The following is a 40,637-nucleotide window of genomic DNA, read 5'->3' as shown; positions in this document are numbered from 1 at the left end:
CTTCACCGAGAAAAAGCCCAGCTTGAAGCAAACTTATGTCGATACCGGACAATTGTTGCTATTTTAGCAACCCTTATGTCGAACTCACGTTAAATCAGGATTAGACAAGCGTAAAGCTCTATATTGACCTGGATTGTACGCGGATTCTACAGGCTGATGCCGGCGGTTACATAAAAACTCCGGCTGGGGGATGGAATAATACCCGGTCCGGGATACCCGGTGGCCCTTCTCGTAAAATAGATATTATTGGTCACATTATTGATCCCGGCTTCCAGGCGGAACCAGTTATGATTGTATTTGGCTGAGAGATCCATTACATGGTAGGCCGGGATAATGCCCTCGATCGCTGTGGGAGTTCGGCGGGCGTTGGTGGCGTCAGAAAACTGCTCGCTTACGTAAGAAAACTGCCAGGAGGCTTCGAAGTTTTTCCTGCTGAAGGTCAACCCCGTTTTGAAGTTAACATTCGGCACCAGCTCTACATCATTTCCTTCAATTCCGCTGATGTCGGAATCGGAATATTCGGATGTAATCAGCGCCAGGTTGGTAAACAGGGAGAGCCGCGACGAACGGGTTTCTCCCATGAACAAGCGGTATAGGTTGACCTCTGCAAACGTTTCGAGACCGTAAATTTTGGCGTCGGCCACATTTGTCCGATACCGGAACGTCCGATCTACCAGGCCGTTAAATTTGGGATTCGGCTCCGTTTTCAGGACCGTGCCGATGCGATCTTCGTAGGAAAGATGAAACAGGCTGACATCGTAGTTAAAAAAGGTATCCCGGCTCCCGCGCAGTCCCAGGTCCACATTAAATCCGCGCTCATCCTGCATATTCGGATCCACCTCCAGGCTTCCGACATCCACCCGAATATCGTTAAAGTTGATCGCCCGGTAATTCTGGGAGTAATTGGCATAAACCTCCAGGTTGCTGCTCCCCTTGTAGCTGGCCCCGATTCCGAAAAAGACGAAAGAGCGCTTTCGGTCCCGCTGCTCCTCGATCCGCTCATCCACCAGTATATTTCCGGCCAGGTCTTCCACGATATTGCGATAATACCCGTCCGCTTCGGTCCGGATATATTCAAACCGAACGCCCGGAGTAATGCTTAATTCAGGAGTGATGTTGAATATATTCTCGACAAAAAGCGATCGATTTCGACTCGGCAGATCGAAATCGGATCCCCGAAGGTTATCCGGACTCAGGTAGCTGAAATCGGGATCGCTCCCGTCAGTACCCCGCCCCTGCCGGCGATGGGTAAACCCGTTGTAAAATCGGGTTCCCACCAAGAAAACCGAGAGCTGCTCTCCCAGCGGGTAGCGGTGAATCAGCCGCGTTTCGTTGCCCCAGTTGGTAAAATCGTCTTTCAGCAGGTTGCGGGGTCCTCCAAAATCCAGGCGGTCGATCCGTTCCAGGTTTCCCACCGCGTCGCGCCCCGCCTTCAGCCCGAAAAAGCGCGTGTTCAGCCTGGTTTTTGAACTGAACTCATAATTAGCTTTCAGGGCCAGCAGGTTCCAGTTTACCCGGAACCAGTTCCGCTCGCGGTTCGACTGGCCCGGATCCTCCTCAAACTGGGCGTCCGTCAGTCCCCCGGGCTGATGGGCCAGGTAATGCATGTAGGTGTACTCCGGGTTGATCGTCAGTTTCGGCGTAATGTTGTACTGTACCGAACCGTAAGCCGTGTGCTGGTCAAGCTCAGAATTGGGCCTCCAGCCGTCGCTCTTCTTGTACTGGTAAAACCCGTAATAGTTCATATTTTCCGTTGAGCCACCAACGCTGTTGAACGAGCTCCACATGCCGTAGGAGCCGACCGACTGGTTTGAATTGAGCTGCAGCCGTTCATCTTCGGGACCGTCCTTGAATACAAAATTCAGCAATCCCCCAAACTGGGTACCGTACTGGAGAGAGGCTGCCCCGCGTACAATCTCAATCCGCTTCAGTGCCCGCACGGGCGGGGTATAATAGCTTTCGGGATAACCCAGCGCATCCGCCGCGATATCATAGCCATTCTGGCGCGTATTAAAATTGGAGCTCCTGTTGGGACTCAGTCCCCGCCCGCCGATGCCCAGCTGCACCCCGGCCTCGTCGCTCTGCCAAATATTGAGGCCCGGGACTTTGGCAAAGACTTGCCGGCTGTTGTTGGTGGCTAAGTTGGCGGCGATCTCTTCTACGACCACCACCTCGTTTTTCTTTGACTCGTTGATGGTCACCCCTTCCACTGAGCGCATCCGCGTAATGCCGAACGAGGCCGACTCAGTATCCTCAACGGTCAGTTCACCCAGCGCCCCTTCCAGGACCACAAGCTCAAAGTTGAGGCGGATATCACTTTCCTGAATGGTGATCTCCTTTGTTGTCACTTTTTTGCCGGGATGATACGCCGTAACGGCGTAGGTTCCGGGCTCAAGTCCCGTTATCCTGTACCGCCCTTTTTTGCCGGTTCGATCCTGAAAAGGGGTCGTCGTCGAAAACATGTTCCCGGTCTCCGAAGAGTCCTGTTCGGCGGCCGACGAGACAAACACATACGCCGCAGGCAGGGAATTCCCGGTTTCACTGCTTACCTTTCCGGATATGGTATAGGTTTGCGCAGATGCATAAAAGGGTATCCAGAAGAGAGTTGACAGAAAAAATGCAATTGTAAAACCGTACTTCATTTTCTGTGGCTTCCAAACCAGCTTTGTTGATTCTCGGGAAATGGCAAAATCCAGTCTTTATGATGAAAACCCTGTTCCACTTCGGTCAGATCCACTTCCGGGTCGATCATCAGGGTACTCCGCCGCCCATTGAGCGTCACGTAGGATTCAGCCGTAATCTGCAGATCGTCCATCCCCTCCTTTTGATACTGTTCCTCCAGGTAATGGGCAAACTGCAGAATCATGTCGGGCTGGGTGGACATCATTTTTTCCTGGTTGGGCGTCAGATATTGGTAGTTGGAGACCTGCCACCGATCCCCGGTTTCGGGATTGCGGACATTGAAGGTGGTATTGCCGGCCTTTTCCATCAGCATCACCCGCCAGGAAAAGCGGTATCCCTGCTCCGTCCAGAACAGGTTGCCCGGATACAACGCAAAACGCAGCGGAAGCAAAAGCTGAAGGACAAAGTGGATTACCAAAACTGCCGTCAACACAGAAGCAACCGCAGGACGATAATTAAACGTTTTTGTGCCGGCAGGGCTTTCTCCTGCAACTATTTTACCTCGTTTCACAAAAGATATTCTGCGCCACAGGTCTCCGGTTTTTTCGATGATTTGCTCGTGAAATTCTGCGGAAAAATAGATCAGCGTGCACAATATCATGATGTAGGGAAACATGCCGATCTGGAAAAGGGCAGCGGTCATCAGGTGGAAAACCACAACCGCAGCATAGGCATACCTGCGTGTCGGTTTGTAGAGCAGGAAAAAGACGATGGACAGGTCATAAAAGGCTCCCGCCCAGCTAAAGAGGTAGGCGGTCGCGGGATATTCGAGCAGCGGACCGATCAGCGCCAGGTCGGCATTGGCCGGCAGCCAGATCCGCAGGGGCATGGCGTTGAGCAGCCAGTCGGCATTCAGCTTGGCGGCCCCGGCAAAAAAGTAGACGAGTCCCAACTGAAGTTTAAAAATATTGATCGTCCAGGCCGGTACATATTCGGCACGCAGGCCGGGCTTGCGCAGGAGGTCCAGTGAAAAATAGCGGTTGGCGGGAACCAGTATCAGCAGGAAACTGATGATACTGACAAAATAGTAGTGGTTCAGGTAGTTCGTTTTGTCGATGAGCTCGACATAGGTAAAGGTGAGAAAAAAAAGGACGGAGGCGACCCGGTAATGCCAGCCCAGCATTATAAACAGGGCAGAAAGACCCATCACCAGGAATAGCAGGTACATGCCCGGCTCCCCCAGCGGCTGTACCCATTCAAAGCCGTAAAAGGAGAAAAAATAGTCGGGTTGCACGTAGAGCTCGTAGATCCAGCCGTTCAGGGCAAACCGGACGATGCTGACCAGCATGATACCCCCGAAGATCACCCTGAAAACAGCCAGCGGCGCAATAGGAATATGTCTGCGGAAATACCGCTCTACAATGCCTTCCATTTCTATTGCTCGTTAGTCTCCATCATTATCCTGGTACGTTATTGTCACCCCAAGTACCGAAGTCATATCGGCCTTCAACAGCGTCACTATTTTTTGCAGCTCCTCGAACGAGGTAAGTACCGGTTCATTGTCCTGTTCTATCTGCTGAGACAAGGGATCACTGAGACTGCCGAGCGCCGTTTGCGCATCCGTCAGCTCGGTTTTGATCTCTTCGGAAAGATCCCCGGCTCCCAGGGCTTCGAGATTGTCATCCAGTCCCTCGCCGCCGCCTCCTGTAAAGATCTGTTCCACCTGCCCGAGGTTGGCTTGTGCCAACTCCAGGGAGTATCCGCCGTAGTAGGCTTCCGTAGCGGTGGGACGCTCCACGCCGGCACTTCGCACGCCCGCCGGGATGCCGATTTTACCATCCCGCAGAAAGCGCTCGTAATGCAGCACCAGGCTGTTGATGAGCATGCCGACCGAGCTTCCCACATCGGTGCCCGCATTATTTTCGCTCAGAAACGTACCGATATAATTTCCTCCCGCTTCCCGCCACTCGTCGGCCGTGGTGTCCACCAGATCCTTGACAAAAGCGACGTTATCCAGCAGGTAGGTCATACGGCTCTCGGCATCGGTATTGGCGGTGTACATCGCCAGGATCTCCTCCTCGCTCTCTCCCACCCCGTGCAGCAGGTAACCGAGGGTCGGGAGCCCGGCGGCATCACGACTCTCAATCGTGCCCAGCGTATATTCACCGGTGGAGATATTTTCATTTACCTGTTCCGTGTCGGTGGGATAGGTATTGAGCGAAGCGCGCATCAGCACCGACTCGGCCGGACCAAATTGAAACGGGCTCACATCCTGCCAGGCCAGGCGCATCTCTTTTAACGCCGATTGCAGTGCCTGCAAATGCTCCGGCGTCCGCTCGGCATTAAAATCCGAAGCCGCTGCATCCAGATCACCGGCGGTGGACTGCAGGTTTTCAAAAGCCGGCAGAATGATGTTGTTGCCATAGTTCTGCAGCATGGCAGATCGGTCAAAATCGATCTCCTCGTCATCTGAGGATGTACTGCTGCTGCACGAAGCGACAATGAATACAAGCGTTATTGTGAAAAGTGATAAGAGTAAAGTCGAATAAATCCGCATAACATGAGTGTTTAACAAAAACCCAAACCCCGCGGGTTAATGGGGAAACGGGGTTCGGGATGACGGGTTATATGTGAGCTAAATCGTTATAGCTGATCCTGTACCGGTTCCAGGTCAGGATACAGGTCTACAAGTGTTGCCTTTGCATTGTTCAGTCCGCTGGAGGTTACATTCCAGAAATTGCCGTTTTCCCCGAAATCGCTGTTCAGAATCTGATCAACCTGGTCGGTGCTTATCACCCGCTGGGGACTATATTTCAAGGCATTCACAAAAGCCCAGGCTTCGGAAAGTGCATGAAAAGCCTCTCCCTGGTTACTATTGTTCAGGTGCTGCAGCGTGCTGTTGATGTAGTGTACGGCTGTTGCAGCAGACAACAGCTCCAGGTTTTCGTAAAGTACCTGTACCTGTTCGTCCAGTTCCGTTTGGTTGTCGTTAACGATAGCCGTGCGCCCCCGGATAAAGGCGTCCATAATCGTATCGTTGAAGCCGAGCAGCGGATCAGAGCCGTTGGAATACTTGCTCCAGAAACGGAGCTCGTCGGTGCGGGCGTCCGGCCAGTCGGAGTGAAAATCGACCGGGGCATCGAAATAGCCGTAGGCTTCATCGAAATGGTGCTCCTTGTCGGTGTAATTGGTTCCCTCGCGGAGCTCCTCGTTTTCGACGTTCGGACCGATGCGTTCATCTGTCAGGTACACGTTAAAAATCTGGTTGTAAAAAACAGCCCCCATCAATCCCTTTTCAACGAGCTGGGTAAACTCACGACCCTTTTCATCAACCAGGATGTCGCTGCCACTGTCTTCCCGTTCCAACAGTCCGGCTACGCCGTTTTGAGCGCGAATTCCGGCACTGCCGTTTTCACTGGCGGCTTCGGCATCCGCAAAAAATCCCTCAAAAAGATTGTTGTCGAGATCGGGGGCAAACGTCTTGCTTTTGAGATCGCGGTCGGAAGTAAATGAAAAATGTCCGCCGCCGTTGCCATCCTTGTTTTCGAACATATCCAGCAGTGCCTGCTCAGAGATCACCTCTCCCTGGTGTGCAGTAGAAATGTAGGCTTTCATCTCTTCGACCATGTCGAGCCGGTCGGTCTGCCCTGGATAGGCGACCGTCGATTCCCCATTGCGCGTAAACTCGTAGGTGTCGGGGACTTCAATCTGCTCATTTTCATTATCCTCGCCATCAGAACTGGTGGTATCACAACCGGCGGCTGCAACCAGCAGGACCACCAGCAGCGTTCCAAGACTCTTTAACTTGTATCCTTCTAAAAAATTCATAACACATTTTTTTCTTGCAGTTTCGATTCGACAGCAAGTATAAAACTATTTAGACTAATTATAAATAAGAAAGACAACTTTTCCTACCTCCCATTATCCGGTTTTGCCTACACTTCTGTGAAGTGCCGCTGATTCTGCAATAGCGCCATATTTTTATGCAGCAATATGGCATCGCTATTTCTTCAAGACCGGCAAACATGACTAGTACTTAGTTTCAAAAGTTAGCGTAATTACCAAATCCGGCTGTCAAGCTGACTTTGTAAGGTCGCCCCCTGCGTCCCCTTCAAAAGGTGACGCAGGAGACTTTTTTACGCATGTAACTCGACAATGGCAACTACGCTTTTTCTGATTCCAGGTACCAGTACCTGTATTGCAAAGGGAAAGTTTAAACCTGCTGATATCTCTGCTAATCCTCTGCTTTCCGCTCCCTGTCGTACCCTAGTTCAGGCCCGCTTTCCTGAGCAAATCCAGTGTCCCTTCCAGGTTTTGAAGCTGCTCGTAATCGTATTCAGGGCTCAGCTCAAACGCCTGGTCGGCATCCAGCATAAAGTCCTGCACCTCTACGCCGTCTATCACCGGGTATTCATTAACCGACTGCACGGCAAACGACTGTGCTTCTTCAGAAACCAAAAACTTCAGGAATCGCAGTGCCTGTTCATTTTGATCTGACGTATTAAGCAGCGCGGCCCCCGTAACGAGTGCCAGGTTCCCCAGGTCGCCACTCTCAAAATGGTGCGTTTCGATCGGGGCATCGGGCTGCGGCGTCTGGTCCCCGCTCTTGGCGTCGCCGTATTTCATGCGTAGAACGTAATAGTGATTGGTCAGGCCCATATCAATCTCTCCGCCGACCAGCGCCTGTACCATCGGCGTGTTCGAGCTGTAGGCAACCGGGTTCAGTGCCTTCATACCCTCAATCCAGTCGAGTGTGAATTCCTCTCCTTCGATAATCCGCATAGCGGTAATGAAATCGTAAAAACTGCTGTAGGTCGGCGTCCATCCCACGCGACCTTCAAACTCCGTCATCTCCGTCAGCTCCGATATTGAGGAGGGCAGCTCCTCTTCACTCACATTCTGGGGATTGTAGGCAAGCACCCGGAAGCGTACCGTCACCGGAATCCACTGGCCGGATGAGGCCGTGTAGGAACTGGGAAGGGCAAGGATGGAATCGGGAAGAGCCTGCAGCCGGTTTTCGCTCGAGGCGTTTGCCAGCGCGCCGGTGGTGTTCGCCCAAAAAATATCGGCCGGGCTCTGTTCCCCCTCTTCCGCCAGCAGGGCCAGCAGTTCCGCATCATTTCCGTACCTGACCTCAACCTGCTCGCCGGTCTTTTCATTATACATATCCACCAGATCGTCCACCAACGCCTGGCTGCGGCCAGAGTAGATCACGAGTTCCTCTGATTCCGGTTCTGAGCAGGCGGTCACAATTATCAAAAGGGAAACAAGCAGTATTGGAAATTTACTTTTAAATGAATTCATGATTGTCAAAATATTGCGGTTATTGGATTGTTTTGATCTGAACAGTGTTCGTACTTAAAGGAAAAATCCTTTGGGATATTTTCTAGATCAGCCCTGCCTCGCGCAGCAGGTTGAGGGTTCCGCCCAGGTTTTGCAGGTTTTCATAGTCATATTCCGGGCTGATGTTAATTGCTTTTTCGCTTTCCAGCATGTATTCGGGAAGAGTCACCGTATTGATGACCGGGTACTCGTGCACCACATCCGCGGCATAACGCTGGGCTTCCTCAGAGACGAGAAACCGCAGGAATTCCAGCGCCACCTGATCCTGGTCGGATGTTTGCAGCAGGCTGGCCCCCGTTACCAGTGCCAGATTCCCGATATCGCCCGTTGCAAAATGGTAGGTTTCGACCGGTGCATTTTCATCCACCACCGGTTCGTCAAAATAGACCTCTTCTTCATATTCGCCTTCGGCCCCGCCGTATTTATACTGCAGAATATAGTAGTGATTGGTCAGGGCGATATCGATCTCTCCGGCAATAAGCGCCTGGAGCATCGGGGGATTTGAACTGTAGGAAGACGGATTCAGCTGCTGCATGCCGTCCAGCCACGCCCGCGTCGTTTCCTCCCCTTCCAGGTCGCGCATGGTGGTGATAAAATCGTAAAAACTGGAGTAGGTGGGCGTCCACCCCACGCGGCCCTCAAACCGGGTGGCGCCGGGCAGATCTAAAACCGATCGGGGCAGCTCATCCGGATCCACGCGATCGGGATTGTAGGCCAGCACGCGGAAACGCACCGTTACCGGCAACCACACCCCGGAGGAAGACCTGTAGGAATCGGGTACCTGCAACAGCGTGTCGGGTAGCGTCTTCAGCATCTCAGACTTGTTGGCATTGGCCAGGGCCCCCGTGGTATTGGCCCAGAACAGGTCGGCGGGACTTTGATCTCCCTCCTCCTTCATAACCGCCAGCAGTTCGGCGTCGTTACCGTACCGGACGTCGACGGTGTAACCTGTTTTGGCTTCAAATTTTTTGACCAGGTCGTCAACCAGTGCCCTGCTGCGGCCGGAATACACGACAATACTGTCAGAACCAGACGGAGAGCAGGAGACAAACAGCATTAAAACGGATGCGAAAACGAATAGCCGGGTGATCCTCTGTTTAAACTTCATCTTAATTCCTTTGCTTCATCTTCTATTAATATTTTCATGGTACTGTATATGTGGTTTTGTCAGCCCCAAATTTATAAATTTATTTAGATCAAGTCTAAGTTAATTGTCTTTTATTTATGACAACCGACACTCAACAACCGGCTGTTGCTGTTATCGGCGGAGGGATATCCGGCCTGACTACCGCTTTTTTGCTCAGGAAAAAGGGATTGGAAGTAACAGTATTTGAAAAAAAAGGGTATCCGGGCGGAGTCATAAAAAGTATCCGCAACCAGGGCTGGCTGGTAGAATGGGGTCCCAACACCATCATGGCAAAATCGGAACAGCTTTGGGAGTTGATCAAAGAACTCGACTTGACGGAGCACGTCGTTGAAACGGGAAAAGAGGCCGCAAAGCGATATATCGTCAAGAATGGGCGGCCTGAACCACTGCCGACCTCTGTGGGGGGATTTCTGCGTACGCCCCTGCTTTCGCTGAAAGGAAAATTGCGGATATTCAGGGAACCGTTTATTCCCAAATCGCGGCAGCCCGAAAGTATTGCCGATTTTTTTGAACGGCGCCTCGGCAGGGAGGTACGGGATTACGCAGTTAATCCCTTTGTGGCCGGTATCTATGCCGGGGATCCCCGGCAGCTGTCCATCCGGCATACCCTGTCACGCGTGTATGAGCTGGAACAGCAGTTTGGATCCATTTTTAAAGGAGCGGTAAAATCATCCCGCAGGTCGAAGTCGAACTCGTCGGTCCGGCGCCCGGGACTGATCTCGTTCAAGCGCGGACTGCAAGAGCTTCCCAACCAGCTTGTAAAACAACTGGATTCCTCTATCCGGTTCGGCAGTGCCGCTACCGCCGTCACGCGAAAAGATCGCACATGGGCGGTTACCGTCAACGATGAAGAAACCCACGCGTTTGATTCCATTATTTTTACCGCCCCTCTCCACCAGCTCGACGCCCTCACTTTTGACGTCGAAAAACCGGGATTGATTGACCATCTTGAATCACTCCGGTACGCTCCCATCGCCACGGTAAGCCTGGGATTCAAACGCGAACAGGTTTCCCACCCGCTCGACGGCTTCGGCATGCTGGTTCCCGATGCGGAACCCTTCAACATACTCGGGTGCCTGTTTTCCTCCTCCCTTTTCGGGAACCGTGCCCCCGAAGAACATGTGCTGCTCACCTGCTTTATAGGAGGAGAGCGCCACCCCGGGCATGTTGACTTGCCGAATCCCAAAATAAAAGAGATGGTGACAGACGATCTCGGGCAACTGCTCGGCTGTACCGGGCAGCCACAATTTGAATCTCTGCACCGGTGGAACAGAGCGATCCCTCAATATGGACTCGATCATCAATCTTACCTGGATGCGATGGATGAACTGGAGGAATGCAACCGCGGACTCTATCTGACGGGCAATTTCAGGTATGAAGTCTCTGTTCCCGGATGTATAAGCGGCGCATATGAAACGGCTGACCGCGCAGCTTCGTTTTTGCAATCCAACACGTAACAAGATTTGTTATTTTAAGGAATTGACAGCTCAACATTTGAATACCATTTTCAAGTAAACCAAACAGACACTATTTATGGCGAATGCATATTTCGAAATACGGGAACCCAGCAACGAACCGGTCAACTCGTACGCGCCGGGCACACCCGAACGGTCCGCTTTGAAGGAAGAAATCAACCGGCTAAAAAACCAGGAAATTGAGATTCCCGCCATTATTGGCGGCGAAGCGGTCAAAACCGGACATACCGCTGATGTAGTGATGCCGCACAATCACAGCCACAAACTGGCCTCCGTACATCTTTGCGGAGAAAAAGAGGTGAAAATGGCTGAGGATGCGGCCCTTGAAGCCCGCAAAACATGGGCGGAGATGCCCTGGGAGCAGCGGGTCTCGGTATTCAAAAAGGCCGCCGACCTGCTCTCCGGTCCCTGGCGCTACACGCTCAATGCCGCCACCATGCTCGGGCAGTCAAAAACCCCGCACCAGTCCGAAATTGATGCCGTCGCCGAGCTGGTCGACTTTTTCCGCTACAACTCCTACTACCTGACCCAGATTTACCAGGATCAGCCCTATTCTCCCGATGGCATGTGGAACCGTACCGAATACCGCCCGCTTGAAGGTTTTGTATTTGCCGTTACGCCGTTCAACTTCACCTCTATTGCGGGCAACCTGCCAACCGCCCCGGCCATTTGCGGAAACGTCTCGCTCTGGAAACCGGCCACTTCGTCCATCTATTCCAGTTACTTTGTGATGAAACTGCTGGAGGAAGCCGGTCTCCCCGCGGGTGTTATTAACTTCCTGCCCGGCTCCGGTGCCGATGTGGGAGATCCGGCCACCGACAGCGAACATCTCTCCGGACTCCATTTTACCGGTTCCACCGCTACATTTCAGCTGCTCTGGAAACGAATTGCCGACAACATCAAAAAATATAAGACCTATCCCCGTATTGTGGGCGAAACCGGCGGCAAGGATTTCATCTTTGCTCACCAAACCGCCGATGTGGATGCACTGGTGGTTGCGGCCCTTCGCGCAGCTTATGAGTACCAGGGCCAAAAATGTTCGGCCGCTTCCCGCATGTATATTCCCGAGTCACTCTGGAGTGAATTCAGCGAACAATTCCTCGAAGAGGCCAAAAAAATCAACGTCGGCGATGTCGAAGATTTCAGCACGTTTATGGGGGCCGTTATTGACCAGGGAGCGTTCAACAGCATCACCTCTTATATCGACTACGTCAAAGAATCGGATGATGCGGAAATCCTGTTTGGGGGCGACTATGACGACTCTGAGGGCTTTTTCATACAACCGACACTGGTACAGGCACACGATCCGAAGTTCAAAACCATGCAAGAGGAGATCTTTGGTCCCGTGCTGACGGTGTATGTATATGAGGATGACCAGTTTGAGGAAACGCTTGAGCTGTGCGATACCACTTCGCCCTATGCGCTGACCGGCGCCATTTTTGCCCGGGATCGCGACGTGCTCCAGCAGATGTCGGATTCCCTGAGGCAGGCGGCGGGCAACTTCTATATCAACGACAAGCCGACGGCCGCAGTCGTCAACCAGCAGCCGTTTGGCGGAGCGCGAAAATCCGGAACCAACGACAAGGCCGGGAGTGCCGCCAACCTGATGCGCTGGCTTTCCCCGCGCTCCCTCAAGGAGAGTACGGTTCCTCCCAAAGACTGGACGTACCAATACATGGAGGAAGAATAGGATAGACCTGAAAAAAAAAGAAATGCGACGCACTGTTAAGGTGCGTCGCATTTGGGTTAGGCGACCAGTGCAAATGGGGCTGTCAGCCGCCTATTAAAATTCTTGTTTCAGGCTGTCAACGGTCTCTCTCATGCCGTCGAGCCGACGGTCTATATCCTGTTTGAGCTCCTTCCAGTTTTCTGCAGAGCGTGCCTGCAGCTCCTCGAGATCGTCCTGCAGCTGCTCCCGCTTCTGCTGAAGGCTGTCCAACTGCTTTTGCAGCTCACTCTCCGTTTCACCGGAGGCCTCGCTGATCCTGTTCTTTAGCTGTTCCACCTGCTTGTCAACAGCGTTCAACTGCTCTTTTACACTGTGGACAAATTCGGTTTTGGTCACTTCAATATCTTGCCGAACCGACTCCATGGCCTGCCGACCCTCCTCTTTCATCTCGTTTATTTCATCCTTGGACTGCTGGCTACAGGCAGACAGCATCAGTGCCAAAGTCAATAAAACCAGGGAATAGACAGAATTTCTCATAATAAATTTTGTATTGTAGTGTTCATGTAATGCAGCTGTTGTATGCTGTTACCATGCAGAGCCTTTTTTGTTCCGATTCAAGATATTTCTGAATTCCGCAACATTTTTTAGATATTTAAACCGATTTTTTAACCATACTATTTAAAACATGAACATCAGTATATTGGGTTGTGGCTGGCTGGGGTTCCCCCTGGCTTCCAGCCTTGTGAATGAAGGACATACCGTAAAAGGATCTACTACAACAGAGGAAAAACTTGAGCAGCTCAGCGACGAGGGAATTACTCCCTATCTGCTCAGCCTTGATCCTCAGCTTGAAGGGAATACATCAGCATCCCGGGATTTTTTTGACGCGGACCTGCTGGTTCTCAATATCCCCCCCGGTCGTCGGCGCCCCAACGTTATTGACTTTCACACCTCCCAGATCGCATCTGTGATTGAACATCTGCAGGACGCTCCCGTCCAATCGGTTATTTTTGCCAGTTCCACATCCGTGTACCCCAAAAAGGGAGGCGTCATGGAGGAGGGCGATGCAACGCCCGGCCACGCTACGCGAGATTCCGGGGAAGCGCTGATACAGGCAGAACAGATGCTGATGGACCAAGACCATTTTGATACGACCGTCGTACGGTTTGGAGGACTCTACGGGTACGACCGCCATCCGGCCAATTATCTTGCAGGCAAAAAAGATATCCCCGGTGGAAACGCGCCGGTCAACCTGATTCACCGGGATGACTGCATCAATATCCTGACTGCTATCATTGAAAATGACATCCGGGGAGAGATATTTAATGCGGTCTCGGACGGCCATCCGCCCAAGAACCAGTTTTATAAAATTATTGCTGAACAAGCCGGCCTGGAGCCTCCTTCTTTTCTGCCGGATTCGGACAAAGATTACAAAGTAGTGTCCAACCGAAAGCTTAAAAAAATGCTTGATTATCAATTTGCGTATCCAAATCCGCTGGATGTAGCCCCGGCCTTTTCAGGGTAACTGCATATCGGCATTCTGGCATTTAGCCACCTGCGGGGTACTACGGTTATATAGAACTTTTCAGGCTTCGCGGCTGTTCTTCAGATAAAAATTTTAACCGAAAAGAAACGTGGGCCTCTGCCATGTACTGCGGTTGTAAGGCCGGTTTTAACCACTCGAATTCCTGTAATTCCCCATGAGAGGACTTTGCGAAACATTCGAATCACCGTTCGGAGGGAGTTGTACTCCCACAGTATGTGTTATATATGATGGTCGATGGTCCCCCCCAACCAAGCAGCAGGTTCTGAAAAGGCCTCGACAATTTGATCCTTAAACAAAACTCTGTGTACAATGGAAGAAAAAGTTTATACCTACGACACGGGTGAAGTCACGGTAACGTACGATTCCAGGCGATGTATTCACGCTGAGGAGTGCGTAAAAGGTCTTCAGTCGGTTTTCAACCCAAACAAGCGTCCCTGGATTCAGCCCGAATATGCCACTCCCGAAGAGATTAGGGATGTGGTGCATCGTTGTCCCACCGGAGCACTGCACGTTAAACGGGCTAACACGGGAGAAGAGGATCAGGCAATCCCGGCCCGCAACACGATCAGCGTAAACCCGGATGGGCCGATCTACTTTCGGGGAAACATCGTAGTACAGTCGCAGGAGGGCGATCCTGTGTTACAGGATTCGCGATTCGCTCTTTGCAGATGTGGTGCCTCCGGGAACAAGCCGGCTTGCGACAACTCTCACAAGAAGATCGATTTCAGCGCTTCTTCCCATATTCCCCGCGCCCCTTTCAGCAGTGATCGGCAACAGGAAAAAACAGGAGAGGGAGAAACGCTTATCCTGAAGGTCATGAAAAACGGTCCGCTGCTCGTGGAGGGAAGCTACCAGATCTACTCGACCACTTCACAGCCTGTCAACAGCTCAAAAACCATTGCACTGTGCCGGTGTGGTGGTTCTTCCGATAAACCCTTTTGCGATGGAACGCACAAGGAGATCGGGTTTAACGGTTGACTGGCTGCAACAATGGTCTTTAATTCAGTTGGTTGAAGGGATTTGCAAAACATTTATCCCGCTGGTTTCGCGTTATCATAAACCTGTTGATATAAATAGTAACATCACATACCCTATTCCATGAGTAAACTTTTTCTCTCCATTGGAGCAATCAACGCAGCGCTGGCCGTAATGCTGGGAGCTTTTGGAGCTCACGGTCTCAAAGAGAGACTGACGGTCGATATGCTTGACATATTTGAAACGGCGGTACAGTACCATTTTTACCACGCACTCGGGCTGCTCGCCGTCGGACTGCTGGCCATCCATTATCCAGAGTCCGGCTCTCTAAAATGGGCTGGCTGGCTGATGCTGGCAGGAATTGTGATCTTCTCCGGCAGTCTCTATATACTCAGTATTAGCGGAATCCGGTGGCTCGGGGCAATCACGCCTCTTGGGGGCATCAGCTTTATTGCCGCCTGGGTTCTATTGCTGATCGCCGTGGCAAAAACGAGCTGACGCGATGTATAACTGAATCACCATGCGTGTGCCAGTTGCAGTATATCCAGCAAAGAGAAAGTCCGGATGGCCGGTAACCACGGCACCTCGGCGAGAGATTTAGCGTGATATCACCGGGTGTGAGCCTGGACAGAATCCCTGGTTTTTCGGAGCCATTACACAACTCAATCAAATTTTTAACATAATGAATACTCTCGACGCTTACCGACGACTGATCGCACTCCTGCCCATAATCATCCTGATCGGCGCGCCCGCACTGGCCCAAAATGAAATTGAACGCGAGCGAAACTCGTTGAGAGGAATCGCCGAGATGGGATTTACCGTCAACATCGAGGCTAATGTATCGCTCAACGAAAAGGGGGAGCTTGAAATAAGCTCTATTAAACAGCAGGCCGTCGACAAGCTCAGGGAGGCCGGGCTGACCATTGTTCCGGATCGCGAAATCCGTTCTTCAGCGGATCTTCCCTTTCTCTATATGCACATAAACACGATGGACGCCGGCCGCGGACTGGTGCCATTTTCGATTTCCCTGGATCTCTATCAGCCTGCGCGCCTAACGCTGAACCGTGACCTGCAGACCTCGGTAAGCACCTGGCAAACCGGCCTTGTAGGCATCGTATCGTACGACAGGATGAATGTTATAGGGGAATCCGCTGTTGGTATCCTGGACGATTTTATCAAGGATTATAACAAGGTAAACCTGTAAAATGGTTATTTGTAAATAAAACTAGAAAGAGGGCGAAGAATTTTTTTTATTTAGCCAACCTTTAGTTTTATAAAAATTGTATATCATTAGCAACCCCAAAGTGTTTAAACTTTTATCAAAAGTAACTAGCAGATGAACATCGAAGATTTTCGTGAATACTGCCTTTCTTTTACCGGAGTCACCGAAGGGTACCCCTTCGACGAGGATACACTTGTATTCAAGGTTATGGACAAGATGTTTGCCATGGCCGATGTAGAAAGTTTTGACCATATCAACCTGAAGTGCGATCCAGTCAAAGCCGCCATGCTTCGCGATCTTTACCCGGAAGTGAAGCCGGGCTATCATATGAACAAACGGCACTGGAACTCCATTGATCCCAAGGGAGAACTCGATGACGTGCTAATCAAAGAATGGATTGAAGACTCATACAACCTGGTTGTGGAGAACCTCCCCAGAAAAAAACAGAAGAAACTGGAAGCGATGGAAGAAGAGGACGACTAGCCTGCTTTTCTCACGACAATAAAGTCTGAATTCGTGTAATGCCTTGACAGGAAGCAAGTTACCTTAATTTTAAGGCTGGGATAAATCTCACAGTGTGTAGCGGGCTACGAAATAGTCCCGCCTGCTGCGTTGAAGTTGGAAATCGCCTTGCACACGAACCAATTTCATGGTGAAAAAAGCAGGCTAACACGTACCTTTCACCAGGTACTGGAGTAAAATGCTGCAAAATATTCTGCTCAGCGGTATTGTTCGGATTCTCAACGGTTGGAACCCGAACTCTTTTTCCACAAGCCTGAAAGGCGCTGCAGGCTTTTTTTCTCAAATCTCCATACAAATTCAAACTGTCCAAGGATAAAACCGTAGAACAAAAACAGGATTTGGTAAGCCGGAAAGACGGTGAGAACCCATGCCAGCATCTCCAGCAGGAACGGCGTTTGGTCATTGATACCGAGCCATCCAAACGCAAATTTTCGCACATAGAGGGCGGTAAATCCGGTAATTGAGAAGATAAACAGAATCAGGAGAAGCTCTCCGACCGTCTTTATCTGCCAGCGTTTTTTTAATTTTTCAATCAGCTGATTCATCCGTTGGCACGCTTGTCGAGTGCAGCTTCAATAGACTGGTCGGCTGCTTTTATCGTTTTGTCCAGAAGCTCTTTGGTATGGGTGGTGGCCAGGAACCAGCTTTCAAACGGTGAAGGCGGCAGGTAGACTCCCCGTTTCAGCATTTCATGGAAAAATGCCTTAAACAGCTCTTTGTCAGTCGTGTCTGCAGAGTTGAAATCGGTAACCTTCTGTTCAGTGAAGAATATGCTGCTCATGGAGCCTACGCGATTTACATGGTGGGCGACCTGGTGTCTATTGAGCAGTTCAAGCAGCTCTGCCTGCAGGTAGGCCGCCTTTTTTTCCAGGTCATCATAATGGTGGGGATTCTCATGGAGTTCTGTAAGGAGTGCATACCCTGCGGCCATCGCCAACGGATTGCCCGAAAGCGTGCCCGCTTGATAGACCGGTCCATCCGGCGAAACCACTGACATGACCTCCCGCTTGCCACCAAAGGCACCAACCGGCATCCCGGCTCCTATGATCTTGCCATAGGTCACCAAATCTGCTGTTACGCCGTACCGCTCCTGAGCCCCCCCTTCGGCTACTCGAAAGCCGGTCATCACTTCATCAAAGATGAGAACTATCTCGCGGGCGTCACAAAGTTCACGGAGTCCCTGCAAAAATCCTTTCTTTGGTGGAATGCATCCCATGTTTCCCGCGACCGGTTCCAGGATGATGGCTGCCACTTCATTATCGTGCTTATCCAGCAGCTGCTTGACACTGTTGAGATCGTTGAAATCAGCGATCAGGGTGTCCCGGGCCGTCCCCCTGGTTACTCCCGGACTACTGGGTGATCCGAGCGTCAGGGCACCACTGCCGGCTTTAATCAGGAAAGAATCTCCATGACCGTGATAATTCCCCTCAAACTTGATAATCTTGTCCTTCCCGGTATAACCGCGAGCCACCCGAATGGCGCTCATCGTGGCCTCGGTACCGGAATTCACCATGCGAATTTTATCCACACCGGGTACCATATCCCTGACAAGCTCCGCCATTTTAACCTCAATCTCCGTCGGGGCCCCGAACGAGGTAGACTTCGCTGCCGTTTCCTGCACAGCCTTTACCACCGGTTCCCAGGCGTGCCCCATAATCATTGGTCCCCACGACCCCACAAAGTCGACATATTCCCTGCCGTCGACATCGGTAAGGATGGAGCCCTTGGCTTTCTCCACGAATACGGGCGTTCCACCTACCGAATTAAACGCGCGGGCCGGGGAATTGACTCCGCCCGGAATAAATTTTTGCGCTCGTTTAAATAATTTTTCGCTCTTCTCTAACATAACATTGGTAAAACTTTTCTGTTTGCCAGGAACGCGGTTAATCGTGTTTCCTGGTTCAGATTATTTCCTGTTCAACAATTTCGAAGCCGCCTTGGCGAAATAGGTGGCGATCAGATCGGCGCCGGCTCGTTTAAAACCGATCAGCGCCTCCATCATCGCCTCCTCTTCATCCAGCCAGCCGTTGGCGGCAGCGGCCTTTAACATAGCGTATTCCCCGGAAACATTGTATACTGAAACCGGCAGCTGCACCGACTCCTTCACCGCCCTGATCACATCCAGGTACGGGAGGCCGGGTTTGACCATCACAATATCGGCGCCCTCCTGTTCGTCCATCCGGGCCTCTTTAACTGCTTCGCGCACATTCGAGGGATCCATCTGGTAGGTCTTCTTGTCGCCGAATCCGGGAGCGGAATCCAGCGCGTCGCGAAACGGCCCGTAATAGCTGGAGGCATACTTGGCGCTGTAGGCCATAATGCCGGTGTGCTTGAAGCCGTCGTCATCCAGGGCGTCGCGCATGGCACCGATGCGGCCGTCCATCATGTCGGAAGGGGCCACATAATCTGCACCCGCTCTTGCATGACTTACGGCTATTTCAGCCAGCACTTCGACCGACTCGTCATTCAAAATTTCACCCTCTTCAACTATCCCGTCGTGGCCATAGCTGCTGTACGGGTCCAGCGCGATATCGGTCATCACCAGCATATCGGGAAATTCTTTCTTGATCGTTCTCACCGACCTCTGCATCAGTCCTTGCTCATTCAGCGCTTCAGTCCCTTTATTATCCTTTTTGTCGTCCGGTACCTTCACAAAAACCAGCACGGATCGAATCCCAACCTCTTTCAGCTCCCGAATTTCATCCATCAGCAGGTCCAGCGTGTAGCGGAAGTAGTCGGGCATGGAGGGGATCTCTTCTTTCATGTTTTCCCCCTCCATCACAAATACCGGGGCGATAAAATCGGCCGGCTTCAGGTGGTTTTCGGCCACCATATCGCGGATGGCGCTGCTGATTCGTAATCTTCGCGGCCGTTGGTAAGGAAATTGTCCGTATGGCATAATCTAAAATTAGTTATTTAACGGAACGCGGATAACGCTGATTAGGCGGATATTCCCTGATTATATCTATCTGCGATGATCCGTCCATTCGGTGTCATCCGCGTTCTATTTCTGATCTTCGAATCCAATCCAGTCAATGGGATTTTTCAGGCGCTTCAATAGATACGCTTCTCGGCTGTTTTCTTCAACCTGGAAATCGTAATCCCACCGTACGCGCGGGGGCAGACTCATCAGGATTGATTCGGTACGCCCGTCCGTTTTGAGTCCGAACAGCGTGCCCCGGTCGTGAATCAGGTTAAACTCCACATAGCGACCGCGCCGTATCTCCTGGAAATAGCGCTGTTTATCATTATATGGCTCATCCCTGCGGCGCTTCACAATGGGAACGTAGGAATCCAGGAAAACCTTGCCCGCATCGGTGGTGAAGGCGTACCAGTCTTCGGCTGAATAATTTTCGGAGGGACGCAGGTAGTCAAAAAACAAGCCCCCTATACCGCGGGCTTCTCCACGGTGAGTATTATAGAAGTACTCGTCGCACTCTTTCTTGAACCTTGGATAGAGCCCATCTCCGTGTCGATCGCACACCTCTTTGAACACGCGGTGAAAATGGACGGCGTCTTCATCCCACAAATAGTAGGGGGTCAGATCCGCCCCTCCGCCGAACCACTGGTCGCGAATTTCGCTCATATTTTGGTCATCGTAGAGCTCAAAATAACGGAAATTGGCGTGCACCGTAGGCACCATCGGACTTTGGGGATGTATGACGAGAGAAATACCGCCGGCCCAAAACCAGCCCTGTTCCACGTCAAATCGCTGGCGAATCAGCTCCGGGAGTTCTCCATACACCGTTGAAACATTCACTCCCCCTTTCTCAAAAAGATCTCCTTTTTCAATGACACGGGTGTGGCCTCCACCTCCGCCTTCGCGCTCCCAATCATCATGGCGGAACTGGGCTTTCCCGTCCAGCCCCTCCAGCGTAGTACAAATTTCGTCCTGAAGATCGTAGATAAATTGAATAAATCGTTCTTTGATCGGGCGCTCGGGGTCCCCCTTCGAAGGGGGTGCAGGGGGATGGCGATCCGGTGAATTCTGTTGGTTATTTCGGATTATACTGTTTCCTGTCATTTTTTTTCAACTATCTGATTTGCTTAGCTTAATGCGTTTAGAGGACAGGAGGATTAACCCTGGTTCTAGCGAATTAGATGACTAAAACAAGCTGATAACCGGTAAACGCACTATCGTAATAACTAATTTATCTGGTCATCCCCCTCAATCCCCTTCGAAGGGGACTCTCAAATGCGTCTGTGCTAATCTGTGGTACCGTATTCCTTGACAGTATCGATGAAGGCGCGGGCGTGATCTACGGGCACATTCGGTAAAATACCGTGGCCGAGATTGGCGATGTATTTATCTTTGCCGAACCGTTCGATCATTCGCCTGGTTTGGCGCTTAATATCATCGATGGGCCCCAGCAGTTTTGTGGGGTCCAGGTTGCCCTGCAACGTCAGCCGGTTGCGCGTGGCTTCACGGGCGTATTCCGGGGTGATGGTCCAGTCTATACCCAGGGCCGCGGCGTTGCTTCTGAAACTAAGGCGCTCCAGGGCGTACCAGCTGCCCTTGGCAAAAAGGATCACCGGCACTTCGTCGATCTCCTCCGCGATCTCCATAAGCGACGGCATCGCCCATTCGTTGAAATCTTCTGGACCAAGCAATCCGGCCCAGGAATCAAACACCTGTACCGCCTGGGCGCCGGCCTCGACCTGTGCTCTCAGGTAGTCGATAGTAGCACGGGTCAGCTCCTTGAGGACATGCCGGGCCGCGTTGGGGTGTTGATACAGAAACGCCTTGGCCTTGTCGAAATTCTTGGATCCCTCTCCCTGTACCATATAGCAGAACAGCGTCCATGGTGCCCCTGCAAAGCCGATCAGCGGGACACGTCCGTTCAGCTCATTCCGGGTCAGGGTGATCGCCTCCATCACGTGATGCAGCTTCTCCGGCACATCCTGCGATAGTATGGCAAACGCATCATCCGTCGACTCAATCGGGTTGTGCAGCACCGGACCCTTGCCTGATACCAGCTCCACATCGATTCCCAATGCCTGGGGAACGGTCAGAATATCTGAAAAAATAATGGCCGCATCGGGCTCCAGCTCATCGATCGGCTGGAGGGTGATTTCACACGCCAGCTCGGGGGTCTCCACCCTTTCAAAGAAGCTGTATTTTTCGCGGATTTTCATGTATTGCGGCAGGTAACGGCCCGCTTGCCGCATCATCCAGACAGGTGGTCGTTCTACTTCTTCTCCCCGCAAGGCGCGCAAAAAGAGATCGTTTTTAAGAGCTGGAAAGGTTTCTTTCATACAATGCTTTTTAAGTGGTCATGCAATTTTGTTAACAGTTACTGCTGATTCTTTGAACCTGAGCCGAGTGCCAATTTACATAATTCGTGATACGCAATATTAGAGATGATTCAACCCGGCACAGTATCCATCGCGGGCTACTTCACTTTTTCTTTGCTGAACAGGTAATTTGAAACGTTCCTCAACAGTGTTTCGGTTGAGGGTTCATCCGCAATTTTCACCAATTGTCCCGAGGCTTTCTCCAATGCTTCCCCGGTTGTAGAACCAATGGCGAACAACGCGGGAAGATTTCCTGCATCCTCAAATCCCTGCCCTTTGGCAAACCCTTCCACGGCACTGGGACTGTAAAACAATATGGCCGAAATTGGTTCTTCCGGCAGGTATACTTCGTTGATAATGGTCTTGTATACCTCGAGCTCAGTCACTTCAATTCCCGCTTTCCCAAGCCCGTTGACGAGCTCCGGGCGACTCAAATTCCCGTGAAAGTAGAGCACTGCATCTGTTTTTCCTTCATCCGCGATCAGACGAGCCAGGTGCTCAGCGTCTTGTGTTATCGGAATTTTTGCATCAAGTCCGAGTTCCCGGAGGGCCCCCTGCGTCTTGCTGCCGACGGCAAAAAGCTGCGTCTCGGGCCGCACTTGCAATCCGGCGTTTATCAACTGCTCCAACGCTTTAACGCCGTTACTGCTGGTAAAAACCCACTCCGCCCTGGGGTTCTCGTTGATCACGCGCAGTACATCATTCCAATATTCGGGAAATTCAAATTCCAGTGCCGGCTTAATTATGGGATTCAGTCCGAGTACCCGCGCGTACTCAATCTCCTGGCCCGAAAGCGGTCGCGTGACGAGTATGTTCTGCTTGTCGTGTCGCATGGTGATCAGTGGCAGTAGTCAGTGTGTCAGTGAACAATCCAGCTCGAAACGCTGCTTCGTTTGTATCAAGTTCTCGAAGCAGCGCTTCGAGCTACAAACATCATACCTGTGTGTCTGTCGCGAGTGTCTCGCTCGTGCCACAACACAAGTCTTCAATAGCACGAGCGGGACGTTCGCGCTATTTCGGTAGTATCTTTTTGTGGATTTCTTATTCTTCCTGTTCCGTTTCCTTCATCTGGTCGATCACTTTGGAGGCGCCCTGCTCCAGCAGCTCCTCCGCCGCGCGGTGTCCTAATTCTGCTGACCGGTCTACCGGCTCGGTGATCTCAAAATCAAACCGCTCGCTGCCATCCAGCATCAGGGCTACGGCTTTGAAGTGCAGCATGTCACCCTCGATTGAGGCATATCCGCCGACGGGCGCACTGCATCCGGCTTCCATGTCGTGCAGGAAATCGCGCTCAACGCGGGTGCATAGTTCCGTCTCACGGTGGTTCAGGTCGTTCAGCTGCCGTTGCAGCACCAGGTCCTCCTCCCGGATCATCACGGCCATGGCTCCCTGGGCGGCCGCGGGCACCATCCAGTCGAGGTAGGCGCTAATATGCTCGCCCAGCCCGATACGCGTGAGTCCCGCCGCAGCGAAAATAGCCGCGTCCCATGCGTTCTCCTCCACCTTTCGGAGACGCGTGTTCACGTTGCCACGGATGTTGGTGATGGTGTGGTTGGGATAGCGATTGAGCCACTGCGCGCGCCTGCGGTTACTGCTGGTGGCGATGGTTGCTTCACAGTCTGTATCTTCCAAAAAATCGGTGCCACCAGGCGCAACCAGTGTGTCCCGCGCATCGGCCCGTTCGAGTACAGCGGCCACTTTCAGGGGCAGCGGGTTTTCTGTGGGAAGATCTTTGTAGGAGTGGACCGCCAGGTCGATCTCGTCGTTCAAAAGGGCATCGTCCAGCGCCTTGGTGAACACGCCCTTGCCCCCCATTTCGGTGAGCGGCGTGGTGAGATCGATATCCCCCTCCGACTTAACGAAAACAAGCTCGGTTTCATGGCCGAGCCTGGAGAGCTGTCGGGCAACCGTTTTCGCTTGCCAGGTTGCCAGTTCGCTTTCGCGCGTGCCGATACGAAGCCTCTTTCGTTTAATCATGATTCCGGTCGGTTTCCAGCTTGAACATATCGTTAACGACCCTGGTCACCTGTTCCGATTCATGGTGATCGCGCAGGTGTTCAATTGAATAGGCGGCAATTTTGTTGACGATACGACGGGTCAGGTTTTCGACTTTGTCACGATCGCTGTCCTTGATCTTGTTCTTGAAAAAGTCGAACTCATCCTCCCGGATCGACTCAAACTTGCTCGTCAGCGCCTTGATTGTTGGCACCACTTTCTGGACGCTCAGCCAGTTCTGGTAGTCGGTAACTTCGTCTTCAATAATTTTTTTTACCAGTGGGATGTTTTCTTCCCGCTTTTGGTAGGCATCATCGGTTACATCCGCCAGGAAATCCATATTTGCGAGATCGACAAAATCGAGCGAACCGACCTGAGGATCGATGTTGCGGGGTACCGAAAGATCGAGCATCACCTTGAACCGGCCCCGGGCTTTCGAGTGTTCCATATCCTCCAGCGTGATAACCGGCTCCGAAGCACCTGTAGCGACAATGACCAGGTCCGACTCATCAATCTGCCGGGGCAGGTTGTCATAATCGGCCACTTCCAGGTCATATTTGTCGGCCACAAATTCAGCGCGATCGCGCGTGCGGTTCACCAGCGTCACTTTCCGGGCTCCCAAACTCACCAGGTTCTTGCAGGTCACCTTACCGATTTTCCCGGTGCCGATCAGCAGGATATTTTTATCGGTGAGGCTCTCAAACGTTTTCATTGCAAACTGCACGGCGGCGTAGGCCGTCGTGGCAGCCCCTTCGCCCAGGGAGGTTTCATTACGCGATCGCTTGTGGGCACGGAACACATGCTGCATCAGCCGGTGCAGCTCGCCGGAGACCGCATCTTTTTCAGAGGCAAATTCGTAGCCCTCTTTGACCTGGTTGACAATTTGCAGGTCGCCTAAAATCTGGGAATCGAGTCCCACGGTAACCTGGAACAGGTGATCGACCGCCGGGCGGCCCACTTTTTCAAACCCGTAGCTGTGAAACTGGTCCAGCGAGGCATCGGAATAGGTGATCAGCAGGCGTATGAGCTCTTCGGGGGACGTATCCTTCGCAAATATCTCCGTGCGGTTGCAGGTGGAAACCACGAACAGGCTGTTAACACCTTCACGCAGCGCTCCTTCTATCAGCTCCTGTTTTTGCTGGTCGCTGAGGCTGAATTTTTCACGTACTTCAATAGCAGCCTCCCAGTGGTTGACACCGACCACACAAAAATCACCAAGTTCCTGATCAACCTGTTGCATCATGCTATGCTGTTACCTTCTCTTCACTGTCTGTTTCAGTTTGCTGTTGCGGAAGCAGATGACCCACTTTTTTGATCACTTCATCTGAAAGCGCCTGGATGTAAGAGGGATGATCGTTAATTCCTTTCATTACGGCCAGGTTTTCAAATTCATATCCTTCCTCTTCCAGGTCCTCCACCAGCTCCACGCCGAGCTCGTAGAGTGTTTCAATATGATCGGTTACAAAAGCGATCGGCACCATGAGGAAGTTTTTTATTCCATATTCCAGGTGGCGCTCCACCAGTTCGGCCGTGTTGGGCTGGGTCCATTTCTGCGGCCCCACTTTCGACTGGTACCCCAGCCAGTACGGCTCCTCATAATCTCGAAGCTCCATGATCGCTTCCATCGTCTCCTTGATTTCGGCGGTGTAGGGATCGCCGCTTTTGACCTCCAGCAGCGGGGTACCGTGTGCGCTGAAAATCAGGTGCGTTTTATTGCGCGTCTCCTCGTCCATCGCATCCAGCGCCTCGTCGATGCGGCTGTTCATCGCCTCCAGGTAATGGGGATTCAGGTAATAGTTCTTCACGTGAAACTCTTTCCAGGGCGTGCTGCTGCCAAACTTCTGATCCCGCTTGGTCTCCCAGTCCCTGAAGCTGCTGCCAGTGGTGGTCCACGAAAACTGCGGGTAGAGCGGAACCATCACCGCGTGCGTGATGCCGTCGTCCACCATATCCTGCATCGTCGTTTCGGCAAACGGCACAAAGTACCGCATGCAGGTGTAGACTTTTGCATCTACATCGGCCGGCAACGTGTTCTTCAGATGCTTTTCCAGGCCGCGCCGCTGTTTTTCCGTCAAACTGTTGATGGGAGAACAACATGTTGAAACGACACTGTTTTTTCGGTTTGGGCAGTGTTTGTTTCCGGTGCATCCTTTGGAACAGCCGTTAATCTCTTCATAATCCTCGGCCACATTGGGAGCGCGGAACTTTGATATGATCTTTGCAAAAAAGTCCTGCACCCTGCCGCCGCCCATTTTTATGATATCTTCATCGCGGAACAGGTTGTACAGGAACGGGCGTACATACTCTTCACCGGTGGGACCACCGAGATTCATCAGGACCACACCCAGTTTTATGTTCTGATCTGCCATAAACAAATAATTCTTCTACGTATCCGGTTAACTGATAGAGGCCTTTGCAGGTCCTCTGATAGGAATAAACCCAAACGACGTAACATGCCTTTTTCAAGCTCCTAAATAAATAAATCTTTTGTGAAGGGAATTTGAAGAGCAGGGGACCACCTTTATTTAGAATCGATCTATACAGATAATGTGAGTAGCCAACCTCCAATACCGGCCTCGCAGAACATTCCAGAAGTCTGCGGGACTATTGGCTGGCAGAGAAGCCTTCGCGGATAGCCATTTCCCGTCGCCGGCAGATGTAATTTGGGCAGTGTTCCCGTATCTCTGTACAGTGCATTGAACATGGTATCATTCCCGGAAGTGCGGCAGCGTAAACCAGAAGGTAGAGCCCCGTTCCAGCTGGCTGTCCACATGGATATCCCGGCCGTGGGCGCTGAGGATACTTTTGACGACCGCCAGCCCCAGCCCCGTACCTCCCTTGTCGCGCGATCGCGCCTTGTCGGTCCGGTAGAACCGGTCGAACAGCCGGTCCAGGTGCTCCTGTGAAATTCCGATTCCGGTATCCTTTACCTGCACCCTCACCTCTCCGTCGCTCTGCTGGTAAGTTAAGGCTATCGACCCTTCATTGGTATATTTAATAGCATTGGATACAAGGTTATCGACCACCTGCTCAATTTTCCCGGGATCGCCAATCACCTTGCAGGAGTGGGTATCCACCTTCAGTTCGACCGATTTTTCCCGGGCCTTGTCGTCATACAGCTCCCGGACATGATGAGCAATCTCGGAAAGGTCGAACACCTGCTCTTCAATAAAATACTCATCTGAATCATAGCGCTGCAGGGTCATCAAATCCTTGAAGAGGCGGCCAATCCGGTCTGTTTGTGTTTGCGCATTCTTGAGATATTTTTTTCGCTGCTCCCCGGGGAGATTTTCCATCTCCAACAGCTCGAGAGCTCCGGAGATGGTGTGCAGGGGATTGCGGATTTCATGGGTGATGTCGGCAAAAAACTGCTGCTGCTTGAGGGCCGACTTCTTAATTTTTTCAGTATCCTTCCGCAGCTTCGAGGCCATCTGGTTGAGCGACTCCGCCAGCGTGCCAAATTCATCCTTACGGTTCAGGTCGATCTGCTTGTCCACATCACCCGCTGCTATCTGCCTGGCCACATTCTTGATCTCGGTGATCGGTTTCGTGAGGTAGCGCGCAATCCATATACTCACGATGATGACAAGACCTATGGAGATAAACATCCCGTAATAGATAATCCAGCGGATCGTCTTAATCGGGGCGTAAATCTGGTCTTTAAACTGGCTAACCCGGATATATCGTGCGGCATTGCCGCTGTTGGGCAGGTATGCGTAGCTGATCAGCTTGGTATTTTCGGGCTCGTTTTGTACCAGGGGAACCTTGTTGCGGGCCTCCAGCGTTACCTGCAGATCGTGCTTCAGGTATCTCGCAAGGTCAGTGAGCCCGGTATCGGGATAGGTGGAAAACAGCACCCCGTCATTGTCGTACAGTGCCAGCTGATAGCCCGATGTCTCAGCCGCCTCGCGAAACGAAGATTCAAAATCATCCCCGGCCGCCAGGTTTTCTATCGTCACCGCCAGCCACTGCGTATCCTTCTGGATCTGTTCCACCCCCTCCTCCAGCATGTAATTCCTGATAAAAAGGATGGAGTAGCTGCTGATGGCCGTAATGCCGAATATCAACAGTATAATGAAAGTCCATGCCAGCTTGGAGCGTATACTCATATTTTAACTCTATTGTAACAATTTCCAACACAGATTGTGCCGGCTGAATCCTGCTTGTTCAACTCGAAACCCTGGACCATATCATCGGCACAAACGGGGATCAAACGCCTACCAGGTCGCGATTCAACCCGTACCCGATGCCGCGGTATGTTTTGATGATCTTTCCCGCATCGCCCATTTTTAGTCGCAGGTTTTTTACATGCACATCCACGGTGCGGTCAAAGACGAAGTGATCATCCTCGGTGATATGCTCCAGTATCTCCTGCCGGCTGTACACCCGTTTGGGATTCTGGTAAAAAAGCTCGATAAGGGTATATTCCGTCGAGGTAAGTTCTACTTTTTCGTCATCTACATACAGCTCCTTGGCATCCACATCCAGGTAGGTATTGCCATACTGCAGCCAGTTTGCCTTTTGGGGATTTTGACGCCTCAGCAGGGTTTCGACATGCGCTTTTACCAGGTTCAGGCTGGCGGGCTTTGATATATAGTCATCGGCTCCCAGCTCGAGGCCTTCTATCTCATCCTTCTCTTTGTCCTTTGCCGTAAGGAAAATCACCGGAATATCATTCAACACCGGGTGACTCCGGATTCTACGGCAGATCTCCTTTCCATCCACATTGGGAACCATAATATCGAGAACCGCAATATGGATATCACTGGCCCTCCGGTCGATCAGGTCGAGAGCGTCATTGCCCTCGTGGGCTACCAGGACTTCATAATCATTCATTTCCAAAAAATTGGCCAGCATTTCCGCCGGCTCTTTTTCATCTTCTACTAACAATATGGTGTGCTTGTGTGCCAAAACTGCTCATTTTGTTAACATTACGCCTGAAAATACAAAAACTCAGATAGAAAGCAGGGACCGAACAACGAAAATAAATTCCGGTTGTGCGATTAACCGCTTGATACCTTATCATCCAGAGAATCAGATATTTACCGAAACTGCTTAAAACGCGCAAGAATTATGTCTTTTGAGGATAAAACAGTCTGGATCACCGGTGCCTCCTCCGGTATTGGAGAAGCCTTGACCTATGCCCTGAGCAAAAGGGGGAGCAAGCTGATCATCTCCTCGCGCCGGGAACAAGCCCTGGAACGCGTTCGGCGGCAGTGCGCCATCCCTTCCGAGGTAGAGATTATTCCGCTGGATCTGACCGAAACCGGCACCCTGCCCCAAAAGGCGGAACAGGCCCGTTCCGCTTTTGGCCATATCGACTACCTCTTTAACAACGGGGGGATTAGCCAGCGCTCCCTGGCTGTTGACACCGATATGGAGGTCGTTCGGAAAGTAATGGAGGTCAATTTTTTTGGTACGGTGGCCTTAACAAAAGCAGTGCTTCCCGCAATGAAGCAGCGACAGTCGGGACATATTGTGGTAACCAGCAGCGTGATGGGCAAATTCGGCACCCGGCTTCGTTCAGCGTATGCGGCCTCCAAGCACGCCCTGCACGGCTGGTTCGACTGCCTGCGCCAGGAGATCCACGACGACAATATCAAGGTCTCCCTGGTGTGCCCGGGTTTCATCAAAACCGACGTCACGCTCAACGCCCTTGAAGGCGACGGATCCAAACACAACAAAATGGGCGAAGGACAGAAAAAAGGGATGAAACCGTCCACTTTTGCGCAAAAACTGCTCCCCAAGATACTCCGGGAAAAGGAAGAAATTTACATCGGGGGCATGGAACTGATGGGGGTTTACCTGAAGCGGATCTCGCCGAGGCTGCTGAATGCGATCCTGAGAAATTCGGACGTGACGTGATCCTGGTGTAGGTTGTTGGCTAACCCGAAGTTCTCAAAAGTATTTTGTATAAGTTTCTGTCACTTTATGGATGACAATACCTTATGTCATTTTTTACTGCCAACTCATCATTACAGTCTGTAAAAGGCTGCGAAATTTGCCCTTCGCCTTGCTGAAAAACAAATTTCTTGGTGAGATCCGGGCTAATTTTGATTTCCTTGCTCAAGGAGTCTTACGCATTTTCCCGTTGTATCGTGTTTCTTGTGTCTGAGCAAAAGCGAACCCGACAATTATCTGGCGGTATTTTTTTGCTGGGGGCTCAACAATCCACAGGCCGGTTGGGATAGATCCCAATTTCTTGGATAAAAGCGGGTCAGACAGGCCTCCAGTCCACAAGGAAGAAAAGGGGAACAGCACGGCATTATTCGCTTACGGCTGGCGACGGCCATCCAGTATTGAAAAAATCTCACCGGCGATATCATAAATTTTTGTGCCAACAGGATCACCGTTCAGCTGCTGGTTTTCAAGGATAATAATCGTCCATCGCGGGTCGGGGACCCGTACCAGCAGGGAGTTGAAACCGGGATGCGATCCCCGGTGCCAAACCAGGCGGTAGGGCTCTGGTTCAGGCCGTGAATTTGTGGAGAAATCGAACGGTGACTTTAGAAAACGGGCTACCTCATCGACGTAAGCCTCCCCCGCGATCCACCCGTAGCCGTAATTTCCCTCCCGGGGCGTCATCATCTGCTGGCGGGTTTCCTCCATCAGCAGGCGATCGCTGTACAGCAGCTGCTCCCACTGATAGAGGTCATGAACAGCCGAATAGATGCCGCCCGCGGCATAGGCGGTCGAGGGGCTTTGATAGGGGGCTTTCTCGTAGTAGTCGCTGGAGATCCGTTCATAACCTTCCGCCATCTGTTCAATTATCATGCCGTTGAACTGGTAGCCGGTATCACCAAGGCGACCCGGATCCAGAACCTGCTCCTGGAGCACCCGGCTGTAGGACATACCGGTCACTTTTTCAATAATCACTCCCAGCAGGTAGTAGTTTGAGTTACTGTACCTGAACCCGGTACCTGGCTCAAATGCCAGCTCTTTTGAGGCGATAAGCTCTGTAAAACTGGCCGGTTGTACATTTACCCGGCTCGTGGTATCCACCCAGTTGGTGAAATTGGTGTAACTGGGAATACCGGAAGTGTGGCTCAGCAAGTGGCGTATAGTCACGTCAGCAACATATTCAGCAGGAAAATCGGGCAGGTACTGAACAATCAGATCATCCAGCGACAAGCTACCCTGCTCCACCAGCTGCAAAACGAGCATGGCGGTAAACGGTTTCGTCAGCGAGGCGATCCGAAACCGCGTTTCCGGGCTGTTGGGGATATCCCAGGAACGATTGGCCATCCCGTATCCGGCACTGAACACCTCTCCCGAGCGGGCTACCAGTATCGACCCGCTGAAGAGATCCTTTTCTTCATAAGATGCCACCAGGCTGTCGATGCTCTGGGACAGCGCCGGCTGAGCGTACAGGGGCCCTGAAACCGAAAGCAGAAACACCATATTGAGCAGAACGATCTTTATATTCATTTCACTCCTGAGATCTATCCACCTATGCAAATCGAATATATTCACTTAGTTCCGATTATTTAACCAAGCTTTTTGCGCTTGTTCAGGTATGCCAAAAGGGCCAGGTCAAATGAACTTTGCGTGTCTACCTCTTCAAAATCGATTTGGAACTCGCTGCACGCCATTTTAAACTGATGGGTATATTCGGCAACTTTCTTTTTGTAGTCCTCTTTTACCTGCGCCGGCAAAACCTCCATTTCCGTGCCTGTCTCCATATCCTGCATGCGGAACCGGTGATCGGGAAAATCCAGCTCTCGCTCACTTTTTTTCTCCATTACGTTAAACACCAATACCTCGTGCTTGCGGTGCCGCAGGTGCTTCAGTGCCGATATGAGCTGTTCATGCTTATCAACATTCTCGAACAGGTCGGTCACAATAACCACCAGGCTGCGATGCTTTAACCGTTCAGCCACTTCGTGGATAACGCGGGCCGAAGCCGTTTTACGGCGGTCCTGCGGTCCCTTTTCCTCCTGTTCCAGCCGCTTTTCCAGCTCACCAAATATAAGCCGAAGATGCGAATACGAAGATTTGGCGGGAATAAAATGCTCAATTTTATCATTAAAAGGTATCAGCCCCGTGGCATCGCGCTGCCGGTGCATCAGGTAAAGCAGGGCTGCACCGAAATTGATGCCATACCGCAATTTGGTCCACTCGGCAAAATGCTTGAAATACATCGAACTGCTGGTATCGAGCAGCAGGTAGGCCCTGAGGTTGGTCTCCTCCTCATACCGCTTCACGTAAAACCGTTCGGTTTTCGCATACACTTTCCAGTCCACATGTTTCAGGTCATCCCCGAAATTATATGGACGATGCTCGGCAAACTCCACACTAAACCCGTAGTACGGGCTTTTGTGCAGACCTGATATGAAGCCCTCCACAATTTTTCGGGCCCTGAGCTCCAGGGGTGCCAATTGTGAAAGCAGTTCCGGGTTAAGCAGCATATAAATTAACTCGTTCGTGGATGCCCGAACAGTACAGGCTTTGTTACCAGCAGATAAAAGTATGCCTATTTCAATGGCAAATAAAAATATTTTTTGTAAAAGAATCTTTTGCAATGATGGAAGTTGCCTGCTTTTCTGCGGGCCCGAAATGTAATATCTTTAAACGATACACATGAATACCAGGTACCTTAATTCTTATGGCACAGGTTATCACCTCGGTCGACCACCTTACCTTTTCTGCTCACAACCTTCCCGCCCTGCCGGCCCCCAAACAGGTGTTGATGGTGGAACCGACCTTTTTTTCAGTGGATTACGCGATCAACCCACATATGGCTGACAACATCGGCAATGTAGATAAAACGGCTGCACGGAACCAGTGGCAGCAGGTACTCGGGGTGTTCAGGCAACTGGGATTTTCGGTTCACCGGCTGGAGGGACAAAAAGGACTGCCCGATATGGTATTCTGTGCGAATCAGAGCCTGCCTTATATCAATCCTGCAGGAAGAAAACAGGTGGTCATGAGTATCATGCATTCGGATATGCGCAAAGAAGAGGTTCCCTACATTGAGCAGTGGTACCGGCAGCAGGGCTATGAAATACGGTACCTGGACCGTGAAAAAGTCCGGGCTTTCGAGGGGTGCGGAGATGCGATCTGGCATTCCGGCCGGCGCCTGCTTTGGGGCGGCTACGGGTACCGGACCTCCAGGGAGGCCTACAAAACCGTTTCCGGGATGCTGGATGTGCCGGTCATGGCCCTCCGGCTTGCGGACGAGCACTTTTATCACCTGGATACCTGCTTCTGCGTATTAAATGAGACCACTGTCCTTATCTACCCGCAAGCGTTTACTGAATCGGGACTTAAACTCATCCACGCCGTTTTCGATCACGTTATTGAAGCCAGCGAAGATGAAGCCAAAGAGCGTTTTGCCTGCAACGCCTCCTGCCCGGACGGCAAAAACGTGATCATCCAACAGGGCTGCAGAGAGGTCAACAGCAAGCTAAGGGAGGCCGGCTTTACCATTCACGAAGTGGAGACCTCGGAATACCTGAAAAGCGGCGGAAGCGTATTCTGCATGAAGCAACTCCTCTGGTGAGGTACTGTCGTTTAAAAGGCGGGGTTACAACTCTGTACCGAGATTGATTTTAGATGATCAACAGTTATCCGGGAATGAAATTGGCAGCAAGACCGGCTTCCTCTTCTCCCTCACCCGACTCTTCGATTCCCCGCTTTTCCTCCATGAAACAAAGAAGGCCTGCTCCGCAATGGAACAGGCCTTCTGCTCAAAGTCTGAATATCTTCAAACTATTTGTAATCCAAGCTTACAACGTTCGTTGCGCTTAAACCTTTTGGTGTTTCCTCGACGTCAAATTCGACGGCTTCATCATCCTCTAAGCCCTGGTTCGGTCCAAGAGCGTCTACGTTATTTCTATGAACGAAGACATCTTTGCCTCCATCATCAGGTTTGATAAATCCAAATCCTTTTTGAGTGTCAAAAAACTTTACTTTTCCTTGTTGTGCCATTGGTACTGTGTGTTTTTTATGCACCTATAGGTTCATCTTATGAAAGGAGTTGGGTTAACGCGTCTTTCCAAAAAAATAATAATACAGGTGAGTAATTAAATATAACGCCCTAACATACGCCTAATTATCGGGAATACCTATTTTTTTGACAGAAAAAATCGCTTCCTGAAAATATCTCCTCTTCGGGCACACTGTTCCTGGCGTAGTCATTGGTTGATTGGTGTACCAGCGTTCTTCCTGGGATCCGGGTAATTCTATGGACCTTTGCGGAACCTGTTATGTGGTTGGGAGGGGGTTGTACCACCGACCCTGTTTACTTTTTTAAACGTGAGTACAACTCCCTCATAACGGGGAATAGCGGATTTTACAAAGCCCTCTAAGAGAAAACTATCGGATTGTCTATAATTCATATGACAAGGATCTCGTCCATATTTTGAAGGTATCCCATTCAACAACAAGTTGATGATGCACAGTTGCCAGATAATTTAATTTGACTGTAATTTCTTCTTTAGCTACATTTTTGACTGAACGATTAGTCAACAGAAGAGGGGGGGGGGCTGGAAACCAAGGTTTGTTAGTACACCCATGCCCCCGCGGATTCGAAACCGCAGGTTGCTGCTCATACCTGGGGAGGTTGAATTTTCGGGCAAAAAAGTGCTCAGAAAACCGGTTTTTAAGACTCTGTAAATGTGATGACCATGTCACCCAGAACACCCGAACAAAATGAAGAGATCCGGGAACAAACCCGCAACCAGATCAAGGAGGCCGCCTTTCAGTTGTTTGCAAAAGAGGGCTTTTCCAACACCTCGGTACGCAGGGTTGCCGAAAAAGCTGCAGTTTCAAAGGGACTGATCTACCATTATTTCTCCAGCAAGGAGGAGATATTGGTATCTATTTTTGAAGATCTGCAGGAGATGGGGAAAGAGGCCACAACTTTCCCCGACGGGTGTTCCCCTGCCGAATGCCTGGAACTGATGCTGGAAAAAGTATTCGGTTATATTGAAGAATCATCGGAGATCATGCGACTGATGATCTCTTTAGCCCTGCAGCCGGATGCGGTGGCCAAACTCCAGCCCCATATTCAGAAGGAAAACGAACGGCAGGTCAGGCTGCTGTCGGAATTGCTGGAAAAGCTGGGGTATGACGATCCCGAGGATGAAGCCTACTACCTGGCGGCCAAGCTGGATGGCGTGGCGCTGGGCTGCATCACCATGGGCAAGGAGTATCCCTACACAACAATCAAACAAAAAATCCTGGATGAATATGTGCACCCCAAAGAAGATCGCTAGTTCTCTTTTGCTGTCTCTTACACTCGCGCTGCCGGCACTGGCGCAGGATGCCACCGAGATTGTACGGCAGGCCGACCTGAAGATGCGGGGTGAGAGCTCGCGGGCGGAAATCACGATGAAGATCATACGCCCCAACTGGGATCGTTCGCTCACTATTAAATCCTGGAACAAGGGCGATGAGTACAGCCTGATGCTGGTGACAGCCCCGGCCCGCGACGAAGGCACGGCCTACCTGAAGCGGGGCAACGAAATCTGGAACTGGCTGCCGAACATCAACCGGACAATCAAGCTGCCGCCCTCCATGATGAGTCAGTCGTGGATGGGTTCCGACTTTTCGAACAACGATCTCGTGCGCGAATCCTCCATCGTTACCGACTATACGCACGAAATTGTGGGTGACACCACTATTAGCGGCTACGACTGCTACAATATCGAAATGATACCCACGCCCGAGGCCCCGGTCGTCTGGGGCAAGGTGAATGTATTTATATCCAAAGAGGAGTACCTGCAGCTGCGCACCGAGTTTTACGATGAGGATAGCACGCTCATGCGAACCATGACGGGCTCGAAGGTGGAAGAGCTGGATGGACGGTTTATCCCGACGTACATGGAGATGGAACCGACGGACGAGCCCGGGAATAAAACGGTGCTCATGTACAACGAAATTGAATTTGATATCGACATTTCGGAGAGCTTCTTCAGCATACAGAATATGAAACGCGTTGAATGACAGTTGATGCCTGTTGCAAAATGCGTAATGCGAAGAAGAAACAATCTCTGATAATTGATAACTGAACACTAAACATGCTCGCATTTAAACTGGCCTGGCGGAATATCTGGAGGAACAGGCGGCGTACCATCATTACACTGGCTTCCATCGTGGTGGCCGTGGCGCTTTCTGCCATCACACGCTCCAGCCAGGAGGGACAGTATGACAACATGATAGAGAGCACGGTGGGTACTTTCACCGGGTATATCCAGGTTCACGCCAACGGGTACTGGGATGAACAGACGTTAAATAACAGCTTCGTTTTGTCCGACTCGCTACAGCAACAGGTACGCCAGGTGGAATCAGTGACGACAATTGCCCCGCGTATCGAGTCATACGCCCTGGCGGCCACCAGCGAGCAGAGCCGTCCGGCCATGGTGATGGGTATCGACGTAGAAGCCGAACGAGCCCTCAGCGCCCCGCAAAACCGGCTTCGGGAGGGCCGCTATTTTGAATCGAACAGCGAGCAGGCGGCCCTTGTGGGCCATGAACTGATGGAACGACTCGACGCGCAGATCGGGGACAGCCTGGTACTCATCGGCCAGGGATACCGCGGGATGAACGCCACCGGGCTCTACCCCATCAGGGGAACGGTTTCCTATCCGAACCCGCAGCTAAACAGCAGCCTGGTCTACCTGCCGCTGGAGGCTGCACAGAACTTTTTTGTTGCCCCCGACCGAATCACCACCGCGGCCCTCATTCTTGATGATGCCCGGGAGGTTCAACCTTCTGTTCAGCAGCTCCGAAATCGTCTTTCGCCGGACCGGTACGAGGTGATGTCCTGGGAAGAACTCATGCCCGAGCTGCAGCAGGCGATTCAGGCCGACCGCGGCAGCGGCATCATCATACTGATGGTGCTCTATATGGTTGTCGGATTCGGCATCCTGGGCACCGTACTCATGATGGTCTCGGAACGCACCTACGAATTTGGGGTGATGCTGTCGGTGGGCACCCCGCGTTCCATGATCCTGAAGATCCTTTCCTGCGAAGTGATCCTCATCTCAATGCTGGGCTCGGGGCTCGGTATCCTGGTGAGCCTGCCGATCTCGTGGTATTTCAATGTCAACCCGATCCAGCTCACCGGCGATATGGAGTCGGCCCTGCAGCAGTACGCGATGGAGCCCGTACTCCAATTCTCTGTCGCGCCGGATATCTTCCTCAACCAGGCGGTCATCGTATTTTTCATTACCCTGCTGTTCAGCCTGGTACCGATTATCCGGGCCATCCGTCTTAATCCTGTAGAAGCGATGAGGGGGTAATCATGTTTTTAAAAATCATCAGTCTCGGCTGGAAAAATGTGTGGCGTAATCCCACGCGGAGTGGCGTCGTGGTAGTTGCAGTACTGCTGGGGGTCTGGGCCGGTGTTTTCCTCTCGGCATTTATGAACGGCATGGCGCAGGGATATCTCCAGAATCAGCTCAATCTTTCCGTGGGACATATCCAGATCACGCATCCCCGGTTTGAGGACCAATTTAATCCCACCTGCGAAATCCCCGATGCCGATAAAGTCATTGACAGGCTGGAAGCCGAATCCCACGTCACGGAAATTCGCCCGCAAAGCCTGAGCACCGGCCTGGCCCAGAGCGCCTCCAACAGCTACGGCGTATCCATTCACGGGATAAATTCGAAAACAGACAGCACAAACCCTGTTCAGCAATACCTGGTGGAGGGAGATATGCTGCAGGGCGTAAGCCGAAACCCGGTGGTCATCGGGCGCGAACTGGCCGAACGGCTCGATCTTGATTTAAAATCAAGAATGGTGCTCAGCTTCCAGGATGTCAACGGAAACATTACCGCCGGGGCCTTCCGCGTGGCCGGGATTTTTGATTCCCCCAACAACAACTACGACAACGGCAACGTCTTTGTAGAAGCAACCGACCTCAACAGCCTGCTGGAAAAGGAGGACCTCACGCACAAAATAACGCTCAAAGTGGATGATTTCGGGCAGGCTGAACACTATGCACAGCAGCTTGCCAGCCAGTTCCCGAACCTGAATGTCACATCCTGGGGAGATATCGCCCCGGAATTACGATATGTGTACAGCGTGATGGACGTGACTCTTTACATTTTCATGGTCATCATTGTCATTGCGCTGGTCTTCAGCATCATCAATACCATGCTGATGGCGATCCTGGAGCGCACCCGCGAACTCGGCATGCTGATGGCGGTGGGCATGAACAAAGTGAGGCTGTTTATGATGATTCTCTCGGAGACGGTTTTCCTTACCATGACCGGTGCTCCACTGGGACTGCTGTGCAGCTGGATCTCCATCGACCTGCTTAAAGAGACTGGAATCAACCTGAGCGCTTTTGCGGAGGGATTGAATGCCTACGGGATGAGTACCGTCATCTATCCCGAAATCGAGGCAATCTACTATCTCAATATCGCACTGATGATTGCGGTGGCTGCCCTGCTATCTTCACTGTACCCGGCCTGGAAAACCCTGAAGCTAAAACCGGTGGAAGCGATTCGGAAGATTTGATGGCAGGGGTAGCGGGTTCAATAAGTTTTTAACCAGGGAATAAGAATTTGAACAAAGTTACCTTCATAAAACGATACAAAAACACCCGGCAACCCGTAATACGAAATCCATAACGCCATACCATGCCAGTAATAACTACTCACGGAGTCACCAAAGTGTATAACAAAGAACAGGTGCCGGTGCATGCCCTGCGCGGGGTGGATCTTGCCATTGACAAGGGGGAGTTTACCGCCATCGTGGGACCCTCGGGCTCCGGTAAAACGACGCTGCTCAATATCATCGGCGGACTCGATTCGCCCACGGAGGGATCGGTCACCGTACAGGGGACAGACCTGGGTACGCTTTCCGACAGCGAGCTGATCAATTTCCGGCTGCACCATATCGGGTTTGTATTCCAGGCCTACAACCTGATTCCGGTACTCACCTCCATAGAAAATGTCTCTTTTGTCATGCAGATGCAGGGTCGCCCGGCCAAAGAGTGCCGGGAGAAGAGCATTCACCTGTTGGAGGAGGTTGGCCTGGCAGACAAGATCGACAAGCGTCCCTCCGAGCTTTCCGGCGGCCAGCAGCAGCGGGTGGCCGTGGCACGGGCCCTGGCTTCGAAACCGGATTTTGTGCTGGCCGACGAGCCAACCGCCAATCTCGATTCGGTATCCTCCGGCGAGCTGCTGGATATGATGGCCGAACTCAATGACAAGGAACAGATGACCTTTGTCTTTTCCACGCATGATCAGCGGGTCATCGACCGGGCCCGCCGCGTGGTTACACTCGTAGATGGTCAAATTGACCGGGATGAGATCCGATAAAGTTACGTGGCATCAGCTTGGAGACCCGTATATCGATTTCCGTATTGATACCCGCTTAGATAAATTGAAGAATTTATTATGAAATTTTTTACCCGCATGGACATTCGCTTTCGTTCCCCTTTGGGAGGAGGCTCTTTGACTATGAACCTTCTGCGGGGTGTGCTCCTGCTAGCAGCCACCATACTCTATTTACCGATAAATTCAAATGCCCAGGACGATGCATTCGATATTGATTTCAGTGGTTACGTGAAAGAACTGGGGCAACTTTCCATCAGCAACGACTTTTCCATGCTCCGTTACGATAACATTCTGCACCACCGGCTGGAAAGTGACTGGACGCTGCACGATCAACTGGAATTTCGCGCCGACCTGCGCACCCGGCTGCTGCACGGATATTCCATCGAACATACACCCGGCCTGAAGCAATTTTATGAGCAGGATCCCAATTATTTTGATCTCTCCCGGGTTTGGCACTCTGGTGATCACTCGCTTCTGCACTCCCAGATCGACCGGCTGCATGCGAGCTACATCAACGGCCCGTTTGAGCTGCACGTGGGGCGCCAGCGACTGAACTGGGGACGCACCTACGTGTGGAATCCCAACGACCTGTTCAACGCCTATTCCTATCTCAATTTTGATTACGAGGAACGGCCGGGCGTGGATGCCATAAGTGCGCAGTACAGCTGGAGCTACGCCTCAGGTGTGGAGGCCGGCTACCGAATCGGCGACACATTTGACGAATCCGTGATCGGGGGCATGGTGCACACCAGCCTGGCCAGCTATGATGTACAGTTTGTGGCCGGCCACTACCTGGAGTACGCGGTACTGGGAGCCGGATGGGCTGGCTACCTGCGGGATTCGGGCTTCAAGGGGGAACTCACCTATTTCCACCCGGAGGATCGTTTTTTTGGGGATACGGGCCATTTTACCGCTACCGCCGGCATCGATTACATGCTGGACAACGGCGTCTATCTGCAGGGAGAGCTCCTGTACAACGGCGGGTACCGGCGTCAAGGGGCAGCCCTGCAGGAACTCACGCGTCCCCCCAGCGCAGACAACCTGTTCATTGCCCGCAGCGCTTTCTTCCTGAACGGCTCCTACCAGCTTCATCCCCTGGTGAGTGGCAACCTCGGATTTATGGGCAGCTTCGACCGATCGATATTTATCCTCATTCCCCAGATCTCCGTATCTCTCGCTGAAAACTTCGACTTCCTGGTCTTGTCGCAACTTCTCAAGGGATCGGTGCTTGACGGGTTAACCGAAACTCCAAATCTGCTCTTTTTTCGCCTCAAATGGTCGTACTGACAGACATGAGACGTGAGGGGTTGTTCGGAAAAACAACTAATAACTAATTCCTAACAGCAAATAACTAGAACCCTTACGGGGTTTGTTCACACAAAAAGGTACAATTCTATCATCGGCAAGGAGCAATTGTGACCTTTTGAGGAGGGAAGCCCTATTTAACGTGAGTTCGAGATAAGAAAAGTACTTATTTCGAATAAAAAAGCGGAAGATTCAGTATATTTAAGTCGTTGCGCAACATAAACTTA

36 protein-coding genes are annotated in these 40,637 nt (G+C 51.7%); 15 read left to right on the top strand and 21 right to left on the bottom strand.

The genetic code is table 11. The features are described 5' to 3' along the window. Positions 1–146 precede the first annotated feature (146 nt). The 6 genes from ACG2E4_RS15490 to ACG2E4_RS15465 all read right to left on the bottom strand — a co-directional run bounded on the left by ACG2E4_RS15490 (position 147) and on the right by ACG2E4_RS15465 (position 9,073). Positions 147–2,642, bottom strand: coding sequence for a TonB-dependent receptor domain-containing protein (locus tag ACG2E4_RS15490; protein ID WP_395277135.1), 2,496 nt, complete (start codon positions 2,640–2,642; stop codon positions 147–149). Then, positions 2,639–4,054, bottom strand: coding sequence for an HTTM domain-containing protein (locus tag ACG2E4_RS15485; RefSeq protein ID WP_395277134.1), 1,416 nt, complete (start codon positions 4,052–4,054; stop codon positions 2,639–2,641). The genes ACG2E4_RS15490 and ACG2E4_RS15485 overlap by 4 nt, the downstream gene beginning before the upstream one ends. A 12-nt stretch (positions 4,055–4,066) precedes the next feature. Continuing rightward, complete coding sequence (locus ACG2E4_RS15480; protein ID WP_395277133.1) at positions 4,067–5,059, bottom strand: imelysin family protein; 993 nt, start codon at positions 5,057–5,059, stop codon at positions 4,067–4,069. A gap of 206 nt (positions 5,060–5,265) precedes the next feature. Further along, complete coding sequence (locus ACG2E4_RS15475; protein ID WP_395277132.1) at positions 5,266–6,450, bottom strand: DUF4856 domain-containing protein; 1,185 nt, start codon at positions 6,448–6,450, stop codon at positions 5,266–5,268. Between the two features lie 438 nt (positions 6,451–6,888). Next, positions 6,889–7,926 (bottom strand): extracellular solute-binding protein, encoded by a 1,038-nt coding sequence (locus ACG2E4_RS15470; protein ID WP_395277131.1) that lies wholly within the window; start codon positions 7,924–7,926, stop codon positions 6,889–6,891. An 82-nt stretch (positions 7,927–8,008) separates the two neighbouring features. Then, positions 8,009–9,073, bottom strand: coding sequence for an extracellular solute-binding protein (locus ACG2E4_RS15465; protein WP_395258195.1), 1,065 nt, complete (start codon positions 9,071–9,073; stop codon positions 8,009–8,011). 116 nt (positions 9,074–9,189) lie between these two features. Between ACG2E4_RS15465 and hemG the strand changes: the two genes are divergently transcribed. Both hemG and pruA read left to right on the top strand, forming a co-directional pair. After that, complete coding sequence (gene hemG, locus ACG2E4_RS15460) at positions 9,190–10,569, top strand: protoporphyrinogen oxidase (protein WP_395277130.1); 1,380 nt, start codon at positions 9,190–9,192, stop codon at positions 10,567–10,569. A gap of 76 nt (positions 10,570–10,645) precedes the next feature. Then, entirely contained in the window at positions 10,646–12,277 is a 1,632-nt protein-coding gene (gene pruA, locus ACG2E4_RS15455) for an L-glutamate gamma-semialdehyde dehydrogenase (protein ID WP_395277129.1), read from the top strand. Between the two features lie 93 nt (positions 12,278–12,370). Here the strand turns inward: pruA and ACG2E4_RS15450 are convergent, their stop codons facing one another. Continuing rightward, a complete protein-coding gene (locus ACG2E4_RS15450; RefSeq protein ID WP_395258203.1) occupies positions 12,371–12,793 on the bottom strand; it encodes a hypothetical protein in 423 nt (140 codons plus the stop codon). A 148-nt stretch (positions 12,794–12,941) separates the two neighbouring features. On the opposite strand from ACG2E4_RS15450, the gene ACG2E4_RS15445 reads away from it, so the two are divergent. From ACG2E4_RS15445 to ACG2E4_RS15425, 5 genes are all read left to right on the top strand, one after another. Further along, entirely contained in the window at positions 12,942–13,781 is an 840-nt protein-coding gene (locus ACG2E4_RS15445; protein ID WP_395277128.1) for an SDR family oxidoreductase, read from the top strand. Positions 13,782–14,111: 330 nt separating this feature from the next. Next, complete coding sequence (locus tag ACG2E4_RS15440) at positions 14,112–14,780, top strand: CDGSH iron-sulfur domain-containing protein (RefSeq protein WP_395277127.1); 669 nt, start codon at positions 14,112–14,114, stop codon at positions 14,778–14,780. Positions 14,781–14,900: 120 nt separating this feature from the next. Beyond that, the gene (locus tag ACG2E4_RS15435) at positions 14,901–15,275 is read left to right on the top strand and encodes a DUF423 domain-containing protein (RefSeq protein ID WP_395277126.1); all 375 of its coding nucleotides are present in this window, start codon (positions 14,901–14,903) and stop codon (positions 15,273–15,275) included. A gap of 184 nt (positions 15,276–15,459) precedes the next feature. Further along, a complete protein-coding gene (locus ACG2E4_RS15430; protein WP_395277125.1) occupies positions 15,460–15,981 on the top strand; it encodes a hypothetical protein in 522 nt (173 codons plus the stop codon). A 132-nt stretch (positions 15,982–16,113) separates the two neighbouring features. After that, on the top strand, positions 16,114–16,482 hold the full coding sequence (locus tag ACG2E4_RS15425; protein WP_395258216.1) for an MmcQ/YjbR family DNA-binding protein: 369 nt from the start codon (positions 16,114–16,116) through the stop codon (positions 16,480–16,482). 257 nt (positions 16,483–16,739) lie between these two features. Here ACG2E4_RS15425 and ACG2E4_RS15420 read toward each other — a convergent pair whose 3' ends face one another. From ACG2E4_RS15420 to ACG2E4_RS15370, 11 genes are all read right to left on the bottom strand, one after another. Further along, positions 16,740–17,066: a DUF6787 family protein gene (locus ACG2E4_RS15420; protein ID WP_395258219.1), complete on the bottom strand. Its 327-nt coding sequence runs from the start codon at positions 17,064–17,066 to the stop codon at positions 16,740–16,742. Further along, positions 17,063–18,367: a glutamate-1-semialdehyde 2,1-aminomutase gene (gene hemL / locus ACG2E4_RS15415; protein WP_395277124.1), complete on the bottom strand. Its 1,305-nt coding sequence runs from the start codon at positions 18,365–18,367 to the stop codon at positions 17,063–17,065. The genes ACG2E4_RS15420 and hemL overlap by 4 nt, the downstream gene beginning before the upstream one ends. A 60-nt stretch (positions 18,368–18,427) precedes the next feature. Next, positions 18,428–19,420: a porphobilinogen synthase gene (gene hemB, locus ACG2E4_RS15410; protein ID WP_395277123.1), complete on the bottom strand. Its 993-nt coding sequence runs from the start codon at positions 19,418–19,420 to the stop codon at positions 18,428–18,430. Between the two features lie 105 nt (positions 19,421–19,525). Beyond that, complete coding sequence (gene hemF / locus ACG2E4_RS15405) at positions 19,526–20,452, bottom strand: oxygen-dependent coproporphyrinogen oxidase (protein ID WP_395277136.1); 927 nt, start codon at positions 20,450–20,452, stop codon at positions 19,526–19,528. 275 nt (positions 20,453–20,727) lie between these two features. Further along, entirely contained in the window at positions 20,728–21,777 is a 1,050-nt protein-coding gene (hemE, locus tag ACG2E4_RS15400; RefSeq protein WP_395258227.1) for a uroporphyrinogen decarboxylase, read from the bottom strand. A 137-nt stretch (positions 21,778–21,914) separates the two neighbouring features. Continuing rightward, positions 21,915–22,649, bottom strand: coding sequence for a uroporphyrinogen-III synthase (locus ACG2E4_RS15395; RefSeq protein ID WP_395258230.1), 735 nt, complete (start codon positions 22,647–22,649; stop codon positions 21,915–21,917). Between the two features lie 208 nt (positions 22,650–22,857). Further along, on the bottom strand, positions 22,858–23,793 hold the full coding sequence (gene hemC, locus ACG2E4_RS15390) for a hydroxymethylbilane synthase (RefSeq protein ID WP_395258233.1): 936 nt from the start codon (positions 23,791–23,793) through the stop codon (positions 22,858–22,860). Then, positions 23,786–25,054 carry a glutamyl-tRNA reductase gene (hemA, locus tag ACG2E4_RS15385; RefSeq protein WP_395258235.1) on the bottom strand — a complete coding sequence of 423 codons (1,269 nt, stop codon included), beginning with the start codon at positions 25,052–25,054 and terminating at the stop codon, positions 23,786–23,788. Before hemA ends, hemC begins: the two co-directional genes overlap by 8 nt. Before the next feature lies 1 nt (position 25,055). Beyond that, positions 25,056–26,180 (bottom strand): ferrochelatase, encoded by a 1,125-nt coding sequence (gene hemH / locus ACG2E4_RS15380; RefSeq protein ID WP_395277122.1) that lies wholly within the window; start codon positions 26,178–26,180, stop codon positions 25,056–25,058. A gap of 339 nt (positions 26,181–26,519) precedes the next feature. Beyond that, positions 26,520–27,920 carry a sensor histidine kinase gene (locus tag ACG2E4_RS15375; RefSeq protein WP_395277121.1) on the bottom strand — a complete coding sequence of 467 codons (1,401 nt, stop codon included), beginning with the start codon at positions 27,918–27,920 and terminating at the stop codon, positions 26,520–26,522. Positions 27,921–28,020: 100 nt separating this feature from the next. Next, the gene (locus ACG2E4_RS15370; protein ID WP_395258243.1) at positions 28,021–28,722 is read right to left on the bottom strand and encodes a response regulator transcription factor; all 702 of its coding nucleotides are present in this window, start codon (positions 28,720–28,722) and stop codon (positions 28,021–28,023) included. 162 nt (positions 28,723–28,884) lie between these two features. Here ACG2E4_RS15370 and ACG2E4_RS15365 point away from each other — a divergent pair, with 162 nt between their 5' ends. Beyond that, on the top strand, positions 28,885–29,676 hold the full coding sequence (locus ACG2E4_RS15365; protein WP_395277120.1) for an SDR family oxidoreductase: 792 nt from the start codon (positions 28,885–28,887) through the stop codon (positions 29,674–29,676). A 408-nt stretch (positions 29,677–30,084) separates the two neighbouring features. Here the strand turns inward: ACG2E4_RS15365 and ACG2E4_RS15360 are convergent, their stop codons facing one another. Both ACG2E4_RS15360 and ACG2E4_RS15355 read right to left on the bottom strand, forming a co-directional pair. Beyond that, on the bottom strand, positions 30,085–31,239 hold the full coding sequence (locus ACG2E4_RS15360; protein WP_395277119.1) for a serine hydrolase domain-containing protein: 1,155 nt from the start codon (positions 31,237–31,239) through the stop codon (positions 30,085–30,087). Between the two features lie 59 nt (positions 31,240–31,298). Then, entirely contained in the window at positions 31,299–32,219 is a 921-nt protein-coding gene (locus tag ACG2E4_RS15355; protein WP_395258250.1) for a DUF58 domain-containing protein, read from the bottom strand. A gap of 197 nt (positions 32,220–32,416) precedes the next feature. Here ACG2E4_RS15355 and ACG2E4_RS15350 point away from each other — a divergent pair, with 197 nt between their 5' ends. Continuing rightward, positions 32,417–33,313: a dimethylarginine dimethylaminohydrolase family protein gene (locus ACG2E4_RS15350; RefSeq protein ID WP_395277118.1), complete on the top strand. Its 897-nt coding sequence runs from the start codon at positions 32,417–32,419 to the stop codon at positions 33,311–33,313. 209 nt (positions 33,314–33,522) lie between these two features. Here ACG2E4_RS15350 and ACG2E4_RS15345 read toward each other — a convergent pair whose 3' ends face one another. After that, positions 33,523–33,741, bottom strand: coding sequence for a cold-shock protein (locus ACG2E4_RS15345; protein ID WP_395258253.1), 219 nt, complete (start codon positions 33,739–33,741; stop codon positions 33,523–33,525). A gap of 698 nt (positions 33,742–34,439) precedes the next feature. Here ACG2E4_RS15345 and ACG2E4_RS15340 point away from each other — a divergent pair. The 6 genes from ACG2E4_RS15340 to ACG2E4_RS15315 all read left to right on the top strand — a co-directional run bounded on the left by ACG2E4_RS15340 (position 34,440) and on the right by ACG2E4_RS15315 (position 40,392). Beyond that, positions 34,440–35,030 (top strand): TetR/AcrR family transcriptional regulator, encoded by a 591-nt coding sequence (locus ACG2E4_RS15340; RefSeq protein ID WP_395258255.1) that lies wholly within the window; start codon positions 34,440–34,442, stop codon positions 35,028–35,030. After that, a complete protein-coding gene (locus tag ACG2E4_RS15335; RefSeq protein WP_395277117.1) occupies positions 34,999–35,760 on the top strand; it encodes an outer membrane lipoprotein-sorting protein in 762 nt (253 codons plus the stop codon). The genes ACG2E4_RS15340 and ACG2E4_RS15335 overlap by 32 nt, the downstream gene beginning before the upstream one ends. Positions 35,761–35,834: 74 nt before the next feature. Next, positions 35,835–37,058 (top strand): ABC transporter permease, encoded by a 1,224-nt coding sequence (locus ACG2E4_RS15330; RefSeq protein WP_395277116.1) that lies wholly within the window; start codon positions 35,835–35,837, stop codon positions 37,056–37,058. Between the two features lie 2 nt (positions 37,059–37,060). Further along, complete coding sequence (locus ACG2E4_RS15325; protein WP_395277115.1) at positions 37,061–38,281, top strand: ABC transporter permease; 1,221 nt, start codon at positions 37,061–37,063, stop codon at positions 38,279–38,281. A gap of 122 nt (positions 38,282–38,403) precedes the next feature. Beyond that, complete coding sequence (locus ACG2E4_RS15320; protein WP_395258263.1) at positions 38,404–39,087, top strand: ABC transporter ATP-binding protein; 684 nt, start codon at positions 38,404–38,406, stop codon at positions 39,085–39,087. 78 nt (positions 39,088–39,165) lie between these two features. After that, positions 39,166–40,392 (top strand): hypothetical protein, encoded by a 1,227-nt coding sequence (locus tag ACG2E4_RS15315; RefSeq protein ID WP_395277114.1) that lies wholly within the window; start codon positions 39,166–39,168, stop codon positions 40,390–40,392. Positions 40,393–40,637 lie beyond the last annotated feature (245 nt).

This window comes from Halalkalibaculum sp. DA384 (assembly GCF_043951955.1).
GTDB lineage: Bacteria > Bacteroidota > Rhodothermia > Balneolales > Balneolaceae > JAMQKA01.
This window is presented reverse-complemented; position numbering and strand designations above follow the sequence as displayed.

What these genes read in the sequence shown, in the direction of transcription:
- ACG2E4_RS15440 (WP_395277127.1), top strand. Translation starts at nt 14,112, where the DNA reads ATGGAAGAAAAAGTTTATACCTACGACACGGGTGAAGTCACGGTAACG.
- ACG2E4_RS15480 (WP_395277133.1), bottom strand. Translation starts at nt 5,059, where the DNA reads ATGCTGCAGAACTATGGCAACAACATCATTCTGCCGGCTTTTGAAAAC.
- ACG2E4_RS15320 (WP_395258263.1), top strand. Translation starts at nt 38,404, where the DNA reads ATGCCAGTAATAACTACTCACGGAGTCACCAAAGTGTATAACAAAGAA.
- ACG2E4_RS15475 (WP_395277132.1), bottom strand. Translation starts at nt 6,450, where the DNA reads ATGAATTTTTTAGAAGGATACAAGTTAAAGAGTCTTGGAACGCTGCTG.
- ACG2E4_RS15445 (WP_395277128.1), top strand. Translation starts at nt 12,942, where the DNA reads ATGAACATCAGTATATTGGGTTGTGGCTGGCTGGGGTTCCCCCTGGCT.
- ACG2E4_RS15365 (WP_395277120.1), top strand. Translation starts at nt 28,885, where the DNA reads ATGTCTTTTGAGGATAAAACAGTCTGGATCACCGGTGCCTCCTCCGGT.
- hemB (WP_395277123.1), bottom strand. Translation starts at nt 19,420, where the DNA reads ATGCCATACGGACAATTTCCTTACCAACGGCCGCGAAGATTACGAATC.
- hemA (WP_395258235.1), bottom strand. Translation starts at nt 25,054, where the DNA reads ATGATGCAACAGGTTGATCAGGAACTTGGTGATTTTTGTGTGGTCGGT.
- ACG2E4_RS15395 (WP_395258230.1), bottom strand. Translation starts at nt 22,649, where the DNA reads ATGCGACACGACAAGCAGAACATACTCGTCACGCGACCGCTTTCGGGC.
- ACG2E4_RS15425 (WP_395258216.1), top strand. Translation starts at nt 16,114, where the DNA reads ATGAACATCGAAGATTTTCGTGAATACTGCCTTTCTTTTACCGGAGTC.
- hemC (WP_395258233.1), bottom strand. Translation starts at nt 23,793, where the DNA reads ATGATTAAACGAAAGAGGCTTCGTATCGGCACGCGCGAAAGCGAACTG.
- ACG2E4_RS15335 (WP_395277117.1), top strand. Translation starts at nt 34,999, where the DNA reads ATGAATATGTGCACCCCAAAGAAGATCGCTAGTTCTCTTTTGCTGTCT.
- ACG2E4_RS15435 (WP_395277126.1), top strand. Translation starts at nt 14,901, where the DNA reads ATGAGTAAACTTTTTCTCTCCATTGGAGCAATCAACGCAGCGCTGGCC.
- ACG2E4_RS15470 (WP_395277131.1), bottom strand. Translation starts at nt 7,926, where the DNA reads ATGAATTCATTTAAAAGTAAATTTCCAATACTGCTTGTTTCCCTTTTG.
- ACG2E4_RS15450 (WP_395258203.1), bottom strand. Translation starts at nt 12,793, where the DNA reads ATGAGAAATTCTGTCTATTCCCTGGTTTTATTGACTTTGGCACTGATG.
- ACG2E4_RS15465 (WP_395258195.1), bottom strand. Translation starts at nt 9,073, where the DNA reads ATGAAGTTTAAACAGAGGATCACCCGGCTATTCGTTTTCGCATCCGTT.
- ACG2E4_RS15330 (WP_395277116.1), top strand. Translation starts at nt 35,835, where the DNA reads ATGCTCGCATTTAAACTGGCCTGGCGGAATATCTGGAGGAACAGGCGG.
- ACG2E4_RS15325 (WP_395277115.1), top strand. Translation starts at nt 37,061, where the DNA reads ATGTTTTTAAAAATCATCAGTCTCGGCTGGAAAAATGTGTGGCGTAAT.
- ACG2E4_RS15340 (WP_395258255.1), top strand. Translation starts at nt 34,440, where the DNA reads ATGTCACCCAGAACACCCGAACAAAATGAAGAGATCCGGGAACAAACC.
- ACG2E4_RS15485 (WP_395277134.1), bottom strand. Translation starts at nt 4,054, where the DNA reads ATGGAAGGCATTGTAGAGCGGTATTTCCGCAGACATATTCCTATTGCG.
- hemG (WP_395277130.1), top strand. Translation starts at nt 9,190, where the DNA reads ATGACAACCGACACTCAACAACCGGCTGTTGCTGTTATCGGCGGAGGG.
- ACG2E4_RS15360 (WP_395277119.1), bottom strand. Translation starts at nt 31,239, where the DNA reads ATGAATATAAAGATCGTTCTGCTCAATATGGTGTTTCTGCTTTCGGTT.
- ACG2E4_RS15350 (WP_395277118.1), top strand. Translation starts at nt 32,417, where the DNA reads ATGGCACAGGTTATCACCTCGGTCGACCACCTTACCTTTTCTGCTCAC.
- ACG2E4_RS15315 (WP_395277114.1), top strand. Translation starts at nt 39,166, where the DNA reads ATGAAATTTTTTACCCGCATGGACATTCGCTTTCGTTCCCCTTTGGGA.
- hemE (WP_395258227.1), bottom strand. Translation starts at nt 21,777, where the DNA reads ATGAAAGAAACCTTTCCAGCTCTTAAAAACGATCTCTTTTTGCGCGCC.
- ACG2E4_RS15375 (WP_395277121.1), bottom strand. Translation starts at nt 27,920, where the DNA reads ATGAGTATACGCTCCAAGCTGGCATGGACTTTCATTATACTGTTGATA.
- ACG2E4_RS15355 (WP_395258250.1), bottom strand. Translation starts at nt 32,219, where the DNA reads ATGCTGCTTAACCCGGAACTGCTTTCACAATTGGCACCCCTGGAGCTC.
- hemL (WP_395277124.1), bottom strand. Translation starts at nt 18,367, where the DNA reads ATGTTAGAGAAGAGCGAAAAATTATTTAAACGAGCGCAAAAATTTATT.
- ACG2E4_RS15490 (WP_395277135.1), bottom strand. Translation starts at nt 2,642, where the DNA reads ATGAAGTACGGTTTTACAATTGCATTTTTTCTGTCAACTCTCTTCTGG.
- ACG2E4_RS15420 (WP_395258219.1), bottom strand. Translation starts at nt 17,066, where the DNA reads ATGAATCAGCTGATTGAAAAATTAAAAAAACGCTGGCAGATAAAGACG.
- ACG2E4_RS15430 (WP_395277125.1), top strand. Translation starts at nt 15,460, where the DNA reads ATGAATACTCTCGACGCTTACCGACGACTGATCGCACTCCTGCCCATA.
- hemH (WP_395277122.1), bottom strand. Translation starts at nt 26,180, where the DNA reads ATGGCAGATCAGAACATAAAACTGGGTGTGGTCCTGATGAATCTCGGT.
- ACG2E4_RS15345 (WP_395258253.1), bottom strand. Translation starts at nt 33,741, where the DNA reads ATGGCACAACAAGGAAAAGTAAAGTTTTTTGACACTCAAAAAGGATTT.
- pruA (WP_395277129.1), top strand. Translation starts at nt 10,646, where the DNA reads ATGGCGAATGCATATTTCGAAATACGGGAACCCAGCAACGAACCGGTC.